The 42,424-nt window shown below is 35.1% G+C and carries 33 protein-coding genes; 9 read left to right on the top strand and 24 right to left on the bottom strand.

Annotation, left to right across the window (positions count from 1 at the left end; translation table 11 throughout):
- Nucleotides 1-52: 52 nt before the first annotated feature.
- A complete protein-coding gene (locus MUN42_RS03060; RefSeq protein WP_243342885.1) occupies nucleotides 53-319 on the bottom strand; it encodes a GlsB/YeaQ/YmgE family stress response membrane protein in 267 nt (88 codons plus the stop codon).
- Between the two features lie 149 nt (nucleotides 320-468).
- On the opposite strand from MUN42_RS03060, the gene MUN42_RS03055 reads away from it, so the two are divergent.
- The 3 genes from MUN42_RS03055 to MUN42_RS03045 are packed head-to-tail and all read left to right on the top strand — an operon-like array spanning nucleotide 469 to nucleotide 3,842.
- On the top strand, nucleotides 469-1,182 hold the full coding sequence (locus tag MUN42_RS03055) for a response regulator transcription factor (RefSeq protein ID WP_243342884.1): 714 nt from the start codon (nucleotides 469-471) through the stop codon (nucleotides 1,180-1,182).
- Nucleotides 1,163-2,497, top strand: a complete 1,335-nt coding sequence (locus tag MUN42_RS03050) for a HAMP domain-containing sensor histidine kinase (protein WP_243342882.1) — start codon at nucleotides 1,163-1,165, stop codon at nucleotides 2,495-2,497. Before MUN42_RS03055 ends, MUN42_RS03050 begins: the two co-directional genes overlap by 20 nt.
- A 1-nt stretch (nucleotide 2,498) precedes the next feature.
- Nucleotides 2,499-3,842 carry a S41 family peptidase gene (locus MUN42_RS03045; RefSeq protein WP_243342880.1) on the top strand — a complete coding sequence of 448 codons (1,344 nt, stop codon included), beginning with the start codon at nucleotides 2,499-2,501 and terminating at the stop codon, nucleotides 3,840-3,842.
- Between the two features lie 270 nt (nucleotides 3,843-4,112).
- Here MUN42_RS03045 and MUN42_RS03040 read toward each other — a convergent pair whose 3' ends face one another.
- From MUN42_RS03040 to MUN42_RS02990, 11 genes are all read right to left on the bottom strand, one after another.
- Nucleotides 4,113-4,619, bottom strand: a complete 507-nt coding sequence (locus MUN42_RS03040; protein WP_243342878.1) for an adenylate kinase — start codon at nucleotides 4,617-4,619, stop codon at nucleotides 4,113-4,115.
- A 43-nt stretch (nucleotides 4,620-4,662) separates the two neighbouring features.
- Nucleotides 4,663-5,520: a MerR family transcriptional regulator gene (locus tag MUN42_RS03035; RefSeq protein WP_243342875.1), complete on the bottom strand. Its 858-nt coding sequence runs from the start codon at nucleotides 5,518-5,520 to the stop codon at nucleotides 4,663-4,665.
- A gap of 164 nt (nucleotides 5,521-5,684) precedes the next feature.
- A complete protein-coding gene (locus tag MUN42_RS03030; protein ID WP_243342874.1) occupies nucleotides 5,685-6,755 on the bottom strand; it encodes a hypothetical protein in 1,071 nt (356 codons plus the stop codon).
- A 93-nt stretch (nucleotides 6,756-6,848) separates the two neighbouring features.
- Entirely contained in the window at nucleotides 6,849-7,766 is a 918-nt protein-coding gene (locus MUN42_RS03025) for a restriction endonuclease (RefSeq protein ID WP_243342872.1), read from the bottom strand.
- A 61-nt stretch (nucleotides 7,767-7,827) separates the two neighbouring features.
- On the bottom strand, nucleotides 7,828-8,697 hold the full coding sequence (locus MUN42_RS03020; RefSeq protein WP_243342870.1) for a fructosamine kinase family protein: 870 nt from the start codon (nucleotides 8,695-8,697) through the stop codon (nucleotides 7,828-7,830).
- Nucleotides 8,684-9,973, bottom strand: coding sequence for a CapA family protein (locus MUN42_RS03015; RefSeq protein ID WP_243342869.1), 1,290 nt, complete (start codon nucleotides 9,971-9,973; stop codon nucleotides 8,684-8,686). The genes MUN42_RS03020 and MUN42_RS03015 overlap by 14 nt, the downstream gene beginning before the upstream one ends.
- Nucleotides 9,974-9,981: 8 nt before the next feature.
- Nucleotides 9,982-11,061 (bottom strand): ABC transporter substrate-binding protein, encoded by a 1,080-nt coding sequence (locus tag MUN42_RS03010; RefSeq protein ID WP_243342867.1) that lies wholly within the window; start codon nucleotides 11,059-11,061, stop codon nucleotides 9,982-9,984.
- The gene (locus tag MUN42_RS03005) at nucleotides 11,058-11,855 is read right to left on the bottom strand and encodes an ABC transporter permease (RefSeq protein WP_243342865.1); all 798 of its coding nucleotides are present in this window, start codon (nucleotides 11,853-11,855) and stop codon (nucleotides 11,058-11,060) included. The genes MUN42_RS03010 and MUN42_RS03005 overlap by 4 nt, the downstream gene beginning before the upstream one ends.
- Nucleotides 11,852-12,640, bottom strand: coding sequence for an ABC transporter permease (locus MUN42_RS03000; protein WP_243342863.1), 789 nt, complete (start codon nucleotides 12,638-12,640; stop codon nucleotides 11,852-11,854). The genes MUN42_RS03005 and MUN42_RS03000 overlap by 4 nt, the downstream gene beginning before the upstream one ends.
- On the bottom strand, nucleotides 12,633-13,745 hold the full coding sequence (locus tag MUN42_RS02995) for an ABC transporter ATP-binding protein (RefSeq protein ID WP_243342861.1): 1,113 nt from the start codon (nucleotides 13,743-13,745) through the stop codon (nucleotides 12,633-12,635). Before MUN42_RS02995 ends, MUN42_RS03000 begins: the two co-directional genes overlap by 8 nt.
- Nucleotides 13,746-13,802: 57 nt before the next feature.
- Nucleotides 13,803-14,825, bottom strand: a complete 1,023-nt coding sequence (locus MUN42_RS02990) for an alpha/beta fold hydrolase (RefSeq protein ID WP_243342859.1) — start codon at nucleotides 14,823-14,825, stop codon at nucleotides 13,803-13,805.
- Between the two features lie 84 nt (nucleotides 14,826-14,909).
- On the opposite strand from MUN42_RS02990, the gene MUN42_RS02985 reads away from it, so the two are divergent.
- Nucleotides 14,910-15,206: a rhodanese-like domain-containing protein gene (locus MUN42_RS02985; RefSeq protein WP_243342857.1), complete on the top strand. Its 297-nt coding sequence runs from the start codon at nucleotides 14,910-14,912 to the stop codon at nucleotides 15,204-15,206.
- Between the two features lie 33 nt (nucleotides 15,207-15,239).
- On the opposite strand, the gene MUN42_RS02980 is transcribed toward MUN42_RS02985, so the two are convergent.
- Nucleotides 15,240-16,076: an aldo/keto reductase gene (locus MUN42_RS02980; protein ID WP_243342856.1), complete on the bottom strand. Its 837-nt coding sequence runs from the start codon at nucleotides 16,074-16,076 to the stop codon at nucleotides 15,240-15,242.
- An 81-nt stretch (nucleotides 16,077-16,157) separates the two neighbouring features.
- On the opposite strand from MUN42_RS02980, the gene fabG reads away from it, so the two are divergent.
- Nucleotides 16,158-16,886: a 3-oxoacyl-ACP reductase FabG gene (fabG, locus tag MUN42_RS02975; RefSeq protein ID WP_243342855.1), complete on the top strand. Its 729-nt coding sequence runs from the start codon at nucleotides 16,158-16,160 to the stop codon at nucleotides 16,884-16,886.
- Here fabG and MUN42_RS02970 read toward each other — a convergent pair.
- From MUN42_RS02970 to yaaA, 5 genes are read right to left on the bottom strand one after another with little or no spacing between them, the layout of a single operon-like run.
- Nucleotides 16,883-20,239: a UvrD-helicase domain-containing protein gene (locus MUN42_RS02970; RefSeq protein ID WP_243342854.1), complete on the bottom strand. Its 3,357-nt coding sequence runs from the start codon at nucleotides 20,237-20,239 to the stop codon at nucleotides 16,883-16,885. The two genes, fabG and MUN42_RS02970, sit on opposite strands and share 4 nt — an antisense overlap.
- A complete protein-coding gene (locus MUN42_RS02965) occupies nucleotides 20,226-23,597 on the bottom strand; it encodes a PD-(D/E)XK nuclease family protein (RefSeq protein WP_243342853.1) in 3,372 nt (1,123 codons plus the stop codon). The genes MUN42_RS02970 and MUN42_RS02965 overlap by 14 nt, the downstream gene beginning before the upstream one ends.
- Complete coding sequence (locus MUN42_RS02960) at nucleotides 23,594-26,623, bottom strand: AAA family ATPase (RefSeq protein WP_243342852.1); 3,030 nt, start codon at nucleotides 26,621-26,623, stop codon at nucleotides 23,594-23,596. The genes MUN42_RS02965 and MUN42_RS02960 overlap by 4 nt, the downstream gene beginning before the upstream one ends.
- Nucleotides 26,610-27,725, bottom strand: a complete 1,116-nt coding sequence (locus tag MUN42_RS02955; protein WP_243342851.1) for an exonuclease SbcCD subunit D — start codon at nucleotides 27,723-27,725, stop codon at nucleotides 26,610-26,612. Before MUN42_RS02955 ends, MUN42_RS02960 begins: the two co-directional genes overlap by 14 nt.
- On the bottom strand, nucleotides 27,722-28,444 hold the full coding sequence (gene yaaA, locus MUN42_RS02950) for a peroxide stress protein YaaA (protein WP_243342849.1): 723 nt from the start codon (nucleotides 28,442-28,444) through the stop codon (nucleotides 27,722-27,724). The genes MUN42_RS02955 and yaaA overlap by 4 nt, the downstream gene beginning before the upstream one ends.
- A 502-nt stretch (nucleotides 28,445-28,946) precedes the next feature.
- Here yaaA and MUN42_RS02945 point away from each other — a divergent pair.
- From MUN42_RS02945 to MUN42_RS02935, 3 genes are read left to right on the top strand one after another with little or no spacing between them, the layout of a single operon-like run.
- A complete protein-coding gene (locus tag MUN42_RS02945) occupies nucleotides 28,947-29,930 on the top strand; it encodes an ATP-binding cassette domain-containing protein (RefSeq protein WP_243342847.1) in 984 nt (327 codons plus the stop codon).
- Entirely contained in the window at nucleotides 29,917-30,720 is an 804-nt protein-coding gene (locus MUN42_RS02940; protein ID WP_243342845.1) for an ABC-2 family transporter protein, read from the top strand. Before MUN42_RS02945 ends, MUN42_RS02940 begins: the two co-directional genes overlap by 14 nt.
- A gap of 1 nt (nucleotide 30,721) precedes the next feature.
- Nucleotides 30,722-31,516, top strand: coding sequence for an ABC-2 family transporter protein (locus MUN42_RS02935; RefSeq protein WP_243342843.1), 795 nt, complete (start codon nucleotides 30,722-30,724; stop codon nucleotides 31,514-31,516).
- Nucleotides 31,517-32,302: 786 nt separating this feature from the next.
- On the opposite strand, the gene MUN42_RS02930 is transcribed toward MUN42_RS02935, so the two are convergent.
- The 4 genes from MUN42_RS02930 to MUN42_RS02915 are packed head-to-tail and all read right to left on the bottom strand — an operon-like array spanning nucleotide 32,303 to nucleotide 38,363.
- Complete coding sequence (locus MUN42_RS02930) at nucleotides 32,303-33,832, bottom strand: YifB family Mg chelatase-like AAA ATPase (RefSeq protein WP_243342841.1); 1,530 nt, start codon at nucleotides 33,830-33,832, stop codon at nucleotides 32,303-32,305.
- Nucleotides 33,816-34,733: an RluA family pseudouridine synthase gene (locus tag MUN42_RS02925; protein ID WP_243342839.1), complete on the bottom strand. Its 918-nt coding sequence runs from the start codon at nucleotides 34,731-34,733 to the stop codon at nucleotides 33,816-33,818. The genes MUN42_RS02930 and MUN42_RS02925 overlap by 17 nt, the downstream gene beginning before the upstream one ends.
- A gap of 41 nt (nucleotides 34,734-34,774) precedes the next feature.
- Entirely contained in the window at nucleotides 34,775-36,532 is a 1,758-nt protein-coding gene (locus MUN42_RS02920) for an ABC transporter ATP-binding protein (protein WP_243342838.1), read from the bottom strand.
- Nucleotides 36,525-38,363 carry an ABC transporter ATP-binding protein gene (locus MUN42_RS02915; RefSeq protein WP_243342837.1) on the bottom strand — a complete coding sequence of 613 codons (1,839 nt, stop codon included), beginning with the start codon at nucleotides 38,361-38,363 and terminating at the stop codon, nucleotides 36,525-36,527. Before MUN42_RS02915 ends, MUN42_RS02920 begins: the two co-directional genes overlap by 8 nt.
- Before the next feature lie 168 nt (nucleotides 38,364-38,531).
- Here MUN42_RS02915 and MUN42_RS02910 point away from each other — a divergent pair, with 168 nt between their 5' ends.
- Nucleotides 38,532-39,359, top strand: coding sequence for an exodeoxyribonuclease III (locus MUN42_RS02910; protein ID WP_243342836.1), 828 nt, complete (start codon nucleotides 38,532-38,534; stop codon nucleotides 39,357-39,359).
- Between the two features lie 63 nt (nucleotides 39,360-39,422).
- Here MUN42_RS02910 and mnmA read toward each other — a convergent pair whose 3' ends face one another.
- Together mnmA and MUN42_RS02900 are read right to left on the bottom strand one after the other, a co-directional pair.
- The gene (gene mnmA / locus MUN42_RS02905) at nucleotides 39,423-40,529 is read right to left on the bottom strand and encodes a tRNA 2-thiouridine(34) synthase MnmA (protein WP_243342835.1); all 1,107 of its coding nucleotides are present in this window, start codon (nucleotides 40,527-40,529) and stop codon (nucleotides 39,423-39,425) included.
- Entirely contained in the window at nucleotides 40,526-41,593 is a 1,068-nt protein-coding gene (locus MUN42_RS02900) for a cysteine desulfurase family protein (RefSeq protein WP_243342834.1), read from the bottom strand. Before MUN42_RS02900 ends, mnmA begins: the two co-directional genes overlap by 4 nt.
- Between the last annotated feature and the right edge of the window lie 831 nt (nucleotides 41,594-42,424).

Raw genomic sequence — 42,424 nt, 5'->3', positions numbered from 1 at the left:
CGAGGACTTGTAATCCTCGTTTCCTATGGACAATTAGTCCAAATTTTTAATGTTACTTATTACTTCTACCTGTTACTAGGTTTACTATAAATAATAAGATGCATGCACCTATTACAGCATATATTATTTGCATGAAAAATCCTGGTGTAGAAGCGTTGAATAGGGTTCTGAATAACCAGTTACCTAGTCCTCCACCTAGTACACCTACTATAATGTTGGCAAAGCCACCCATTTCAGCATCTCTTTTCATAAATATACTTGCAATCCATCCTGCAAGAGCCCCTATTATGATTGAGGCAAAAAATCCAAAGTTTCCCATATTTTCTCCTTTATTTTTTATTCATTTCTAATATTACTATTAGTACTTTATATATAACCATTTCCAAAATTTCTAAACATTTTTTAAAGCTACTACAATGTTATCGAATAGTTTTCTCCTAATATGGTATAATAATGGGGAGGTATATTATGACAGATATAAATATTTTAATTATAGAAGACGAAGCCCCTATGTCTAACATGGCTAAGGCTCTTCTTACAAATCAAGGATATAATGTTTTGCAGGCCTTTGATGGAAAAACAGGCCTATCTTTATTGAACTCAGAAAAGATCGATCTAGTAATTTTAGATCTAATGTTACCCAAAATTTCTGGGGAGGAAATTCTAAAGGATATAAGAAGTAAATCAGACCTACCAGTAATTATAACTTCCGCTAAGGTTGAAGAAGCAGATAGGATCAATGGGTTAAGGCTTGGAGCTGATGATTATCTTATAAAGCCATATTCTTTAGAAGAACTCGGTGAGAGGGTTAGAGTGGTCTTAAGACGTGTTGAAAAATACAATATGCCAAGGGCAGAGATTATAAAAACATGTGACAATAGGCTATTAATCGACCTAAAATATAATAGGATTAAAAAGGATGGCGAAGAGATTTCTCTAACCAAAAATGAATTTGCGATTTTGAAAACCCTATTCTCATCTCCAAACAAAATTTTCTCAAGGGATGAAATAATTGAACTAACTTTTGGCCTTGACTATGATGCCTATGATAGGGCTATAGATACCCATATAAAAAATATTAGGCAAAAAATCGAGGATAATCCAAAAAAGCCAAAGTATATTAAGACGATCTACGGTATGGGATATAAATCTGGTGGTGTAGATGACATCATTAAGGAATAAATTATCCAAGAACTTTATAGCTGGTATGTTGGAATGTATCTTGATATTTTCGATCTTGATTACCCTCTTTATTAATATAAAATATGATGGTTTAGTAAAGATAATAGATGATAAGAAACCAGACCTCATAGGCGAGTGGTTTATCAGGTTAAATAATAACGATAATATAACTTCTGAAGAAATGTGGAAATATTTATCCGATATAAGTGACCAGCAAAATGTCAACATCAAGTATGTAGATGTTGATGGCAAATTATTAAGATTCATTAATTCCATTTCGGATTCAAAAAATACCGATATCAAAACCAAGTCCTACAATATTTATAATACTGGCAAGAAGACAGATGCAGGTAAATTAATTGTAGAGTACAGGTCTGATCATACTTTTATGAACAAACTTAAGAATGATGTAAGGGTATTTTTTATTATCGCTATATTATTTTCCCTTGTAATAGGGATAGTTATAGCCATACTTCTAGCAACCAATATAGCTAAACCTATTCTTGGAATTAACTCTACCACAGTAAAATTAAAAAAAGGAATTTATACCGATAATGATAAGATAGATTCTGATATTAGAGAGATTACCAGCCTTCAGGATAATATTAATTTCTTATCCAAATCCCTTAATAGGGAAGAAGAAATTAGGAAGAAGTATGCCCAAGATATCTCTCATGAACTAAGGACTCCCCTAGCTAATCTTGCCTTGGTTGTTGAAGCCCTAGAGGGAGGAATAATCAATTTTGATACTGAGGTAGCAAGAACCCTAAATGGAGAAATCAAAAGGCTAGAGGCTTTGGTTAACGGTCTAAAGGATAGCTTTAATGAAAGCGTATCAATGAATAAACTTAATCTAGAAGATACAAATGTTACAGAGCTTGTAGAAGAGCTATTAAACAATTTTACAGCAAATTTCTTAAAGAGAAATATAACCCTCCATGTAAACCTAGACCAAAATGTTCATTTGATAAGCGATAAGACCAAGTTATATCAGATTATCCAAAATCTTTTGACCAATGCCATAAAGGCAATAAATACTAACGGAAATATTAGCGTTAGTGTGATTGAAAGGTCCAAGTCAGTTTCCATAAAAATCGCTGATGATGGAGTGGGGATTTCTCAAGATAAAATTGATATGATTTTTGAAAGATTTTATAGGATAGATGATTCAAGAAATACCAAGACCAACGGCTTGGGCCTTGGCCTATCCATAGTTAAAAACTTTGTAGAGGCTCTAAATGGTAAAATAGATGTTGCCTCCACACTTGGAGAAGGAACAACTTTTACTGTTATTTTTGATAAGAAAGCACAATAATATGAAGAAAAAGAAAAGAAAATCTAGAGGCAAAAGTGAAATCAGGGTGGTAAGTAGGTCCAAAAATCCACCCTCAAGAAGGGCAAAGAAAAGGCTAAGGGCCATGTATAGGAGAAGGAGGATTCTCCTCTCAGTAAGTCTCCTAGTAATGATCCTTATACCTTCTGTCTTTATTTATAAGAAGGTAACTGCCTATGGAAGGACTGGCTATCCTGCCTTTAGGGAAGAAGTCTTAGAGGATTTAGCAACGAGGGCCATTGTATCAGATACCAAGGGAAGAAGTCTAACCACTTCTGAGAAACTCTCTGACTTTGATAAGGTCTATGATACAGTCCTAGCTAATTTTGCAGTAACTAATGCCAACCGAGAAAATTATCTAGAATTTGAGAAGGCCTATGAAGAATATAGAAAGAGAACGCTAAATTCTAAGACTGACCAAGAGTTTTTTGAAATCCTTACAGACCTTATGGGTAAACTCGGAGATGATTCATCCTTTATCCTAGATAAGTCTAGCTATGACAGCCTATTTGACCACTACAAAAATATGAAGGATACTAATAAATCCAAGGTACTTGGAGCTGACCAAGTTGTAGATAGGTACAATAGGATGATAGGTAAGGAAAATAATCCATCAACTATGAGCCTTGATACTTCTAACCAAGGCCTATTGATAATTAAGCTTCCTAACTTTGCTGCCAATAATTTTGATAAGGAGCTGGAAGAAATAATGAACACCATCACTTCTAAGGAAATAAATTCAATAGTCTTTGACCTATCTGATAACAAGTCCATAGATTTTATATACACCAACAAGCTCTTAACTTATTTCATTGACCAAGACTATAATGACGAAAAACTTTACTTTTATAGGGGCAATATTTTCCGAAATACCTTGGAGGATATTAAAAACATAAAGGATTCGACCTACCAAACTGCCCTTGCCTCTAATCTAGCAGTCAAGTATGAAAATCCTAGTGATAAATTCGATAAAAATGACTTTATGTACTATGATAAGGTCAGTCTTAATTTAAAAAAAGATACTAGTCTCAAAAAAAGAGCCTTATATGTCCTAACCAATGATAATACAGCAAATGAAGCTATCAGATTTGCTTATTTATTAAAAGAAAAAGCCGACGCCCACCTAACTAAAAACGCCCTAGAAACAGAAGCAACTAGCCGTGAATTAGTTAAATTTATGCCAGCAGATTTATTTTGCCTTGACCATAGTGGTCTAATAATATCACTAAATACAAGCATAGAAGAAGGAGATCCGACCTATCTTACCTATGACCATAGAATAAACTCTGACAAACCATATAGGGCGATTATCGATCTTGTAGAATAGCTGATGTATTCAGCTATTTTATTTACGTTTATATATCTTTTATATATAATACCAATACAAAATTTATAGGAATTTACATAATGGCTATTTACTAAGGCTATGTTTATAGTGTGAGAAAACTATAAGAATATTCTTATTAGTTAATTATATATTTATCATAAGATATATGAACAATGTTATTATTTTAATGAGACTGTGAAATTATTGATACCAGAGTTAGTTACCTAGATCTCTGGTATCTGTTATTATAGAAAAATTAATATGCTACAATTAATAAAGTAAACAATTGCTAGGGTAATTTTTATCAATTAATACTATATTTTGGCCCCTAAAGTCTTCATAGAATTTTTGATTGTCTTGAATAAGCTCTTCCTTGCTTGGGAAGTCTCCCTGCCTTTTTTCTATGATATCTTTCTTAGCTATAATGGAATCATAATTATTTTCTATATATGATTTTGTCATTACCAGGCAATATAATTTAATTTTATCTAAATAGTACTTATCAAAGTCCATGTACCAGTCTTTTGGTATATAGGCTCCCTCTATTGTGAGATTCTGCTTATTTTCTATGACTGTTTTTATCATCTCCCTAATTATAGGCCACATATATCTTGTCAATTCATTGTCGTCATAGACACTTAGGTCCGTGCACTTTGATCTAATTAGGCCCATTTTAAGGTGGTCTATGGAAAAATAAGGTATCTTGTATCTTTCTAAAAGGTCTTGCGATAGTTTGGTCTTGCCAGTAAGACTTGATCCAGTAATTAATATAAGCAAAAAGCTCCTCCCTAAATAAATAATTTTAGCTTATATTATTATATCATTTACCCTTACTTTTTTGCATAAGGTATAGGTCATTTGCCTTTAATAGTTTCTTATAGTAGTCATCATAGGACTTGCTCATTTTTCTTAGAAGAGGGATAGCTATTTCATAATATTTATTTTCAACCATATATTTTTGTAATTTATCGTAGATTACTTTTATAGGGCTATTTAGATAAGCTTCGCTTGATTTATAGTCCTGGTATTTAGAAATGCTATCTTTATTATCATTTAACCATTCTTCAATATTTTCTACTGCCCTTATCTTTTCTTCATTAATTGCCCCAAGGCTTTCCATATCAAAAGTTGAGCTAAGCTCATCTATATAAGCTATTTCATCTTCTGTCAAATCTAAGGCTGGCAATAAGTCTAAATAATTTACAAGTTCCTCATAGGCTTCCTCCCCATCCTTGTCTAAAGGCTCATTTAAAAATCCCTTGTAAGCAGCAAAAAATATCTGACCAAAGTAGCCTGGAAAGGCCCCTATCAGTCTTTCATAAATTGTTTCCTCTACATCTATGATTTTTATTTTTTCACTGATAATTTCTTCACTTACTCCTTTTATTATTAGTTCTAAGACTTTTTCTCTCTTTTTATCAAGATCAATTTGATGTTGTTTATTTCTTAGGATACTAGACAAATAATTTATATCGTAAGATATTAGCTTTTTTACGTCATCGATTTTAATTCCTAATTTCCTAAATAATGTAATTTTTCTTAATATTTCTAAGTCTTCCTCGCTATAATATCTATATCCATTTTCAGCTTTTTGGGGATTAATTAGACCTTTTATCTCATAATATTCGATTGCCTTCCTAGTTAGTCCAGTTTTCTTTTGAATTTCATTTCTTAGCATAATTCATTTCCTCCTTTAATTAAAGGATACTCCTGTACCCTGGGAGCATGTCAATTGTTTTTATAGATTATTAACAAAATAAAAAAATTTGTAGAATCTTATCATCTCTTTAGATTTAGGTACAAAAAAAGCCTTCGGTTAGACCGAAAGCTCTTAGTTTTTTATTATCTTTCTACAAAACGTAGTGAAGCTTTTTCTCCAAGTTTACCACCAATAGCACTTACTACTAAGGCTACTAGTAGGCCTATAAATACTAGAACAGAGCCAAATGATGCCTTGTTAGTTGCATCTTGAGCACCTTCTTTAGCATTTTCTACGCCTTGATTTACTGATGTAGCTACTTGATTGACTAGTTTAGAGGCTTCTTCACTAGCTGCTGTTAATGTTTTTTGAGCAGATTCTGCTGCAGTTGTAAGACCATTATAGATGTTAGATGATATTTCTTGAACTTCTTCTTCACTTAGGTCAGAGTTGTTTGATACTGCTGTATAAACTGCATCTTCATCAACGGCTTCTACTACTGAATTAGCTTTTTCTCCAAGACTGTTTGAAAGATCGGTTACGATTTGTTCACTATTTTCTGGATTAATAGCTAAATCTTTAACTGCTGCTGTTACTTCATCTTTACTTTCTTGAAGTAAATTTTTGATATAGTCTGGTTGAAGTTCTTCTACTTCTGTATCTGCTAGGTAAGTTTCAATGTTATTTTGAAGCTCTTCAGTATCAACTTCTTCAATAGAATCTCCTACGCTAGAAAGACCTTCGCTGATTGCTGATCCTGCTGTGTTTGCTGCAGTTTCTGCTACATTTCCAACACCACCAGCTACTGAACCTAGTACGTTTCCAGCAACACCAAGTGCTGAAGATAAAGCATTAAATACTAGAGTGAATAGTAGTAATATTGCTAAAGCCCAAGTAACTCCACCATGTAAGATACCTGTTGATCTTGCTGAATAACCTGCCACGAATCCACCAGCTAAAAATGAAATAATCAATGTAATGATTGTCCATATTCCTGTTGCTATTCCAATACCTGAAAGTGGATTTGGATCAGTTGGATTTAAAAATCCAAATCCTAAAGCTGCTGTTATAAGGTTTAATACTAAAAACGCTGCTGCTGCACATATAGCTCCTGCAAAGATTGCTCCCCAAGATAGGTTTTTGCCAGCAGTTTGAGGAGAGGTAGCTCTCTCATAAATTTTGTTATCATCTCTTCTTCTACGATTTTCTGTCATAATTCCTCCTTTATATTTTTATTAATAATAAATATATTTCAAAATATTCTTACTTTTATAATATACCCCTAGATTAGAAAAAATCACTTTTTTTTACAAATTTTTATAAATTTCTTGATCCCTAACAATTTCACTAACCATATCTCTTCCTTGATTCATCTTCTTAATATTTTTTATATCAAGGATTATGATATCTCTTTTAAGTAGCTCTTCCTTGCTAGCCTCTGTGAGGTAAGAGGAGTTAATAATAAGAATAGGCTTTGCAGCTGATTCTATATCTACCATAGTATTTATTAAATCCCTTACAAAGTCTTCGTCAAGTTTTTCACTATTTTTTAGGTTCAAAATTTCGACAGCATAGGACTTATCTTTCTTCTTGGCAAAGAGGTCAAACCTATGAGATCTTTGAAATTTTTCTTCAAAAGGCTCCACATGGTAGCCTGACCTTCTAAAGGCATCAGCTATGAAGACTTCGCTTGTTAGTTCTAGGTCAATTTTTCTAAGGGCCTTGAGTAAATTGCTAGGGTTTATCTTAAAGATCCCCCTGTACTCTACAAAGTCTTGGCTCTTTTTTACATCAAAGCCTATAACTAAGTCATCGATTACATTAAAGTTCCCATGGGCTATAGCATTTCTTATATGCCTCAACAAGGCCATGGTCTTGGTTTCCTTGTTATCTGATAGTGTCATTACAAGCTTTTGCTCATCTGTACAAACTGATCCCCTAAAATGATTGGCCAGCTCTTCTGTGATTTCATCACTTATCAAGACATCCTCTTCTCCTAGATCCATTTTTATCCTTATTTCATCAAAAATATAATCGTCATATTCTGGATTTAGGAGCAGGTCATTTTTGCTCGCCTGCTCAGATGAAATATTTGGCACATACCAAAGCAAGTACTTGATTGATTCGTCCAAGTCTTCTGATAGTTTTATAGGAACTGATCCATGCTTAATCGAGAATTCTTTTTGGTTTTTACATTCATCTATAGAAAATTTGTTTTCTTTCATAATATCATAATCACCTTATATAATATATACCCAAATTTAAAAAATTCATAGATCCTATGACCTATGAACTTTTAAGAATTTTATATATGGATTCATCTACAAGGTTCTTGTAAACTTTACCAAACTTATTTAAATGTATCATATAAAAGTAGAGCCTATAAAATTCAAGCCTTAGAGGCAAGTTTTTATCCCTCTTTATGGTTTTGAAATATTCATTATAAAAGTCTCTACTAAGAGGGCCAAAGGCCATACTTATCCCTATATCAAATTCATAATCTCCATAGAGGGGATTGGGATCAAAGATTGCTGGAGACCTATCCTCTAAGAACATATAATTGCCTGAGTAGAAGTCCCCATGAAGGAGATGAGGATGACTCTCCCTATCTCCAAGGACCCTCTCCATTATTCTTCTTATGTTATGATAAAGGAGCTTATCTCGATTTTGCCAGATACCTTTTTTGATAAGGTTCTGGGTTAAGCCGTCCATCCTTTGACCTATAAAAAGCTCAGCCCAAGTATCCACATAAGCATTGGTAAATTTTATATGATCGGACTCGTAGGGGAAGTCAAAGCCAAATTTCCCATTAGGACTTTCTATCTCGTGGAGGTCTTTCATAAGCCTTGCCAGATCTCCCATAGACCCCACAGGTCCTTCCTCCAAGTAAGTTATAAGGAGGTAGGCCTTATCACCTACAAGACCCTTATCTATTAACCTAGGGGCTGCTATATTATTTTCATTTAAAAGCTCTAGCCCCCTAGCTTCCCCATCAAAAAAGCCTTCTGATCCCCCTGGATGGACTAGGAGAAAATATCTTTCGTCTTGACCTAGAATTTTATAGGCCTCATTGGTATCTCCTCCTGGGAGGAGTCTAATATCTTTTACTTCAATAGGCAAGTTTTTAAAAATCTCTTCCATCTTAGATACCTGCATCTATTATTGCCTTGTTCATTTCCTGAGCATTTTCTATAAGCCACGCAGTGCCAGGATCTATAGCTCCCATCTTTTCCTCATCTTCTAAATATGGAGTAGCTACGAAAGTTTTAAGGAGGCTACCAAATTCATCATAGGACCTATCGACACAAGTTGTGTGATACCTTTGGTTAACTAGGCTTGCCTTCTTATCCCCGATTTTTTCTATATCAACTTCTACCAGTAGGCCTTGCTCTACCCTATAATCTCCTTCAAAGGCAGCTTGCTTTTGATTTGATAGGAGGTTTCCTAGGGAATAGTAAATAATTCCATTATGGCCATCCTCACTCTCATATTCTTCCATCCCTTGGATTACGTGAGGGTGGTTACCTATTACTAGATCAGCTCCCCAATCTATCATATCATGGGCAAGGTCTATTTGATATTGCTCTGGATAGGATGAGTATTCTATACCCCAGTGAGGATATATTACTAGAAAATCTACTTCATCTTTGATATTCCTTATGTCCTCTTCGATTTTGTCAGGGTCAAGCATATTTACCATCTTGCTCTTATCTTCTGTATCTAACATATATTCAAAGCCATTAAGGATCTCTGCATAGGATAAGATGCCAAGTTTTATTCCATTTACATCATGGATTAACTTAGACCTTTCTCCGGTATTTGATGTGCCAGTATTTTCTATTCCGTAGGAATTCATCAATTCTATAGTTGATTCCAAGCCCTCGAAGCCAGTATCTAGGCTATGGTTATTGGCAGTAGTCATAACATCGACACCTGCATCCTTCAATGCCCTATAGATTTCCTTGTTGGAATTAAATTGAGGAAAACCTGATGGCTCAAGGTTGGGATTTACTGTAAATTCGTTATTCACCATAAAGAAGTCAAAGTCTCCTGCAAAGTCTTTTAAATTTTCGAAGGACCTAGAGTAATCATAGACCCCTCCCCCGTAATTGTAGGCATAGTCATTTATAGGCATATGGGGCAATATATCTCCACCAAAGAGGAGACGGGCAGTCTTAACTTCCTTATTCTCTGAAGTCTTTGAGATAGGTCTACTTTCTTCACTTACTTCCTTGCCTAGATTATTAGCAGACTTATTAAGGTAGTCGTCTATTGATGATGCGAGGTCGTCATCTTGGCTTCCTTGACTTATCTCTTGGCTTGGCTCGTTTTGACTTTCTTCTGGTAAAGCTTGATCTGCCTTCTCTTCACAGGATACTCCCACAAAAAGGCTTAGGGCTAAGAGAGTCAAGATTTTAAATTTATTTTTCATACTTCCTCCTACTTAGCTTGGGGTGAGATTTTTAGGTCTAGGAACAAGTCATTATAGAGAATCGTAGTTTCCCTATCCAAAAATGTAAATACCTCAAGCTTATCTATTATTTCATCATCTGGATACAAGGTTTTATTTGTCCTAATCTCTTCAGGCAAGAGCTTGAAGGCCTCTGCGTTTGGACTTGCATACATTATATATTCTGCATTCCTAGCAGCTATGTCAGGCTCTAACATAAAGTTGATAAATGCATAGGCTGCTTCCTTGTTCGTTGATGTTTTTGGTATAACTATATTATCAAACCAAATATTAGATCCTTCTCTAGGGATAGCATAGGCTAGGTCCTCGTTAGAATCCATGGCCATAGAAGCATCTCCCGAAAAAGTTATTCCAATATCTGCTTCCTCTAGGGCTACATACATCCTAATCTCATCTGCTAAAATCGCCTTTACATTTTTCATAAAACCAATGAGGTCATTTCGGACATCTAAAAGGGTATTCTTATCTTCTGTATTTAGCGATAATTCCCTTGCCAAGAGGCCAATACCAAGGGTCTCTCTGGCCCCATCGAAGGTTAGGATTTCCCCTCTAAATTTAGGATCCCATAGGTTTCTCCATGAAGAAAAATCACTTTCGTCATATTTTTTAGTATTATAAAGGATACCAAAGGTCCCCCAGAAATATGGAATACTATATTCGTTGTTTGGGTCAAAGGCTTGGTCAAGGAATCTTGGGTCTATATTAGAAAGTCCTTTGATCTTGCTGTGGTCAAGCTTTTCGAGTAGCCCGTCATCCCTCATCATAGAAACTGCATATTCTGATGGGATAACTAGGTCATAATTAGTTGAGTTTTGCTTGATTTTGGTAATCATGGCTTCGTTAGAATCAAAGGTCTCCATAACTACTGGATAGCCCGTTCTTTCTTCAAATTCATCTATCAAGTCAGGATCTATATAGTCACCCCAATTATAAAAGTAAAGGGCATTTTTTTGCCTATTTACCTGACTATTTTCGATAAGTTTCCTCGCTCCAAAAAGAACAAAAACCCCTACGATGACACCTACAAAAAATTTATATACCTTGTTCATGACCTCGCCTCCTCAGCCTTGAATTCTCTTTTGGATAGGAAGTAATAAATCACTACCAAAATCAAAGATCCCACAAACATTAGGGTTGATAGGGCATTTATCTCAAGGGAAATCCCTGCCCTAACCCTAGAATAAATCTCTACACTTAGGGTCGAAAACCCAGAACCTGTAACAAAGAAGGTTACAGCAAAGTCATCCAAGCTATAGGTCAAGGCCATGAAAAAACCTGAGAAAACCCCTCCAGCTATATTGGGTAATATTATCTTATTTAGAATAAGCATATCACTTGCCCCAAGGTCCTCTGCTGCCAAAATCATGGACTCATTTAAGCTATAGAGCCTAGGCAAGACCATAAGGACCACTATAGGAATTGAAAAAGCTATATGAGATAAGAGCACAGTCCAAAATCCCATAGGAATCTTCACCAAGAAGGTAAATAACACCAAGAAACTTGCTCCCATCATAACATCAGGCATAACCATAAGGACAGAGTTAAAGTTTAGTATCCTATCACGAATTCTCTTATCCCTGAGATAATAGATAGCTATAGCGCCAATTGTTCCTATAATTGTCGCTAGTAAGGATGATAAGAGCGATAAGATCAAGGTATTTATCATAATAATCCATAACCTACTATCATCCAGTAGCTCCCTATAATGATCTAGGGAAAATCCCAAAAAGTTATTCATATTATCCCCGCTATTGAAGGAATAAATAATGAGGTAGGCTATTGGCAAATAAAGGATTACAAAGACAAATATCAAATACAAATTAGAAATTTTAAATTTTTTCATATCTTCTCCTCTCCCTTATTTAAGATTTTCATAATAATAAACATCAATACAATTAAAACGAGACCAATAGTCGCCCCCATACCCCAGTTTTGAGTAACTAAGTAATGCTCTTCTACCGCAGTCCCTAGTGTTATAATCTTGTTACCTCCTATTATTCTTGTAATCAAGAATAAGGATAGAGCTGGGATAAATACAGCTTGGATGCCTGCTATAACTCCATCCTTGGATAGAGGAAGGGTAATCCTGCTAAAGGTCTGAAAGCCATTTGCACCCAAGTCTTTGGAGGCTATAACATACTCCTCTGGTATGGAGTCCAAAGACCTAAAGATTGGCAAAATCATAAAGGGAAGCTCCACATAGGATGCTACTAAGATAAAGGCAGGGTTGGTAAACAAGAGTCCATTATTTGGTGCAATAAGACTCGCAAGGATTCCATTTTTATTAAAAAGTCCTATAAAAGCATAGGCCTTCAAGATTAGATTTATCCAAGTTGGTAGGGTAACTAGTAGCAAAAATATTTCCTTGTAGGCCGTCTTTGTAAGCAAATACGCAAAGGGATAGGAAATAAGTAATGTAGTTACCGTTATCAAAAAGGCTGTTAAAAATGAGTTCAAGGTCATAGTTAGGTAATTTGGTGATGAAAAATATGCTATATAATTATCAAAAGTAAAATTACCATAAATATCAAAAAATGACTGGTATAGAAGAAGTAGTATCGGTGCTACTATAAAAAGCACGATCCAGCCATAATAAAAACTTGATAATAACTTATATTTCTTATTCATCATCATCTCCTATAGCATATTTTTCTATTCTCTTATCGAAGTCATCTTCGCTCTCATTAAATCTCATGACATGGATATCAGAAGGATCTATATCAATGCCTATGACCTGGTCTTCGTAGAAGCGCCTAGTGGTATGGATCTTCCACCTAAAGTTATCATCATCATAGCAAATAAGTTCATTAAAAACGCCCCTAAACAATACATTGTCTACCCTCATATTTATGTCAGAGTTTTCTGGACTTGCTACAGTAATATCTTCTGGTCTAATTACTACCTCTACCCTCTCTCCACTTGGTATACCGGCATCTTCGCAGTCAAAGACCTTGTTGGAGAACTTAACCTTGTAGTCATCGACCATGACAGCCTCTAGGATATTGGACTCACCTATAAATTCTGCTACATACCTATTAATAGGCTCATCATAGATATCTACTGGAGATCCTGATTGGACTATCTCCCCCTTATCCATTACAAAGATTTCATCACTAAGAGCAAGTGCCTCTTCTTGGTCGTGGGTTACAAAAATAAAGGTAATACCAAGCTCCCATTGGAGGTTAGACAATAAAACTTGCATGGACTTACGGAGTTTGAGGTCTAGGGCAGAGAGAGGCTCATCAAGGAGCAAAACATCTGGCCTATTAACAATGGCCCTGGCTATGGCTACCCTTTGCCTTTGACCACCTGACATTTGGGAGATCTTCCTCTTCTCAAATCCCTCCAGATTTACCATCTTTAGGGCCTTTTTTACTTCGACATCTATAGTCTTCTTATCGACCTTTTTTATATTTAGGCCAAAGGCTATATTGTCATAGACATTCATATGGGGAAAAAGCGAATAGTTTTGAAAAACTGTATTTACCTTTCTCTTATTGGCAGGTAGGTCATTTACATTTTCACCATTTATGTAGACATTGCCAGATGATGGCTCGACAAAGCCTGCTATGATATTTAATATAGTGGTCTTGCCACAACCTGATGGACCCAAGAGGGTATAAAACTTACCCTTTTCTAGTTCTAAGTCAACAGTCTTTAGAGCGACTTCATCGTCATAGGTCTTGGAAACCCCCTCCAAAACCACGCTCATATTTTCATATTTCTTATCCAAATCATTCCCTACTTTCTATTTATTCTCTATAAAATATACCAATATATAGATTAAATTCTATAAGGTTTTATCACTTTTCATAAGTCTAATTATATCCCTATACACCGTGGTATTATCATCTTCATTTAGGATCTCGTGGCGCATATTAGGGTAGACCTTAGAATAAACTTTTTGATAACCTAGACTTTTTAAAAATTCTAGACTTGCCTTAAGTCCCCTAGCCCCTCCTGTGATTATATCATCTACTCCTGTCAAGGAATAAATCTCAAGGTTTTTATTTTGAGCCTTGTAGCTTTTTCTTTGAATCATCTTGCGGTTAAGGTCAATGAGGACTCCTGTATACCTATAGGTAAAGGAAAAAATCCTTAGCCTATCCTTAGCCTTGATCTCCCTATTTTTCTTACTATAGGATATGAAGTCCAGGGAATCAGAGTTAGATCCTAGGGCAAGGCCTATGAGCTTGGTAGGAGTTTTTTCTCCAAGATAGAAGCTTAAAATATTAAAGAAAAAATATCCCACAGGTGCAAGCTTGTTGTAGGCAACAGTTCCTGTCAAAAATACCTTGTCAAAACTCTTATCATCACTCGCGACCATAAGTCTTGCTATCATTGATCCCATGCTGTGGCCCAAGACATAGACTGGCAAATCCTTGTACTTACCTCTTACATATTCATTTACAAGGAGGCTATCAGAGACAATCTCATCAGAGCTTTTCATATAGCCATTTGGATAGGTAGAAGAAAGAGACTTGCCATGGCCCCTATGGTCATGGACTACCACGAGGTAGCCTTCTTCCATCAAGAATTTAGCAAAGTCCTCATAATTTCCCCCATGCTCCGCCATCCCATGGATTATATGGACTAGGCCCTTGGGACTTGGTGGAAGATATTCCCTCACAAATATATCAAATCCACTAGCTTCAGTCAGGTAATATTCCCTATATGCATCTTCATTAATTAGGTCATATCTCTTAAAAAATTTACGGCTTTCTACCATCTTCCTAAAATTCCTATTATCCCTAGCATAGTGTAGCTGGGGTACAAGCAATATAATTACAAAAATTAAAATAATAAACACCATAAGACCTCCTTTATATAATCATATCAAAATTTCAACTTTTTATATAGGAAATTTTTAGTATAATTAAATAGAAAGAAGGTAATTATGATAGAACACATTATTCCAGGAGATAAGGTAGAAAAGGACAAGGATGCCTTTGTGGTCGTTGATGTGAGAACAAAAGAAGAATACGACCAAGGCCATATAGAGGGAGCGATTAATATCGCCTATGATGAAATTAATGAAAATATAGATAAGCTTGATAGGTCAAAGCCAACTATAGTCTACTGTGCCTCAAATAACAGGGCCAATATAGCAAGACTTAGCCTAAAATCAAATGGATTCGACTTTGTCTATGTAGGTGAAGGTGTCAACTATTACGACTACAAGATGGTTAAATAAAAAGCTGAGCGATTAACTCAGCTAATTTTTTTATTACATTTTACGAGCTTTTTCTAGCCACTCTTCATCTAGGGGATCGTTTGAAAATCTTTTTTTCTTATCAAGACTTGCCAGTGCGTGCATATCACTTTCGTCTAAAGAAAAATCAAATATATCTATGTTTTCCCTAATACGGTCTGGGTGGACAGACTTTGGTATAACCATTGACCCACGTTCAATGTGCCACCTTAGGGCAATTTGGGCAGGAGTCTTCTTGTATTTTTCTGCCAGGGTCTCTAGAACTTTTTCTTCAAAAATATTATCCTTTCCCCTAGCTAGTGGGCTCCAACCTTGATGGAGGATGCCATTTTCATCCAAGAATTGTTTGGTTTCTGGATCTTGGAGGAAGAGGTGGGATTCTAATTGGTCCATTACTGGTCTTTCCCCTACTTCTAAGAGTTCTCCTAATTGATTTGGCATAAAGTTACATACTGCTATTGACTTGATTATTCCTTGACCCTTGTAGTCCATGAAGACCTTCCAAGCCTTATCAAAGTCCTTGCCATACCAGTGAAGGTGGAGGACATCTATATAGTCTGTTTGCAAATTCTTTAGACTATCTTCTATAGCATACTTGGCCTTGTCAGCTTCGAAGTCTGATGGCCATATCTTGGTTGCTATCATGTAGTTACTACGGTTTTTGGAAGAATTCTTCAAGGCCTTCCCTATATATTCTTCGTTGTTATAAAACTTAGCTGTATCAATGTATTCATAGCCTGCTTCAAAAGCTGTGTTTATTACTTCATCAATTGTCTTCTCATCTTCTATCCTATAAGTACCAAGTCCTAGGCTTGGGATTTTTATTCCATCATTAAGTGTGTAGTATTTCATTATCTCTCCTTTTCTTCTTCTACTTTTTAGATACCCAAAAATAAACTTTCTACCAGGATTTTTCTATGATAAAATAAGGATATGAAAACAGTACTTATAACAGGATCATCTAGGGGAATCGGTAGGGCTATAGCAAGACGCCTTGCAGGATCCTATAATCTTATAATTAATTATAACCATAGCAAGGATAAAGCCCTAAGCCTCTTAGATGAGCTAAGAGAAATTAATCCAAATGTAATAGCAGTTAAAGCAGATGTGTCAAAAGAGGAAGAAGTTGAGAGGCTCTTCTCCCTGGGAGAAAAGAATTTTGGGACCATTGATGTCCTCGTTAACAATGCAGGTATTTCCCATTTTTCCCTAATCCAGGATACATCTAGCGAAGATTTTGAAAGGATAGTAGGAAGTAATCTGAGGTCAGTCTTTCTTACGACAAAGAGGGCCCTTTCCCCTATGATTAGCCAAAAATATGGAGTGATTATAAATATTTCTTCGATTTGGGGTAAGGAGGGAGCTGCTATGGAGAGCCTCTATTCCCTAACCAAGGGTGGAATCAATGCCTTTACCAAGTCCCTATCAAAGGAGCTATCTCCATCTGGTATCAGGGTCAACGCCATAGCACCAGGCATCGTCGATACTGATATGATGAGGGGAGATTTTAATAGTGAAGAGCTTGTAGAGTTAAAAAAAGACCTGCCCCTCGGGAGATTTGCCAAACCTTCCGAAGTAGCAGACCTTCTTGCCTTTTTGATTTCAGATGAAGCTAGCTATATAACTGGCAACATTGCTGATATCAATGGTGGCTTTTATTAAATTATCTCTTCAAATTCTTTAAAGTTATACCAATAAATAAAGCAGTGGCTTACCTTCTTGGCTTGGGACTTTTCGATAGCCGACTTATAAAGTTTGATCTGCCTATCATAGAGTCCCTCTCTTTTTATCCTATCAGTCTTAAAGTCGATAAGGATTACATCATCTTCCCTTTCTATCAAAAGATCTATCTGTCCATTTATATAGGAGTCCCCATAGACCATGAGGAAGGACTCTTCTTTTCTTATATAAACTGATGAAGCAAGCGCATTTTGTAAGATATTTGAGTTAAAGAAGCCTAGGAGCAAGTCATAGTCTAAGACCTTGAGGTCAACCTTATCCATTAGACCTTTCCTTACACTAGCCTCTAAGGCCTTCTCTAGGCTAGCTTTGTCATAAGTTTTTAGGTCTAGGACTTCAAAGGCCCTATGGATAATAGATCCCACTTCTACAGCCTTGAAGGTCTTTTCTTCTTCCAGGAAGTTTGGCTTTCTAAAATCAGATTTTTCCTTGTAGGTCCTATCATCAAAGGGCTCAAAGCCCGAACTCCTATGGTCAAAATCCTTAGAAATTTCTGTGACTGACCTCTTTAGTAGACTCCTAGTATCTTCATCAAAGGGATATTCCCTATCAAATAGATCCTCTATTTCATTATAAAGGCTAGGATTTACCTTCTTATCTTCTAAGAAATCCACTAGGTCTTCCTTTTCGTACTTATCAATCTCTTTAACCTCATCTACAAAGTCAAGACTTGCAATATCACTCAGTTTATCAGAATAGACCTCTTCATAAATTTGATCTGCGATTTTTTCTCCAGATAGGATAGCCAATATCCAATCCAGGTAGGAAGACATATTTAGGAAGTCAGTCCTTGCCCTTAACTTTTTAGCTGTAGCCATACTTTTATTCCCAGTTATAAAGAGCATAGTCTCTGGGCGAGTCATGGCCACATAGAGGATTCTCATCTCTTCTTTTTTATTTTCGATAGTTATTTTCTCACTGATGATGTTTTTGCTTAGTGAAGAAAATCTTACCTTGTTACTGTAATCTGAAATATTGATACCAAGTCCTATATCATCATCAAAAACTACACTTTCCATTAAGTGCTTCCTATTAAATTGCTTAGCACTATCAGCTAGGATTGCTACAGGAAATTCTAGGCCCTTGGACTTGTGGATGGTCATTATCCTAACCAGGTCTTCACTTGCTGATAAGTCTCTTGCCTCAAGGATGTTATCACTTTGGTTTAGAGAAAGTGTTTCTATATAGGATATGAAGCCATAGAGACCATTGTCGTTGGTCTTATCATATTCGCCCATGGTTTCAATAAAGGCATTCACATTGCCAATCCTATCGCTAGACCTATCTCGACCTAGGAGAAATTCATAAAGGCCTGACCTTTCAAAGAGCAAGTTCCCAAAGTCATAGAGCGTATTGATAGTTAGGAGGTAGGATAGGTTCCTAAAGTTCGACTTAAAATCCCCTATCCTCTCACCCAAAGCATCTGCCCTGTCATAGGCAGAGAAGGCTTCTTCGAAGCTAGTAAATTTTCCGGAAAGCTTGATTGCACTTATATCATCCTCACTAAAGCCAAAGACTTCTGACCTTATTACTGATAGCAAAACTAGGTCATCCTTTGGATTTACTAAGTATTTTAGCATATTGATAAAAAATTCTACCTCGACTGCCCTAAAGGAGACCTTGGATATGTCATTAAAAAATGGAAGACCTGCCTTTTTGAAGGCCTCTTCGTAGATATAGGACTTGGCCCCTGACCTAAGTAAGATGGCTATATCCTTGTAGGCAAAACCAAGGGACCTTATTTCTTCTATTAGCTCGACTAGGTAGTCTTCTTCTCTAATTTTTTTATCTAAGACCCTAACATTTACCTTTTTGTAGGAAGATTGGGTATTTTTGGTGAAATTTAGCCTGTGACCCCCATCCTTGTAGTCAATATCAGAAGATTCCTTGGTCATAAGATTATCAAAGATAAAGTTATCAAAATCTAATATATCCTTCTCTGACCTAAAATTTTGGTTTAGGTCTATCCTAGTTGAATCAGAATCTTCCTGGTAGGAGTCAAGCTTTTCTAAGAATAACTTCGGCTCAGCCCTCCTAAAACCATAGATAGATTGCTTAACATCTCCTACAAAGAACAAGTTATTAGAAGATTTAAGGCTTTCGATTATGAAGTTTTGGATTTCGTTAGAATCTTGGTACTCATCAAAGAAAATATGGTTAAACCTCCCCCTAAGTTTCTCCCTTGCCTCATCTATCTTAAGTAGGTCTATAAACTTATGTTCTAGGTCGTCAAAGTCCATATAAGATTTTTCTTCCTTAAGCCTTGTATAAGTCAAAGCAAAGTTTGTAACTAGGAGCCTTATCTCTGCCAAAAGCTCTTTTTCAAGGTCTGAAAACTTGGCTAGGGTTTGACTGTCAGAATTTTTTATTACCTTGCCTATAGTTTTAATTCTATCCTTGTAGGCATCACGATCTGCCTTTATTCTTTCATAAACAGCCTTATCATCACTCTTTAATTTGCCTATCCTAGGAAATGTAACCTTGAAAATTTTTTTTATAAAGCCATCCCAGTCCTTATTGTAATCGGCTATGAATCCACGAACTATATCATAATCCTCATTGACTATGCCTAAGAGCTTATCTGACATTTCATTGTCCTTGGCTAGGTTAATATTATTTAAGGACATGGCTTCAATTTGACTAAGCTCTTGACTTAAGCTCTTTTTAAACAAGTCAAAGTTAAGGCCCTTGCTTGTAGCATCCTCAAGCCAGCCCATAGGATCAATCTGCCCCTTAGATTTGACATAGGTCTTTAGGATAACCTCCCTTGCCCCCTTGTCATTTTTAGATGAACCAAAGGAATGGAGGAATTTCTTGAAACTATCATCCATCTTTTCATAGGCCCTATCAAAGACAAAGTCCATGGCCCTAGTTTTTAAAATTGTAGTCATCTTATCACTTATTACCTTAAAGTTTGGAGATAGGTCATCAAAGAAATAGAAATTTTCCCTAAGCATATCAGCACAGAAACTATGGAGGGTTTGGATGTGGGCAGACCTTAGCCCCTTTATCTGATCCCTTATAAATTTAAAATCTTTCTTGGATTCCCTTAGCTTTTTCTCAAGTCCTGACCTTATCCTATCTTTCATCTCGATTGCGGCCTTGTTGGTGAAGGTTACTATTATGAAGGATCTTATGTCTTCTTTGTCATCTATTACTAATCTCAAAATTCTCTCTACTAGGACAGAAGTCTTACCAGATCCTGCTGCTGCAGAAACTATTATATTTTTACCCCTAGTATCTATAGCAAGTTCTTGGTCTTTAGTAAATTCCATCATTATCCTCCCCTTCTAGTCCATCTATGCTCTTATCCTTATCAAAGATCCTATACCTTAGTTGGTCTATGGTGTAGTCGATTTTACATATCCCCCTATAGCTACAATATTGGCATTCATTGGAATTTTGATCATATGCTAAGGGAACTATTTTGATAGAGCCACCTTTGATATCTCTTATAAATTTTGATATAGTTCTCTTGGCAAAATTTTCTAGGAGCCTTACTTCTCTTTCTGTAAGCTCCGCACTTTTTTTCCCATCTATTATAGTGGAATTTTCTAAATCATCAGCATTTTTATCTAAAAGCTTACTTGCCCCATCTATATCAACTATGATGCCCGACATTTTAAACTTATTTGCCTTATTATCTTCTATGGATTCTTGGTTGTAAGCTTCTTTTAGGCTAACTAACTCATCAGCAAGGGGCATATAAAAGGCCCCTATAGGAATCATTTCTTCCTTCTTATCTCCTATTGCCATCATATATATCAAAAGTTGAAGGTCTATGCCATTTAGGAGGTTTACTATTTTAAATTCCTTATTGCCAGTCTTATAGTCTATCACCCTAACATATTCCTTATCCTTATCTATCCTATCGATCCTCCCTCTTAGGTAGTTGATATCATCGACAAAGACCTTATCAAGCCTAGATGAATCATCATATCCAAAGTCTTCTTCTACAGCATATATCTTAAAATCGCTATTTTTCATTTGATCAATCAATTTTTGAGCATTATTCTTGGTCGAATCGTAGACATTTTCTAGGACAAATTTATTCCTAGAGGAAGATATACGAGTCTTATCCAAGTTCTCCGAAGTGGCCTTTTTAAATTTTTCTAGGAGGAGCTCTTCAAATTCTTCCTTGCTAAGATCTTTTATCTCTCCCTTACTGATTTGGCTACTTATATCTTCCATTAGCTTATGGACTATGTTACCTACTTCAAGGCTTTCTATTTCGTAGGGTTCTTCTATATTTGGCCTTATTCCGTAGGATATAAAATACCTGTAGGGACACCTTGAATAAGTTTCAATCTCAGAAATATTGAAGTGGTTTTTCTTATATAGGCTATTTCTATTATCCACGGACAAGTTTTTCTTATCATTGGTATAGACCAAGGCTTTTTTGATAAGTTCTGCCCTCTCCTTTGCTTCCAAGTAGAATAGGAAGGCCTTGGCAAGGTCTTTTTCCTTTGGACTGACTTCTATTTTTTGACTTATATCCCTTATAATATTCAGAGCATATTCTTGAACCTTGCTAAAACTATACTTTATGCTAGAGTATTTTAGCTTATTAGGATAAATCATAGCATAGTCAGCGACCCTGGCCTTATCATCTCCAAAAATTTTCATAATAGCTGTTAAGACCATGGATTTATTAATCTTTTCACCCTCCTTGTTGGCTAGGCTAAAAGATAAAAAGAGCTTCTCTGACATAGTTATAAGTCTATAGAGGCTTAGCTTTTCACGCTCTTCTAGGTCCTCATCAAAAACTTTGAGATCAAGTCCCATCTTTCTTAGGGAGTCTAGGTTATCTTCTCCTATTATGAGATTATTTTTAGAGCCCTTAGGGAAAAATACATCATTTAGGCCTAGGACAAAGTTGACCTTTCTCTTGGCAATCCTTGACCTAGAGAGGCTTGTCACAAGGATGTGGTCTTTGCTTGGTGGGATTATTCCAATAGAAATATCCTTTAAGCTTGATGAAAGTAAGTCATATATCCTCGAAAGACTAGTCTTTCGATCCCCCATAATCTTGTTAATTTCTTCAAGGATTCCGACAAACTTATCCCAAACCTGGTCATTTTCCTTGAAGTCATCCAAGTCCCCTATTTCTTGTAAAATATTTTGATAGGCTCTTATTCCAGACTTGATAGCATCATTGTCTATAACTTCATATATTTTCCCTACAATCTCCCTTGCAGGAGCCTCTCCTATACCAAGGATTGGAGCTAATAAGTCCAAAAGCCTTGCCCTTATGGCCCTTATATCCTCGTATTCTTTAACCTTCTCTTCAAATTTTATCTGACCCCTTGGATCATCCTTGTAGATATTTCTATAGAAGTCCTCATCCATCTCAAAGTACTTATCATCAAAGACCATCTCCCCCTTTATCTTGCGATTTCTAATAAAATTATCAAAATTAATAGCCCTCGCCTCAAAATCTTCCCCAAAGGTAAAGATATTTGACCTTAGTACAAAGCTTAGGTCATCTTCATTAAACTTATAGAGGGCAAGTCTTAGAATGGCAGTAAAGGTCTTTATGATGTGGTTATCGGAAAGCTTCCTCTCCCTATCCATAAAATAAGGAAAGTCATACCTATTAAAGATCTTAGAAAGCTCATTTTGGAATTCTTCCTCATCACTTATATAGACCCCTATATCCTTATAGCGAAGGCCATATTTTTTGATGAGGACATTTATAATGATAGCAAGACTTTCTACCTCATCTACGGTAGATGGGGCTTCGATAAACCTTATATTCTCAATCTCTCCTTCATATTTTTGAGGATTGTAGGATTCGAAGTTAAGAGCAAGGTGGCCTAGGTCGCTTTCTACTTCCTTATCTTCCAAAAATATGTCCTTACAAGTATCCAAGGTCCTAAGCTTATTATAAAGCCTTATTGATGAATCAAAGTATTCCTTGTCGGATAGGATAGGATTTTCTATAAAAGCATAATCAAGAGTTATACCAAAGGTAATTTTATTTTTATTATCAAGTAAGGCCCCTACAAAATCTGCCTTTAGGTCTGATAGGGAATCGAACTTATCAAAGTAAAAATTAACATCCTTCAGAAAGTCGCAAGCTTTTATATTTTCACTAAGAAAGGCCAGACTATCTTCATTATCGACAAACTTATCGCCTAGAGTCTGCTCATAGGCATCTAATATTAGCTTGAGCTCCCTAAACTTAATTTTGGTTAGCTCGTCTTCGCTTTCTTCTACCCTAGCAAAAAATTCTTGGTTAAAATTATTGTCCTTAAAGCTTCCTATCAAATCGCTGATAGAATTTACAAAGTCTATATTGGAAGCCTTGTTCTTAAAAAGGGCAAGTTCATCGTTTAAGTCTTGTAAAAGGCTAGTAATAACCATAATTTTTCCTTGCTTGGACAAGAAGTCTTTCTCTTCTAGACCTATCTTTCTAAAAATCATAGATTTTAGGGAAGAAAAGGATAAGACCTTGGCATCCATTACAGCATCAAAGCCGATATTTTCAATGAAATTAATATCACTTTCGAGGGTGTATTGTTCTGGCACTAGTAAAATCGCCTTCTTATGGGCTTTTAGGTCCTTTTCTATTTCCTTGTAGATATAATTTGAAATTTGGTCTGGATTTTTTGAAATAATTGTATTTATCATGCTAAAACCTCTACTTTACTTCCATAGGATGGATCATAACTAACTAGTACCTTGGCATCTATGGCATCCTTTAGGTCATCCACGTGAGAGATAAGACCTACGAGCTTATTTTCATTGGACAATTTTTCGATGGCCTTGATTACATTTACCAAATAATCCTTGGAAAGAGTTCCAAAACCCTCATCTATAAAGAGGGTGCCCATCTTTATTCCTCCATTTGAGGCACTTATCTCATCAGATAAACCTAGGGCAAGACTTAGAGATGCCAGGAAGGTCTCCCCTCCTGATAGGGTCTCGACTGGTCTGAGCTTTCCTGTATTGGCATCTAGGATTTCGATATCTAGACCAGACTTTGACCTCTGGTCAGAATTGTTGCTAGACCTAACCATAGTAAATTGATTGTCAGTCATGGTAAGAAGCCTTGCATTTCCATAGCTTAGGACCTTATCAAAGTAATAGGTCAAGACAAAAGACTCGAAGTCTATCTTCTCCCTTCCAGCTACCTTTCCATAAGACCCATCTGCCACCTTAGAAAGTCTAGCTAGATCGTCTGCCTCCCTGGTATTGGCAGCAAAGCTTTCTTCTAAATCTTCTACCGATGAGATAGTTTTTTCATAAAGACTAAGACCCAGGTAGATTTCCTTGATATCTTCTGATAGTCTTTCTTTTTCCCTTTGGGTACTTCCTATCATCTCTTCAATCTTTATAAGGTCGACTGGGCTTTTTCCCCTAAAGTCCTTGTAGGTATCAAGCCTAGTAAGTAGTCTTTCTAAATTTTTAAAGTATCCTTCTATTTCATCTTTTCTAGGGCTAAGTCTTGCCATATTTTCCTTGGCAGACTTGTATAGGCCATAGTTTTCGAAGACTTGGGCCAATTTCTCCTCGAATTCACCCTTGTAAGCCCTATCTTTTTCTTCTAGGTTTTCGATTTGCCTTTGGCTGTTGGCTATATTTTGACTTAGATTATTTATCTCGACTAGGCCTTTGGTATAGGACTTATTTATCTCTTCAAGCCTTTCCCTATCTTTTTTATAGATATCTCTTAGTTTTTCTATCTCAGAATTTTTTCTCTCCTCATCAAAGTCTAGGAAGATATCCTTCTGAGCAAGGTAGGTGGCTTCTATTTCCTTGGACCTACTGAGCTTTTGGTCAAGAGAATTGATTGCTTGCTTTTTAACTTCGATTTTTTCGGAAAGCTTATCTATATCTTCTACCAAGTTGATTCTTGCTTTTTTCTTCTCTTCGATTTTTTTAGCTAAGAGTCTTAAATTTTCTTGATACTTTTCTATATCAGATGAAGTTTTCTTGATCTTCTCCTCCAAAAGCTCTAGGCTAAATTCTTCTTTTAGGCTTTGGCTAATCTCTCCTGCCTTGTCATTTTTGTATTCAATCCTCGAAGTGAGATCTGCCATATTTTTTCTAATATCATCTATATCATAATTTTCTATTTGGTATTTTGGAAATTTCTCCTCATGATAGCTCCCACATACAGGACAAATTCCACTTTCATTAAGCCTATCTATGTAGGTATTTAGCTGAATTTGATCAAGGTTCTTTAGGGCTAACTTTTCCTTTTTCGCAAGGAACTTTTTACTATCACTAAGGGCTTTTATATCTGCTTCTAGTTTATTTAAATCCCTTGCCCTTTGGTAAAGGTCTTTTAGGTCTTTTAAGTTATTTTTTGACCTATCAAGATTTTCTCTTAGGATACTTTCCTTATCCCTTATGGAGAAGATTAGCTCATCTACTAGGGTTCTTTCTTTGATAAGCTCTTCTTTGGCTTTATTAAGGTCATTTTCTTCCTTTAGAACCTTATTATAGTCATCCCTTTGACCTTCAAGATCCTTGTAGGCCTTCTCGCTTTGCTTGAAGTTATTAAAATCTATGATTTGTTTTCGTAAGTCCTTGCCCTTATCCTTAGTTGCTTCTAGGCTTTTTTCTAGGTCTTTCTTATTTTCGAAGGCCTCTTTTATTTCCCTAAAAGCAATGTCCTTGATTTTGATATCTTCCTTTAATTTTTCTAAGAAGGTCTTCTCTTCTTCTAGGTCCTTGGTATTTGACCTTAGCCTATTCTCATAGATCTCTATATTTGACGCCTTTTGGGCTAGGTCCAGCTCAATACGTAATTCCTTATAGGAAGCTTCTTTTTGCCTTTGCCTGACTAGGTCATTTTCGATTTCCTCTAGGATCTTTATTGATTCATTGAGGCTCTTGCCCTTATTTAATTTCTCATAGAGGTCTACCAGATTTTTTTCCTTTTCTACTAATCTTTCCTTGGTGACCTTATAGCTTTCACCCAGGTCCTTATTTTTACCCCTTAGCCTTGCCAAAATCTCATCAAAGTCATGGGTTAATATTAGGTCCTTATCAATCAAAGTTTTCAAATCTTCGTTATTGATCAAGATATCTTCTAGCTTAGTATCAATAAATTCTGCCTTTGTTATGGCTTCCTTAGCGTAATCCTTTATCCTATTTTCGAAGTCCTTGTATTCATAGGTTTTGAAGATGTCTCCCAAAAGGGTCGCCTTGTCCTTGGATGACGCCTTGAGAAACTCTTGAAATTCACCTTGGGCTAGGAGCATGACCTTGGAAAATTGCTTTTGGTCAAGGCCTATTATTTTTTTGATTTGCTTATCTGTATCCTTGGCCTTTTCAGATAAAAGTTTCTTTTCTTGCGTGGTATCAAAAAGGGCAACACTATTACTGATATTTTGAGCCTTCTTGGTCTTTTTGGCCCTTTGCCTTGGAATCCTCTCTATCCTATAGGACCTATCCCCAACTACAAAGTCCAGATTAACATAGGTGTAGGGGTCATCTTCTGTAAGAAAATCACTCCTCAAATTATCAATTCCCCTGGATGATACCCCATATAGGGCATAGTTTATGGCATCAAAGATGGTAGTCTTTCCTGAACCAGTATCTCCCGAAATCAAAAATATTTTCTTTTTGTAAAGCTTTTCAAAATCTATACTAACTTCATCCTTGTAGGTAATGAAGCCACGCATGGTTAGCTTAGAAGGTCTCATCAGCTATCCTCCTCAATATTTCTAGGTCCCCCTTGGATAAATCTTCATCCATCTTATAAGAATAAAAGTCCTTAAACAAGTCAATCAAGTCCTTATTCTCAAGGTCAATGTCTATCTCTTCAAAGTTTTTACTCAAGGCCCCCTTGTTGACATAGCTTAGCGATACTGCATGGGGGAACTTAGTCCTTAGCTTGGCCATGGCATTTTCTATGGTAAAATCATCCTTTATTAAAAATTTGATATAGGCATCTGAAGGCTCTCCCCTTAGAATTTCCTCAAAAAACCCTTCCCTAATCTCTAGATCACGTAGGGGGCTTATCTCAATTTTTTCTAGCTCAAGGCTCTCCCCAAGATTAACCAGGGTAACCGACTTTCTTGTCTTAATTTCATCGAAAGAATACTTCATAAAAGTACCGGCATACCTAATCTTTTCTTCCTTGACAAAGTGGGCCCTGTGCAAGTGACCTAGGGCAACATAATCAAAATTCCTAAACAAGTCTACATCCATAAAGTCAGAACCACCGACACTTAGGGGTTTTTGATCATCATTGTAGGCCTCTTCTCCGAGATTTCCACAAAGGTCAGCAGCATAGCAATGGGTAATAAGGACATTACGACCCTTATAATCTATATTTTCCAAAAGTCTCCTGTAAATATCAGAAAAATCCTCTATAGAATCGTCAATCTCTGCCTTAGCTCTATTAATAGACACAAAGGGAATCAGGTAGAAATTTATAGGACCCAAGTCATCGCTATAGCTTATTGGCTTCACATCGAGGTCTCCCACCAAATAATAATTATTAGACCTATAAAATTTCCTATTAATATCAAGCCTCTTACTAGAATCGTGGTTACCAGGAATAGCTAGAACCTTCTTATTGAGGTCAAATACGATTCTTTCTATAAAATAAGAATAAAGGTCTAGGGCCTCAGAGCTAGGAATAGATGTATCAAAAATATCCCCAGCTATCATTACAAGGTCTACATCCCTTGACTCTATGATAGACAAGATTTGCTCTAGGGCATGCATTTGGTCTTCTAATAAGTCATAGGCCCCCAGGGTCTTTCCGATATGAAGGTCAGATAGGTGCAGGAGCCTCAACTTTCTCTCCTTACAAAGACCAAATTATCCTTCTTACTGAGGACATTGTCGTACTTATACCCATCCATTTCGATAGCTTTGATATCATCTAGCCTATCAATTTTTTCTTGGATAAGCTTCTTTAGCATCCTACCCCTCATTTGTTTGGCGTAGGAAACAATTGATCTGACCTTACCATTTCGTTCATCCTTAAAATCAATAGTAACAAAGCTATCCCCTTCCTTTAAATAAGGTCTTATAGTCTTAGAATACTCCTTGGATGCAAGATTAATAACCAAATCATTATCCTTAAAAAGCTCATCATAAATATCAGACCCCCAGAACTTATAAAGGTCGTAGCGGTCATTATTAAAATATAGCCTATAATCACGAATACCTGTAAAGGGCTTCAAAATCCCATATAGGGCAGAAATTATATAAACATGGTCATTCAAATAATCCATATCATTAAAGTCTTTCATATTAAATTGCTTGAAAACCAAACCATCATAAGAAAAAAGAGCTGGATTATTAAGATCATCAAAATCAAAATCCTTAAAGTCAAAATAAGCCTTCTCAGTTAACTCATCATTAGTCTTATTCAAATTCCCAATCTCATTCATACTCAGCTTAGAAATCTTCTCAACCAAGGCCTTGGTCTTATCAGGAAAAATCAAAGCCTGAGTCTCTGTATCATCAAAATGTTTAAACCTTTTTGCTGGTGAAATAATAATCTTCATAATACCTTCCTTTATCTAATATTATACTCCAATTCAACTTTGGAGAATTTTTTAAATTGCTACTTTAAATAAATAACATCAAAATATATATTGACATGTAATTAATTATATGATATATAATAAATATACTCGTTGATATGGAATTATAGGAGATGAATTTGATGGAAAATAATAAAAATAAAGTAAATTTGCAAAAATCATACAATTGATACTGATAAGATTAAAATTCGGAACAACCATGATGTAAACAATATAGAGAAATGTATAAATTGCAAGTATAAATATATTTGTGGAACTGGTTGCGTATATAAAAGTTATACTTTTAATGGAAACCTTAATAGTGGTTATTGCTAAAATTTCTATGAAAATATAAAATTATATCTATCATATCTAGAGAACATCGGAAATTTATAATTAATAAATTAATGGAATATTATTACTCAATTAAAATCAAATAAAAGGTAGCAAAAACTAAAATTATAAGAAAGGAATTTAAAATATAATGGCCTTAATTGAAACAAATAATCTCACTAAGCAATTTAAAGTCAATAAAAACAAGTCATTCATCGATTATTTTAAATTTAAATCCCAAAAACAGATTGTTACATCTGTTGATTCCGTATCCTTTAAAATAAATAGTGGTGAAACCGTTGGTCTTATCGGATTAAATGGAGCAGGTAAAAGTACCCTAATCAAGATGATGACAGGTATCTTATCCCCTAGTTCAGGATCTGTAAGAGTCTTCGGCAATGATCCTTTTGAAAAAAGAGAAATCAATAACAAAAAAATTTCTACTGTTTTCGGCCAAAGATCCAATCTAAGACGGGATGTATCTCCTATGGAATCTTATTATATAATAAAAGATATGTATGATGTAAGTGATGAAGATTTTAAATCAAGGCTTGATTATTTAACCGACATATTGGATGTCAAAAATTTTATTAACAATCCTGTTAGAACCCTTAGCCTTGGTCAAAGGATGAAAGCGGAGCTAATAAGTGCCTTTTTGTACAATCCACAAATTGTATTCCTTGATGAGCCGACCATAGGTTTAGATATATTGACAAAAGATTCCATCCTTGATTTTTTGAATACTATAAAAGGTAAGACTACTATTATTTTAACAACTCATGATTTTGAGGATATAGAGAGAATCTGCGACAGGGTAATTATCTTACATCATGGAAAAGTTATAAATGATAGCAATAAAGAGCATATCTCACAAATATATAATATAGAAAAACTTGAAGTTTACTTCGAAAAAATTGATGAGAATATAAAAAGCAAACTTTTAGCTAAGGATCTTGACTTATCTTTCGACAATAATAAAGCAATTATTGACATATCGAATATAAAAGATAGGTCGGAGTTAGTAAAAAATATATACGATGATTTGGCTTCGTCCATAGATTCCATTAAGTTTGCCAATATTAGTTTTAAAGATTCTTTAAAGTACTTCCTTGGAGAGAAAAATGACGAATTCTAAAATAATCAATGGCAAAAATAGAATTAGAAAAAGACTTATCAAAATTGGATTTTTGACTAATCAAGTATATAAAGAAGCCAACATAGTAAAAATAATAAGCGATCTGTTATTTATAACAATTCAATATTTCATATGGAAGGCTATATATGCTGGCAACAATATCGGTTTATTAGGCTTTGAACAAATGTTTACTTATATTATCATTTCAACAATTATTGAAAATATTTACCCTACCCAAGTAAGTCAAGAGATAGGAATTTCCGTAAAAAAGGGTGATATAATACTTACTCTATTGAGACCTTTTTCTTTTATAGAGCAATTATTCTACCAAGGCTTAGGGAAAAGTCTGTTCAGACTTGTAATTTTAAACATACCCTTTTACCTATTGGGAATATTTGTAGGCATTGATGTAACTTTGCCAAACTTGGTTCAATTTATTATAATAACAGGTCTAACCTATATTTACTATTTTATATTTGAAATATTCTTCGGAATTTTAAGTTTCTATACTATCAGTACTTGGGGTATACAAAACTTAAAATATGCTCTACTTTTACTATTATCAGGTAGAGTTATACCAATACAAGTATATCCCGATTTTTTATATAAGATATCAAATCTTCTTCCCTTCAAATATTTTTATAATATACCTATAATAACCTTGTTGGGTGAAGGAACTTATTTTTTAAAATCGGTAATTTTACTTCTGGTAAATATTATAATCTTATATACTATATACAGGTTTCTATTCAATAAATTATTGAGGAAACTTACAGTTCAAGGAGGTTGATATGAAATTGAATAAATATATAAGGCTCTATAAATCTATGTTTAAATTAAATATTAAATCTTTGATGGCTTACAATTTTGACTTTATAATAGGAATTATTGCCATGCTGGTAAAAACATTAATTAATTTTTCAATCCTTTTGATATTATTTAGTTTGGTTAGCGATATAAAGGGGCGGACCTTTAATGAAATGCTTTTTCTCTACGGATTCAGCACAGCATCATTCGGTATATGGCACTCATTCTTTATAAATACCTTAACAATTCCCTCCTATATAAAAACCGGAGAATTCGACAGATTCCTAACTAAACCCTACAATCCCTTATTCTTAATTTTAATAGAGGGCTTTGATGATGACGGACGGAGTCAACTTATCTTGGGTATAGTAATAAGCCTTATAGCAATAGTAAGACTGGAATTATTCACACCCCTACTCTTGCTCTTGCCCTTCCTACGGATAATTACTTCCTTTATATATGCAGGTATATCAATACTCCTATCGACAATATCCTTTTTTACAATTAATAATGCCGATATAACGAATTTTACCATTCAGATGAATGAATTTGCCAAATACCCCTTGACTATATATAACGACTTCTTTAGATTTATCTTTACGGTAATTCTTCCCATAGGATTCGCATCATACTATCCGAGTTTGATATACCTTAGAGGATACACTGCATTCAATATAGGCAGTTTGTTATTTACTATCTTCTATTCGTTAATCTTCTTCGCCTTAAGTATATTTATCTGGATAAAGTGCTTGAAGAGATACACTAGTAGTGGATTTTAGACTAGAAAATATATAAAATACTACCCATAAGAAATCCTCCTTATTAATAGCCCTTAATCAAAAAATTTTGAAATAAATAGAAAAATCCTATTCACTTTATATAAGCGAATAAAAAGGTAGGCAATCATGGAGAAAAAATACTGGATGTAAGAATTAAGGGCTTTGATTGGGAGTGGGAAAAAATAATATTAGGTAATATAGGAGAAACATACAGTGATTTATCTGGAAAAACTAAAGATGTTTTCGTATTGGAGATGATAAATTTGTTGAGTTTTCAAATGTATTAACCAACCCCATTACAGATATAAGCAAATTAGGCCAAGTAAAATTGATAAAAATCAAAATATAGTAAAAAAAAGGAGATATTTTTTTAATTCTTATTCAGAAACTCCTAATGAAGTCGGAATGTTTTCAGTAAGGAATTTTGATACCATTAATACTTATTTAAATAGTTTTTGTTTTGGATTTAGACCCAATATAAAATTAGACAATTAATATATTGCTTATCAATTATAAAATGAGTCATCTAGAAAACAAATAAAAATTTTAGCACAAGGCATATCAAGATATAACATTTCTAGAAAACAATTACTTAATATTAAAATCCTCCTCCCCACCCTCCTGGAGCAAAAAAAGATCGGGAACTTTTTCAAAACTCTTGATGGGCTAATCGAAGGTGAGGAGAGATATTTGGAGGACTTAAAGGATTTCAAAAAAGCTCTTCTCCATAAGTTGTTTGTTTAATAATCAATACTACATGTTTGTCTAGTAGTTTTAATTATAATTTTATACATTCCAATATTTATCGTCTAGTGTCCTGTATCTTATGGCCTCTAGGAGGTGGTTTTCTTTGATGTCTGGGCTTGCTTCTAGGTCGGCTATAGTTCTTGCCATTTTTAGGATTTTGTTGTAGGACCTTACTGAAAATTTGTACTTCTCGAAGGCTAGCTTCCCGATTTTTTCTACTGGATCTGAGAGCTTAATGTATTTGCCCATTAGTTTGCTAGTAAGCTCACCATTTCTTGTTATTTTTTCGTCCTTATATCTTTCCTCTTGGATCTTGCAAGCTCTAGTTACTTCTTCTTTTAGGGTGGCCGATGATTTAGAATCTTTTTTTTCTCTTAGTTCATTATAATTGACTGGCTTTATTTCTATGTGGATGTCGATCCTATCAAGGATTGGTGAAGAAATTTTGCCAAGGTACCTTCTAATTTCGTTAATAGAGCAGGTACATTCTTTGTTGGGATTACCGAAATTTCCACATGGACAAGGGTTCATTGCTGCTATTAGGATAAAGTCAGCAGGGTAGCTTACACTTGCTTGTGCCCTAGCTATGTTTATGATTTTATTTTCTAGGGGTTCTCTTAGGGCTTCGATTACGTTTTTCTTGTATTCTGGAAATTCGTCTAGGAAGAGGACTCCCTTGTGGGCGAGGGTTATTTCTCCTGGACTAGGGACTCCTTGACCTCCCCCTATGAGGGATACTTCGCTTGCAGTGTGGTGGGGTCCTCTAAAGGGCCTTTCTTCTACTAGTGTACCGCTTTCGAGTTTGCCCATTATGGAGTAGATTTTGGTTACTTCTACTTTTTCATCGAAGGTCATATCGGGTAGGATTGTAGGCAGGTGTTTGGCTGCAAAGGTCTTACCTGAGCCTGGTGGGCCTATCATAAGGAGGTTGTGGCCTCCTGCGGCTGCTATTTGAAGAGCTCTTTTTAGGTTTTCTTGGCCCTTTAGGTCTATAAAATCGTAGTCAAAGCTTCTTTGCTTATGGATTTTGCTTAGGTCTAATTGGTAGGGTCTTACTTCCTTTTCCTTATTAAGAAATCCTACCAGATCATTTATATTTTCAAAAGGATAGATTTCCACATCCTTTATTATGGCGCACTCGTCCTTGTTGCCATCTGATATGATAAATTTCTTAAAGCCTAGCTCTCTCATAGATATTACCATGGCCAAGGCTCCCTTTACTGGCAAAATCCTCCCATCAAGGGATAGCTCCCCAAGGAAGATATACTCCCCATAGTCATAGGTTATGACCCCCATGGATGCAAGGAGGCTAATAAGAATTGGTAGGTCTAGCTGAGTACCTTCCTTTTTGAGGTCTGCTGGTGATAGGTTTATGGTAATCCTACCAGCAGGAAACTTGTAGCCAGAGTTAATGAGGGCGACCCTTACCCTTTCCTTGCTCTCTTTAATGGATGAATCTGGAAGTCCTACTATGGAAAAAGTTGGCAAGCCACTAGTTATATCGCTTTCTACTTCTACAAGCTTTCCATCAAGGCCTATAAGGCTAGTCGTGTTAGTTTTTGAATACATCTTTGTCACCTAATCCTAATATTTTTTGATATTTTAAAAATTCTTGGTGGGGATAAGCAAAATATTCCCTCCTAGCTCCGTCTTTATCTGTAAAGGCTAGCTTGCTACAATGGAGAAGTTGGTGGTCTAGGTTAAACTTGTGGCGAACATTGCCATAGACTGGATCTCCGAGGAGGGGATGGTTGATATGGGTCATATGGACCCTAATCTGGTGGGTCCTGCCTGTTTCGATCTTGATTTTTACGAGGGAATATCCCTCCACTTCTCTTATGACCTCATACTTGCTAATAGCCTCTCTGCCAGAATTTATAACTGCCATCTTTCGTCTATTGTGGCTATCCCTTCCCATATAGGTCCTTATGGTCCCTTCTTTCTTGTCAAAATTGCCAAAGACTATGGCATAGTAATACTTGTCAACCTGTCTTGTTTCAAAAAGTTTTTTAAAGTACTTGTAGGACTCATTATTTTTGCTAATAACCATAAGACCTGTCGTATCCTTATCAAGCCTATGGACAATCCCTGGTCTATCTTCTCCTCCTATATGGGAAAGACCCTCTTCTCCATACTTGTACAAAAGCCCATTGACCAGAGTCCCAGTTACAATTTTGCCTGCTGGGTGGACTATAAGATTTGAGTCCTTATCAATAATGGCATAGTCATCATTTTCGTAGACTATGTTTAAGTCAATATCCTCTGCCTTTATTTCAACTCTTTCAAACAATTCATCATCTATCTCGATTTCATCTCCAAGATCTAACTTGAAAGAAGGTTTAACTGCCTTATTATTTACTTTTATTTTCTTATCCTTGATAAAGTCCTTAACCTTCTCACGAGGTATCTCCTCAAATTCGTCAGATATAAACTTATCAATTCTAATTACTTCATCTCCTATCAATATCATAGATTAATTATATCACAAATCGTATTTTTTATCGGCAAAGATTAATAATCTTGATACCACTTAGCTTGAGCCTGCCACATAGTGTAATATTTTCCCTTAGCCTTCATTAGCTCATCGTGCCTACCACTTTCTACAATTTTTCCGTCATCCATAACAATAATCCTATCAGCGAATTTTGCTGAAGCCATCCTGTGGGTTATAATAATTGCAGTTCGATTAGCTACAATATTCTCAAAGTTTTCAAATATTTTGGATTCCTCTATTGGGTCAATAGATGCTGTAGGCTCATCTAAGATTATAAATTCATTAGGTCGATACAGTCCCCTTGCTATGGCAAGTCTTTGCCATTGACCTATGGATATATCTATTCCTCCAAATTCTGGTGAAAGGATAGTATCAAGCTTTGCGCTTGGATGGTCAAAGCCTACTTCATCTAACAAAGCAGGAATTAAATCAAACTTGTTTTTATCTTTTGTAGAGCTTATAATAATATTTTCTACTAGTGTCAATTTGTACTTTTGAAAGTCCTGGAAAACAGCCGATATATTTTTAAAATTAGTCCTAGTTAAATTCCCTTTATATGAAAGTCCACCAATTTTTACAAACCCCTCGTATGGACTATAAATTCCTATCAGGTTATTTACTAGGGTAGATTTACCACTTCCATTTTCTCCAACTATGGCAAGGGTTTCTCCCTTGTTTATTTTTAGTGATAGGTCAGATAGGGCATTAGTATCCCTACCAGGGTATCTGAAGAATATATTTTTTGCTTCTATCCCCTTAGCAAAATTAGGACTTTGATCATCCTCCTTTACTTCCTCCATATCCATCAAATTATAAAACGATGCTACTTGTCCTATAACTTCACTACCATCTCCCATATTATAAGATATGATTTCATCCATTATATTAAACAGGTCTGATAAAGTTACAAAAAGAGCAGAAAACATGCCGATACTTATGATTCCTGTCATCAATTGACTAAATAAAATATAGGTAGAAATACCCAGTCCTAGGAAAACAATACAATTAAGACCTATTTCTATATAAGCTGTTTTTCTTTCGATCCTCCGTCTTTTTTCGCTTACTATATATAATGAATTGTTAAAGAGATTAAAAAAATAATGATAGGCTCCAAGCATCCTAGTTTCCTTAAAAGATTCGATAGAATTTATACTTTTCTTATAAGAATCGCATTGCCTTTTATAAGGAGCTAGTTCCTCATCTAAGTCAATATAATATTTTCCTTTAATTATTTGTGCCAAAATAGCAGGTATAAAGCTAAGTAATAATATTATTACCAGCAATGGTGATGTATATATCAAAAAACCAGCTATTGCTAGTAAATATACCGAATAATGACTTATCATTTTAAGGCAAATAGAAGCAAAGTGACCTAGACTTTCGTATTCCAAACAGTCTTTTACCTTGGTTACTTTATCCAAAAATTCAGCATCCTCAAAATATATTGAAGGTAAACGGGAAAGTTTTTTCTGAAATTCGACCATAAATTTTCCCATATTAGTATAGGAAATCTTACTGAGGTAGTATTGACTTAAAAAACTTAGTAAATGCTCTACTATAAGAAGACTTATAAGTAGTATTAAATAATTGGCTATTACTGAGAAATTAGTAATATTAGTTATACTATCAAAAAGTCTTTTTGTGACTATAACTTCTCCTACCATAGCTAGGGCAAGTAATACAGCTATTAATTGTTCCAATACTCCCCACAGTCCAGATTTTTTAAAGTATTCCTTGCTATTTCTAACAATTATTGATAAATACGATTTATTCATACTTATACCGCCTGCTTTGTTCTCTAAACATTTTAGCATACACACCGTCTTTTTTCATAAGTTCTTGGTAGCCACCTTTTTCGATAATTCGACCGCCATCAAATACAAATATTTCATCAGCTAATTTCGTCGAAGCTAACCTATGGCTAATAAAGATAGAAGTTCTACCTATCATGAGCTTTTTAAATTGAATATATAAGTTACTTTCTGTGATAGGATCTAAGGCTGAAGTAGGCTCATCCATTATTATAATAGGTGCATTACTTAATAGGGACCTCGCTATTGCAATTTTTTGCCATTGGCCCATTGACAAGTCTACTCCGTTTTTATGTATCCTTCCTAGGGGGTTATCTATTCCCAAAGATAAACTATTTACCACTTCTTCTAGATCTGTTGCATCGAGGGCTAAGTCTATCAGCTCATCACTTAGCCTAGGTCTATTTCCCAAAATTAGATTATCCTTTAATGGTATTTGGTAATGATAAAAATCCTGGTACAAGACCGAAAATAGAGCCTTCAATTGGGATTGTGAGAAAGTACGAATGTCTTTACCATCTATCAAGATTTCTCCTTGGTAAGAATCATAAAGTCCTGTTAGTAGTTTGGTTACAGTACTTTTGCCTGCTCCATTTGCACCTACAAAGGCATAGTGTTTGCCTTTTTCAAGAACGAATGATAAAGCTTTTAAGACCAAGTTAGGAGAAGCAGGATAAGAAAAACTTACATTTCTAAATTCAATTTTATTAAAGTATATTGGTGTATTGGCTGGTTCATCTGTAGCTCCCTCTACACTTTCTATTGATAAGAGTTTAGATAAATCAGCCATATATTCTTTAGCTTCACCAATATTTTTAGTAGCCTCCTGAAGTTTTCCGCCCAAAGTATTTGAGACTCCTATAAAGGCTGTGATAATACCAATAAAAGTACCCGGTGTAATTATATGTAAAATAACTTCATCTATCATTGTATAAGCTATAAGCATAGCTATTATTAATAGACTTATGCTAGTTGCCTTTGTTGCAAGCCTTGTTTTAAAAAGTACAGATAATTGAGACTTACTAGCCTTCGTAAAGTTATCATAATAAGATTTTGTCAATTCATCTGCATAGGAAAAAAGTGTTTTCTCTTTTACAGCCTCTCTATTACACAAGACTTCATCTGAATAATAACTATAACGGCGTTCGTATTTCCTAGCGTCAACTTTTGCCCTATAATTTTTCTTGCCTGCCCATAGAGAAACAATTACTAAAGGAATGGAAGCAAAGGCTATTAGAATTGCAGAAGTCAAAGCAAAATTTGCTAAAATAACAAAAAGAGAGCTTATTCCTATAAAGCTGCTAATTATACTAAGGTAAGAATCGATACCATCAATAAATGTTTCTTCCATCTCATCAGCAGTTATATCCATAATTTCTTGACATTTTGGATCTTCAATGTAATCATATTTTAATTTTGCCTGAACTTCAACAATAGGAGGACTCAAATTTCTTTCTAACAAAATCCCGATATTTGATTCTAATAGAAAATATATACCAGATACTAGCCTGGTAAGTCCTAAAATTACAATAAGTAAAATCAAGGGAAAATAAATTTTATTATATGGCAAAAATCCATAAAAAATTGCTGTTGCAGTATCGACAAATTTCCCTGTGCCAAGAGCCAATAGAGCTGACGGAATAATTCCATCAACTATTGTTAGAAACATCAAAAGTATAAATTGAATAGGAGCTATTTTAAATGTTATATTCAATATATCGAATGCCCTGTATTTTTTCTTGGTAAAGGTAAAGTATTTATTATTTTCTTGAGATTTATTTATATCAATGCACATATTTAATTATTTCTATATAGTATTTTTTATATATTTATTAAACTTTTCTTATTAAAATCATCAACTTCTTATTGGTAATTAATGAGTTTTTGAATTTCCTTTATTTTCATTTATGACCTTAAAGTTGTATATTAATTATAAAGATAATTATAATTATGGAGGATAATAATGAAATTTATTTCATGGAACATAGATTCTTTAAATGCTGCCCTAACATCTGATTCTAACAGGGCTATAATGAGTAGACTAGTTCTTGATACTATAGCAAGGGAAGATGCCGATGTTATAGCCATCCAAGAAACTAAACTTCCCTATGGTGGTCCTAGCAAAAAGCATAAGGAAAAGCTAGCTGAATATTTCCCAGACTATGACTACTACTGGCTATCTAGCCAAGAGGGAGCCAAGAAGTCTTATGCTGGTACCATGACCTTGTACAAAAAAGGGCTTGATGTGGAGGTTGATTTTCCAAAAATAGGAGCACCTGACACTATGGATCTTGAAGGAAGGATAATCACCCTGGAGTTTGAGGATTTTTACTTTACCCATGTCTATACACCTAATGCCGGCAATAGTTTGAAGAGACTAGACGATAGACAAGTATGGGATAAGGTCTACGGGGATTACCTATCTAATCTTGATACTAATAAACCTGTCATAGCAGCAGGAGATTTTAATGTTGCCCATGAGGAGATTGACCTAGCTCATCCAGATAATAACCATATGTCAGCAGGTTTTACTGACGAAGAACGCCAAGGTTTTACAAATCTCTTGGATAGAGGCTTTGTCGATACCTTTAGGTACTTAAATCCTGACGCAGTAGGCAAGTACACCTGGTGGGCCCAAAGGGTTAAGACTTCTAAGATAAATAATTCTGGCTGGAGAATTGACTATTTCTTGGTGTCTGATAGGTTAAAAGAAAGAATAGTTAGGTCTGATATGATTGATTCAGGAGATAGGCAAGACCATACTCCAATACTTTTGGAAATAAACTTATAAGTAAAATTTAATATAAGTTTAAATCGCTAAAAAACCAGAGCTTATTAATACTCTGGTTTTCTTTTATAACTTTAATTTTTTGTCATCATTGTATACTTCATCAATTATGGCAGAGCCGAGGCATACTTCTCCTTGATAAAATACTGCTGCCTGACCTGGGGTTACGGCCTTTGTACTATCATAGGTAACTTCGACCTTTCCATCTCCAAGGAGCTTGACATGGGCCTTGATGTCGGCTTGTCTATATCTAAACTTAGCTGTGCAATCAAATTCTTCTGCTAGGTCATTTGCAGAAAAATGTGAAAGCTCGCTACCATAGAGTTTGTTTGAGAAAAGTAGAGGATTGTTCTTGCCCTGACAAACTATAAGTTCGTTTTTATCTAGGTCCTTACCACATACAAACCATGCCTCGCCTTCTCCACCTATACCAAGGCCTCTTCTTTGACCTATGGTATGAAACATGAGTCCATTGTGCTCGCCCATGATATTACCTTCGCTATCAACTATCTTTCCTGGTCTCGCAGGTAGGTAGTTGGATAGAAATTCGTTGAAGTCCCTTTCCCCTATAAAGCAAATACCAGTAGAATCCTTTTTGTCAGCTGTAGCTAGCTTATACTTGTGAGCTATCTCTCTTACCTCTTGTTTGGTCAAATCTCCAACTGGAAATAGGACGTCCTTTATTTGCTCCTGGCTAAGTTGGGATAGGAAGTAGGTTTGGTCTTTATTAGAATCTACTCCCCTAAGCATCTTTACATTATCTGGATCTGATCTATCGACTCTGGCATAGTGGCCTGTCGCAAGGTAGTCAGCCCCTAGGTTTCTAGCAAAGTCTAGGAAGGCTCTAAATTTAATTTCCTTGTTACACATTACGTCAGGGTTTGGAGTCCTTCCCTTTTTGTATTCATCCAAAAAATAAGTAAAGACCCTATCATAATATTCCTTCTCAAAGTTTATAGAATAGTAGGGAATACCAATTTGATTGGCAACTCTCACTGCATCTTCGTAGTCTATCTCTTGAGTGCATACTCCATTATCGTCTGTATCATCCCAATTTTTCATAAAGATTCCTACAACATCATAGCCTTCTTTCTTTAATAATAGGGCTGCGACAGATGAGTCGACCCCACCAGATATACCTACTACGACTTTTGTATCTTTCTTATCTTTCATTTTTTCACCTCCTCTAGTATCTCTATTAATTTATCAATATCTTCCTTAGTATTGGTAAAGCCAAATGAAAATCTAATCGAATGAAGGGCCCTGTATTCATCATACATACTCATGATAGTCTTACTTGGTTCAAGACTCCCTGCCCTACAAGCTGATCCTGCTGATGCACATACTCCATGCATATCAAGGTAGGTCAAAAGAAAATCAGACCTGAAAGCAGGAAAATATAAGTTAAGGATATGATCACTAGCATTTTCTAGCTTTCCATTAACTTCAAAATCAATCCCAGTCTTTTTAAGCCTTTCTATAAAATATTCTTTAACTTCCTTAATCTTAGCTCTTTCAGCCTTAGTTTTTTCGAAGGCCCTTGCCATAGAATAAGCCCCCATGGTATAAGAAGTCCCTGCACGTCTGTCCTTTTCTTGCTCGCCTCCCCTTATGAATGCTCCTAGGTCATCTCGTAAATATAGGATACCAAAACCATTAAGTCCACCAATCTTATGACCTGATAGGGATAAGGAATCACACTTAATCTTTTCTACATCTATATCAATATGCCCATAGGCTTGAACTGCATCAATGTGGAAGTGGAGGTCCTTATCCTCCAAAAATTCCCCTATTTCCTTTACCCTTTGGATGCTACCGACTTCATTATTAACATACATCAAGCTTACTAATTTGACATCTTCAGATAAGGCCTCTTTCAAGTCCTCAAGGCTTATCATCCCATCTTTATCAGCCTTTAAAAATATTGTATTTTCTTTATCAACAGTATTTAAGATAGAATCATGTTCTATATTACTAGTAATAAGCTTAGATCCCCTAAAACTAGCTAGGACAGTATTATTTGATTCACTAGCCCCAGATGTAAAAATAACCCTAGAAGGATCTGCCCCAATGGAGTCTGCTATAGACTCCCTACTTGATTCAAGGATTGCCTTAGCACGTCTTCCACTGGCGTGGGTGGATGCTGGATTACCATCAAAGGCTTCCTTGTTATCGAAAATCTCCCTTAGTATTTCTTCTCTTTTGATACTTGTTGCTGCATAGTCTAAATAAATCATTATATCACTCCAAACAAAAATTATACTGCAAATTATGAATAAGTCACTTTAAACACAAAATAGAATCTTACTTCTAAAATAAATTCTAAATTAATAATGAAGAATACTATGAGTATTTAATTCACGTAAATTAAAAATTACTATTGCATAATAAATAAAGTTACTAATTTCCTTATAATTAATATTATCTTTTTTTGTTGTAAAATTGTTATTTTATTCATATTTTTTTTCTTAATTTCACTTGATATTCACTAACATCTATGTTGTTCTATCTTATAACCTCATATCCTAAAATAATCTATGTATGTCTTTAATAGATTTATTTATACTATGTATTAATATTGGATGACGTAAATATGGTATTAATTCTTAATTTTATCTAAATATATCTATTTTAATTCAAAATTATAATCATATCTGGTATTTCTCACAGTATATATAATATGCACACTCTATTTCAAATCTGATTTGACTATTGAGTATTATACAAGTCTCCCCACTATCCCAGCTAATACTAAGTCAGTTTTATTTATTTTTTATTTGACTTCTTTCTTGTAAACTAGCCAATGAGTAATTTCATAATTATTATGTATATAAAATAATACTTCTTAGTTTATTTATATATTCTTTAATTTTTTTCATTTATTCCTACTTTATTTACATAATATCTTTACACAAAAAATGTCTGCTTCTAAATTTATATTTTAACTTAATATGTCTATCTGAGATTATTAAAGAAGCTTATTGGATTTTAAGCCAAGGCTAAATCCTACCACTACATAACAGTTGAACTTTTTGGGAACTATTTAGTTAACTCAACTCACTATAGTG

Origin of the sequence: Anaerococcus sp. AGMB09787, assembly GCF_022808955.1 — a bacterium.
Lineage (GTDB): Bacteria > Bacillota > Clostridia > Tissierellales > Peptoniphilaceae > Anaerococcus.
Note: the sequence above shows the minus strand (reverse complement) of the source record. Positions and strands in the feature narration are given on the sequence as shown.

Coding starts and splice junctions, on each gene's coding strand:
- MUN42_RS03060 (WP_243342885.1), bottom strand. CDS start 319: ATGGGAAACTTTGGATTTTTTGCCTCAATCATAATAGGGGCTCTTGCA.
- MUN42_RS03055 (WP_243342884.1), top strand. CDS start 469: ATGACAGATATAAATATTTTAATTATAGAAGACGAAGCCCCTATGTCT.
- MUN42_RS03050 (WP_243342882.1), top strand. CDS start 1,163: ATGACATCATTAAGGAATAAATTATCCAAGAACTTTATAGCTGGTATG.
- MUN42_RS03045 (WP_243342880.1), top strand. CDS start 2,499: ATGAAGAAAAAGAAAAGAAAATCTAGAGGCAAAAGTGAAATCAGGGTG.
- MUN42_RS03035 (WP_243342875.1), bottom strand. CDS start 5,520: ATGCTAAGAAATGAAATTCAAAAGAAAACTGGACTAACTAGGAAGGCA.
- MUN42_RS03030 (WP_243342874.1), bottom strand. CDS start 6,755: ATGACAGAAAATCGTAGAAGAAGAGATGATAACAAAATTTATGAGAGA.
- MUN42_RS03025 (WP_243342872.1), bottom strand. CDS start 7,766: ATGAAAGAAAACAAATTTTCTATAGATGAATGTAAAAACCAAAAAGAA.
- MUN42_RS03020 (WP_243342870.1), bottom strand. CDS start 8,697: ATGCAGGTATCTAAGATGGAAGAGATTTTTAAAAACTTGCCTATTGAA.
- MUN42_RS03015 (WP_243342869.1), bottom strand. CDS start 9,973: ATGAAAAATAAATTTAAAATCTTGACTCTCTTAGCCCTAAGCCTTTTT.
- MUN42_RS03010 (WP_243342867.1), bottom strand. CDS start 11,061: ATGAACAAGGTATATAAATTTTTTGTAGGTGTCATCGTAGGGGTTTTT.
- MUN42_RS03005 (WP_243342865.1), bottom strand. CDS start 11,855: ATGAAAAAATTTAAAATTTCTAATTTGTATTTGATATTTGTCTTTGTA.
- MUN42_RS03000 (WP_243342863.1), bottom strand. CDS start 12,640: ATGAATAAGAAATATAAGTTATTATCAAGTTTTTATTATGGCTGGATC.
- MUN42_RS02990 (WP_243342859.1), bottom strand. CDS start 14,825: ATGGTGTTTATTATTTTAATTTTTGTAATTATATTGCTTGTACCCCAG.
- MUN42_RS02985 (WP_243342857.1), top strand. CDS start 14,910: ATGATAGAACACATTATTCCAGGAGATAAGGTAGAAAAGGACAAGGAT.
- MUN42_RS02980 (WP_243342856.1), bottom strand. CDS start 16,076: ATGAAATACTACACACTTAATGATGGAATAAAAATCCCAAGCCTAGGA.
- fabG (WP_243342855.1), top strand. CDS start 16,158: ATGAAAACAGTACTTATAACAGGATCATCTAGGGGAATCGGTAGGGCT.
- MUN42_RS02970 (WP_243342854.1), bottom strand. CDS start 20,239: ATGGAATTTACTAAAGACCAAGAACTTGCTATAGATACTAGGGGTAAA.
- MUN42_RS02965 (WP_243342853.1), bottom strand. CDS start 23,597: ATGATAAATACAATTATTTCAAAAAATCCAGACCAAATTTCAAATTAT.
- MUN42_RS02960 (WP_243342852.1), bottom strand. CDS start 26,623: ATGAGACCTTCTAAGCTAACCATGCGTGGCTTCATTACCTACAAGGAT.
- yaaA (WP_243342849.1), bottom strand. CDS start 28,444: ATGAAGATTATTATTTCACCAGCAAAAAGGTTTAAACATTTTGATGAT.
- MUN42_RS02945 (WP_243342847.1), top strand. CDS start 28,947: ATGGCCTTAATTGAAACAAATAATCTCACTAAGCAATTTAAAGTCAAT.
- MUN42_RS02940 (WP_243342845.1), top strand. CDS start 29,917: ATGACGAATTCTAAAATAATCAATGGCAAAAATAGAATTAGAAAAAGA.
- MUN42_RS02935 (WP_243342843.1), top strand. CDS start 30,722: ATGAAATTGAATAAATATATAAGGCTCTATAAATCTATGTTTAAATTA.
- MUN42_RS02930 (WP_243342841.1), bottom strand. CDS start 33,832: ATGTATTCAAAAACTAACACGACTAGCCTTATAGGCCTTGATGGAAAG.
- MUN42_RS02925 (WP_243342839.1), bottom strand. CDS start 34,733: ATGATATTGATAGGAGATGAAGTAATTAGAATTGATAAGTTTATATCT.
- MUN42_RS02920 (WP_243342838.1), bottom strand. CDS start 36,532: ATGAATAAATCGTATTTATCAATAATTGTTAGAAATAGCAAGGAATAC.
- MUN42_RS02915 (WP_243342837.1), bottom strand. CDS start 38,363: ATGTGCATTGATATAAATAAATCTCAAGAAAATAATAAATACTTTACC.
- MUN42_RS02910 (WP_243342836.1), top strand. CDS start 38,532: ATGAAATTTATTTCATGGAACATAGATTCTTTAAATGCTGCCCTAACA.
- mnmA (WP_243342835.1), bottom strand. CDS start 40,529: ATGAAAGATAAGAAAGATACAAAAGTCGTAGTAGGTATATCTGGTGGG.
- MUN42_RS02900 (WP_243342834.1), bottom strand. CDS start 41,593: ATGATTTATTTAGACTATGCAGCAACAAGTATCAAAAGAGAAGAAATA.